This window comes from Bacillus cereus group sp. BfR-BA-01316 (assembly GCF_022664195.1).
Classification (GTDB): domain Bacteria; phylum Bacillota; class Bacilli; order Bacillales; family Bacillaceae_G; genus Bacillus_A.
On the sequence record NZ_JAKUGX010000018.1, the window covers coordinates 1 to 57,671 of the forward strand.

Genomic DNA, 57,671 nt, shown 5'->3' on the forward strand with positions numbered 1-57,671 from the left:
CAGCGTTCATCCTGAGCCAGGATCAAACTCTCCAATAAAGTTAGTTTGTCTAGCATCTAAAAATAAAAATTGACGTTCACGTTGTTTGTTTCGTTCAGTTTTCAAAGAACTTGTCCGCCACTTCAAAAGCGACTTCATTATATTAACATCTTCATTTTTCGATGTCAACTATGTTTTTTAATTTCTTTTTTGTCGTTTTCTGCGTTTCCGCATCAGCGACGTTTATTAATATACCATCATGATTTTTAAATAACAAGTATTTTTTATAAAAAAAATACAAAAAGTTATCTATCCTACTTTCTTCCATAGAAAGAACCATTATCCTTTCTACTGAAAACATCCATTTTGATTGTATACAAGTTACTATACACTACCATCAACCAGGCGGTATTTCACAACAACTCCCTAACCTTTAGTCCTCTCCTTTTTAAATTTTACAATTACCACAGTTCTACTTAAGAAGGACAAATAACCATTTAAATGTAGAGTAACAAAAAACGAGGCCACTATACTAGAGCAAAACTTTAATTAATGATTTTTCTCTCCAATCAGGAATTTTACTTCCACAAATAACGAACTTCCCCTCGAAATATTAACTTAAGATTATTGTTAGAATTTTTTTACATTTAATTAATGAAAGATATCCATTTTCTGTTATATAGTAAGAAAGTGCCCACAAAACTATAAATAAACTACTGGAGGAATTATCTTATGGATAGGTTAACAAAATTTTCATTAAAAAACCGAGCCGCTATTATTATCATGGTTTTTCTCATTTCCATACTCGGCGTTTATTCCGGCTCTAAATTACCTATGGAATTTTTACCAAGCATCGATAACCCAGTGATAACTGTCACGACATTATCACAAGGGCTTGATGCTGAAACGATGACCAAGGACGTAACTGATCCCCTTGAAAAACAATTTCGTAATTTAGAACATATCGATGGCATCACTTCTTCCACACACGAGGGATTATCACGCATCGACATTGCATATACATCCAAGGCAAATATGAAAGACGCGGCACGCGAAGTCGAAAAAGCAATTAATACAATTAAATTACCTAAAGTTGTAACTAAGCCTGTAGTTAGCCAATTAAATACTTCTATGATTCCACTCGCTCAAATTACCATCCAGAAGCAGAACGGATTTTCAAAAGCTGACGAAAAACAAATCGAGAAAGAAATCGTACCACAACTCGAAAGCATTGATGGTGTTGCCAATGTTATGTTTTTCGGAAAATCAACTTCCGAATTATCCATCGTACTTGACCCTAACCAACTAAAAGATAAAAATGTAACATCAGAGCAAGTATTAGCAGTTTTACAAGGAAAAGAAACTTCCACTCCAGCCGGAGCAATTACCGTTAATAAGGAAGAATACAACCTTCGTGTCATCGGAGATATAAAAAATGTAAATGACATTAAAAATATTACCGTTACACCTCAAGTAAAGTTACAAGATGTCGCTCAAATTGAACTAAAACAACATCATGATACCATCTCGCACATAAACGGAGAAGAAGGAACAGGATTAGTCATCATGAAAGAGCCGAGTAAAAACGCGGTTGCAATTGGAAAAGAGCTTGATAAAAAGATTAAAGATATAAGCAAGCAATATAAAGATCAGTTTTCTATTAAACTTCTAGCTTCAACTCATGAGCAAGTTGAAAATGCTGTTACTAGTATGGGAAAAGAAGTAATCCTCGGGGCAATTGCTGCAACTCTCATTATCTTAATCTTTTTACGCAGCTTCCGAACAACACTCATCGCTGTCGTTAGTATTCCATTATCTATTTTATTAACACTATTTTTACTCCATCAATCTAACATCACACTTAACATTCTAACTCTTGGCGGCTTAGCCGTTGCCGTGGGACGCCTCGTCGATGATAGTATCGTTGTAATCGAGAACATTTTCCGTCGTTTACAAAAAGAAACCTTCTCTAAAAATATTATTCTTGAAGCAACCAAAGAGGTCGCAGTCGCAATTACCTCTTCTACTTTAACAACAGTCGCCGTTTTTTTACCTATCGGCCTCGTGTCAGGAGTAATCGGTAAACTAATGTTACCTATGGTATTAGCAGTTGTATATTCTATCCTTTCTTCTTTAGTCGTTGCGTTAACAGTTGTTCCACTTATGGCTTTTTTACTACTCAAAAAAACAAAACGTCGCAATTCACATTCTTCACCGCGATATGTCGCTACATTAAAGTGGGCTCTTTCTCATAAGTTTATCATTCTACTCACTTCTTTTTTATTGTTTGCAGGATCCATTGCAGCCTACATATTACTACCGAAAGCGAACATAAAGTCTGAGGACGATACAATGCTATCCGTTAACATGACATTTCCAACCGATTATGATTCTGAAGCTAAAAAACAAAAAGCCTTTGATTTTGAAAAGAAACTACTCTCTAATTCTGATGTAACAGATGTTATTTTGCGAATGGGATCTAGCGCAGAAGATGCACAATGGGGACAGACAACTAAAAACAATCTTGCAACTATATTTGTAGTCTTTAAAAAGGGATCTGATATCGACCAATATATTAAAGAATTAAAAAAAGAGCATAATGCTTTTGAACCAGCTGAACTTGATTATATAAAAACTAGTTACTCTGACTCTGGAGGCGGAAACAACTTACAATTTAACGTAACTGCTACTAACGAAACAAATTTAAAAAAGGCCGCTAACATCGTCGAAACAAAACTAAAAAGTATGGACGATCTCTCTAAAGTAAAAACAAATATAGAAGACTCTAAAAAAGAATGGCAAATTCATATCGATCAAACAAAAGCGGAACAACTCGGTTTAACACCAGAATTAGCAGCACAACAAGTATCATTCCTTATGAAGAAATCTCCTATTGGGGAAATCTCAATCAATAATGAAAAAACAACTATTATGATAGAACATAAAAAGGCATCCATTAACAAACAAGAAGATATTTTAAATACAAACATACTATCACCTATTAACGGACCAATTCCTTTAAAAGACATTGCAACTATTTCAGAAAAGCGACTTCAAACAGAAATCTTCCATAAAGATGGGAAAGAAACGATACAAATTACTGCAGAAGCTTCAAGTGAAGATTTAAGTAAAGTAAGCGCAGAAGTAAACAAGGCTATAGCCGACTTAGATTTACCTAACGGAGCAAAAGTAAATATCGCAGGTGCTACCGCGTCTATGCAAGAAAACTTCACAGATTTATTCAAAATTATGGGGATTGCAATTGGGATTGTATATTTAATTATGGTTATCACCTTCGGGCAAGCACGTGCTCCTTTCGCAATTTTATTCTCTTTACCTTTAGCTGCTGTCGGTGGTATTTTAGGATTAATCATTTCAAGAACACCTGTTGACGTAAATTCATTAATCGGCGCATTAATGTTAATCGGGATTGTCGTTACAAACGCTATTGTATTAATAGAAAGAGTGCAACAAAATCGGGAAAACGGTATGGAAACAAGAGAAGCCTTACTAGAAGCTGGATCTACTAGATTGCGCCCAATTATTATGACAGCTATAACAACAATCGTCGCTATGCTACCACTCCTATTCGGTCAATCTCAAGCAGGAAGTATGGTATCCAAAAGTCTGGCCGTCGTTGTAATCGGTGGTTTGGCAGTCTCAACGGTTCTTACATTAGTAGTCGTTCCCGTTATGTATGAACTATTAGATAAAATCGGGAGAAAAAGACGCTCCCGCAGAAAAATAAGCACATCTACAGAAACACCTGACATTTAAAAGTAAAAGGCTTTATCTTCACAAATGAAGATAAAGCCTTTTCTCTACCTACTCATATAATCCATCATTTTTTTCGCATATTGTTCTAGAGGTTGAGCAGAGTCTACAATAAGATATTCGTTATTTGAAGGTCTTTTACTACCATCTAACCATTTTTTAAAGACTATTTCCGACTCCACTTCTCCTATTTGACTGCTCATGCGCTTACGTGTTTGCAGCCTATTATTAATCTCTTCCATATCATTAAGGTAACATTCAATATATTTATATGTTACATCATGTTTATTAGACAGTTTGATACCTTTTTCAACCATACCTTCATATAAACACGGACTATCCAATATAACACTATGCCCTTGTTCTAAATAAGAATCAATCAGTGCCCATTCGACATCGTACGATACCCCACCAACAGTCTTTGGTTCAATCCCTTTCATTTCTAATGATTTTAACAATGCTGATTTCAAAACGTCATGATCTACAATTACAGCACCTGTTAACTTCGCTATATACTTAGAAACTGTTGATTTTCCCGATCCAGGAAAACCTGACATTTGCAGAAAAAACAAATTAACCCCGCTCCCTCATTCGCACCTATTCATCTATATAATCAATTACAGATTCTACAATCGTTACGTCCATTCCTTCTATATTAAAATACAAAAAGAACTCCCTACTTAATAAATAGAGAGTTCTCCTTTGCCACTTATGCCGCTTTTACCTTCTTCGTCGTTTTACGACTTTTTTTCGTTCCTGTAAAACGCTTGTGTAATACAGATGCTACGAAACGAGAAATGATATTAAAGAGTAATACCATAATAATTAATACAGCTGCAGATTTCGTTGCAATTAACTTCGCATCTGGGATAATCCCTTCAGAGTTTAATTTCCAAATATGAACAGCTAACGTTTCAGCTGGTCTAAATGGATTTAAAGGATGCGCAGGGCTCGAGAAGTCCGCTGCTGAATTTAAAATAGGTGATGTTAAACCCGCAGTATAAATTAACGCCGCAGCTTCACCGAATATACGGCCTGCCGCTAAAATAATACCTGTAATGATTTGTGGTAACGACGACGGGATAATGATACGGGCAATTGTTTGCCATTTCGTAGCACCTAGTCCAAGACTCGCCTCTTTTACATTATGAGGAACTTCAGAAATCGCATTTTCACAAACACGTGTTAAACCAGGCAAATTCAAAATAGTTAAAGCAAGCGCTCCACCCATTACTGTATATCCCCAGCCTGTCATTGTAACAAATACTAATAAGCCAAATAGTCCAACAACAATAGAAGGTAAAGACGCCATTGTTTCAATACATAAACGAACAAAACTTAAAAAACGACCTTGTTTTGCATACTCCGCTAAATATATTCCAGCACCTAATCCAAGAGGAATAGATATAATAAGCGTTATAACAAGCATGTAGAAAGAATTGAATAACTGTGGACCAATTCCCCCACCAGCTCTTGTATTACTCGGTTCTCCGAATAAGAAACTAGGATCCCAAAATCCCCATCCCTTTTGCAGAATTTCGTACATTAAAAAAGCCAGCAAAGCTACAACTAAAGCTGCAACCGCATAAAAGATACCTGTCCAAACTTTATTTACCGTTCTTGCATTCATTATTATCGCTCACCTCTTTGACCAATCGCTCGAATTACTAAAATAAACAGGAATGAAATAACAAGTAAAATCATTGCTAACGTCCATAACGCATTGTTCCAAGCTGTTCCGTTCAATGTATTCGTCATATCCATTGTCAGAATACCAGTTAACGTTGCTGTTGGACTATATATTCCTTCCGGTAATTTAATCGTGTTCCCGATTACCATTTGAACCGCTAACGCTTCACCAAAAGCACGCGCTAACCCTAAAACTATACCTGTTAAAATCCCTTGTTTTGCAGCAGGAACAATAACTCGGCTAATCGCTTGCCATTTCGTCGATCCTAGACCGTAAGAAGCTTCCAAGTAATCAAACGGAACAGAGCGTATTGCATCAGAGGCAATACTAGCAATAGTAGGTAAAATCATAATACTCAGGACAATAATACCCGCAATTAAACTAAAGCCTACTCCACCGAACGAATCACGTAATAGAGGAACCAAGATCGTAACCCCTAATAATCCGTATACAACTGATGGAATACCGACTAATAATTCTAAAACAGGCTTTAATACTTTATTCCCAAACTTCGGCGAAATTAAATTCATGAATATAGCAAGAGCTATAGCAATTGGTGCACTAATGACAACAGCACCTAACGACACAAGCGTCGAACCAACAATAAAGATTACAGCACCATACGTGCCTTGATCAGCATTTGGATTCCATTTTGTCGAAGTTAACACCTCAGAAAATGAGATACCACTTTGCGTGAAAGATTGAATTCCTTTGCCGCAAATAAACGCAATAATAGCTAATGTAATAAAAACAATAAAAATACCGCAAAACGTAACAAGTGATCTACCTATATATTCACTCTTTACGTAATTAATTTGTTTTTTCCCCTTCATCACAGGACAGACCCCACTTCATAGATTGAAATGAACAGGACTGGCCTTGCAGCCAGCCCCATAAAATTTTATTACTTATTTAATTTAGACATTGGGATGTAACCCATATCTTCTACTTGTTTTTCGAAATCTTTACCTTTTACATAGTCAATGTAAGCTTTTGTCGCTTCTTTTGCCTCACCTTTAGTTACCATGTACTCGTAAGACCAGAATGGATATTTACCAGCTGAGATGTTTTCAACTTTCGGTTCAGCACCATCAATTTTCACAGTTTGCAATGCACCTTTTTTATCGCCAACCATGTAAGACATTGCTAAATAGCTGATTGAACCTGGAGTAGAGTTAATCGCTTGCTCTACTGCACCGTTAGAATCTTGTGTTGTACCAGTTCCATCATTAATTTTAGCTTCTTTCATAACTGTTTTTTCAAATGTAGCACGTGTACCAGATGAAGCTGGACGATTAATTACATTGATTTTTTCATCTTTTCCGCCTAACTCTTTCCAGTTTGTCACTTTTCCAGTGAAGATATCTTGTACTTGTTTTGCTGTTAAGTTATCAACTTTTACATCTTTATTTACGACAAGCGCGAATGCGATACCCGCTACCTTGTTATCTACTAATTCTTTTGCTTTTTCAGCATCTTTTATTTTATCTGAAGCTGGAACATCCGAATTACCAATTTGTACTGCACCAGATGCTACTTGGTTAATCCCAGTTCCACTACCGCCACCTTGAACTTGAATAGAAACTTTTGAATTTTCCTCCATGAATTTCTTTCCAGCTTCCTCCGCAAGAGGTTGAAGAGCTGTAGAGCCAGCCGCTGCAATCGTACCTGATAATTCTTGTTTTGCATCGCTACCTTTAGCAGCTTCCTTATTATCCGTACTTTCTGCTTTTCCACATCCAACTAATGCACCTGCAACAACTAAAGCCGCTAAAGAAAATTTAATACCCTTTTTCATAATCATGTCTTGTACCCCCATTTGGATTATCACTTTTCGAATTCATCTTCTTTCGAACACAAATTCATTGTAGGACAACAATATTATGTGAGTGTTAAGCAATTTTTAAGTTTAAGTAAATGGAGGTAACATCCCATAAAAGCTAGACATTCCAACATTTACAGTTGAAAAGGCCAACAAAACCCACACTAAACACGCAGTATTGTAAATTTAATCTTAACAATGTAAATTCAATGTAAATGTTTTTCTGTATTTTTCCCTTTAGGTTAAAACTACATTTACAATTCCCCTATATTTTTAAGCTTTTACACTCTTACTTTATTTACATTAAGAAGAATTCCAGTAATATTTTTCGGTACAACTAAATAAATTGGAACAATTCTAAAAATATTTGAATATTTTTAAAGTACTAATTGACAGCATCATTAAATGTAGTCTACTATATTAGTATCAAAAAGTTTACCTAAGGAAACTTTTTAAACTAAAACTAAAAATATAGAGATGAGGTAACTTTTATGGTATCGGCTAATACTAAACCCCTTTCCGAATTCAGAACAGGGGAATTTGTACAAATTGAGAAGATACAATTAGAAGGAACTATGAAACGACGTTTATTAGATTTAGGCTTTTTTCCTGGAGCGATAATTAAAGTATTACAACGCAGCCCACTTGGAGACCCAGTCGCTTATCAAGTAAGCAACACAACTATTGCACTGCGTAGTGAAGAAAGCTCCCTTATTTTCGGGGTATTAATAGGAGATGATTTCAGATGAGTAACCATCGCATTGCATTAGCTGGTAACCCGAATACCGGGAAAAGTACATTATTTAATACTTTAACAGGCTTAAAACAACATACTGGAAACTGGACGGGGAAAACTGTTTTAAAAGCTGAAGGGGAATATGAGCATAGCGGAAGTATATATACAATAATAGATTTACCTGGAACTTACTCACTGTATTCAAATTCGGCGGATGAAGAAGTCGCACGAGATTATATTATATTTGAAAAACCAGAAGTAACTGTAGTTGTTATAGACGCAACTGCAATGGAAAGAAATTTAAATTTAGCACTCCAAGTAATGGAAATGACAAACGATGTGGTCATTTGTATTAACTTAATTGATGAAGCGGAGAAAAAAGGAATCATTATTGACGAAAAGAAATTAGCAAAATCACTTGGTGTACCGGTAGTTAAAATTTCAGCCCGAAACCGAGTTGGTATCGGACATTTACTAAGCGTCATTGCTAAAGTAGCAACTAAAAAACTCATTCCAACACCAATTAAAATTACTTATAATGAAAAAATTGAAAATATGATTCAAGAATTAGAACCACAAATTTATAAAGTGTTCGGCAATACGTATCCAGCACGTTGGATTGCGTTACGTATTTTAGATGGAGATAAAAATTCCTTAACTACACTTCAAAAACATCATAACGAACCACTTGTAAGGGAGGTCGTAATAAATGGAATCTCACTCAGCCAGTAAGGATCTTCCGCTGGACTATATTGTTCAACATGCACAAACACTTTCAAAAGAGGACATACGAGATGATATTGTCGGAGATATTTATCGAACCTCCGCAAGTATATGTAAAGAAGCTGTCCAATATACGAATACTGATAAATTATATCGTTCAGAAAGATTAGATAAGATTTTCACTTCTCCTATTTGGGGATTTCCAATTATGCTCGGTATTTTATCTATTATTTTTTATCTTACAATCGCCGGTGCTAACGTGCCATCCGAGATGATTGCTGAATTTTTTGGCTGGGCCGAAGGATATTTAACATCTTGGTTCCAAGCAATGCATGCACCAGAATGGCTACATGGCGTTTTAATACTTGGTTTATTCCGTGGTACCGGAGCTGTTATTAGCGTTATGTTACCACCTATGGCAATCTTCTTCCCTATGTTTGCCCTATTAGAAAACTATGGATATTTACCACGCGTTGCGTTTAACATGGATCGTTTATTTAAACGCTCTGGCGCGCATGGGAAACAATCTTTAACTATGGCAATGGGGTTTGGATGTAACGCTGCCGCTATTATGTCAACACGTATTATCGAATCACCACGTGAGCGTATGCTTGCTATTTTAACAAACAACTTCGTCCCATGTAATGGACGCTGGCCTACATTAATCTTAATGGCTTCATTATTTATGGCTGCTGGATATACAGGCAGCATGCAAACACTTGTTACTGCCGGCGTTGTCGTTGGAATGGTCGTAATTGGCGTTATTGTAACTTTAACTGTTTCTTGGGTTTTATCAAAAACTGCTCTAAAAGGCGTTCCAACTCACTATACGTTAGAGTTACCACCATACCGTAAACCAAAAATTCGGAATACAATTGTGCGTTCAACGCTCGATAAATCAATATATGTTTTAAAACGAGCTGTAATTGTAGCTGCACCTGCCGCTGTATTAACTTGGATACTTGCTAATATTTTTGTCGGTGACACCAGCTTACTTATGCATTTCGTAAACTTCCTAGATCCATTCGCTAAATTACTAGGACTTGATGGTTTTATTCTAGCGGCATTTATCCTTGGGCTACCAGCTAATGAAATTGTTATCCCAATTTTATTAATGTCTTACTTATCAACTGGTGCTTTAACTGAAATAGATGATTTTAATCAAATTAAAAATCTATTCTTAGAACACGGTTGGACTTGGCTAACTGCGTTAAACACAATGTTGTTCTCACTCCTTCATTTCCCATGCGGAACAACACTAGTTAACATATACAAAGAAACAAAAAGTGCAAAATGGACATTCTTATCGTTCGCAATCCCTACTGTTATTGCCGTTGTTGTTACATTCCTCTCTACACAATTGGTACATTGGTTAGGGCTTTTATAAAGTGAAACTTTACTCAGTAGGGTGCTCTATCCCCTACTGAGTATTAGCCTTCACCAATCGGGCTTTTACGGGCAGTTGACTTCCTATCTAACTTCCTTGTTTCCACCGAATTTTTTAGGTGGAAGTCTTACTGCCCGCAAATAGCGGGATAAAACAAAGCTTACATAGAAGGTATCCCCCTTCAACATATGCTTTGTGCACAAAAGAAACCTAAAACTTATTCAGGTTTCTTTTTTTGTGCCTCTTCTTTCCACGGCTGAGCTCCATACGTTGTGATTTTTTTATGAATAAAGTATATGGCCCCTGGAAGAACCGCCATTAATATCGTGCAACTAATTCCTAATCCAGTAAACAAATTTAATCACCCTTATTTCACTCTCTTTGGTAAAGCAGAACCCGAATGTTCAATTGTTGGATGAACATGAACAGTAATTTCAGCGTTACTAAAGTAATTTTCGCCTTGATCCCAATTCTTACTTATCTTTTTCCACTCTTTATAATTATGTCGCTTATATACTTCCCCCAATGCTAATACATCTACCTTATATTTTTTTTGAACAAGCTTAATCGATTTTTGGATGCGCTTCTCCATTCCCTCCGCGATGTTTTTCTTTAATCGATTTTCACTCATAATTTGTTTATGATCACTAAAATGCAACTCAGCTAATGTCCCTTCCAAAGATAAATGAATATCAAACTTCGGTTTTGTAGCATTTTCCGTAGATACTTTAATCTTTCGGTGCATCTTATGAATTTCATATGTAATAAGCTGGTCTTTTTTACGGATAGTAAAAAAACCTCCAATTTTTTTACCTATTATATAATTCATTCCTAATGTTTGTTCTCCACTTAAATTGCCTACACACTTATTATCCTTCCCACGAAACAGCGCTGCCCCATTCATTTGTACCCCTTGTTTTGTTAGTTCGAGAATAGGTAATACGAAACTTTGGTTAGCAATCATTTTTTGCTGTACCTCACCAATTCTTGCAGCCTCAATCATTTGGGCATTTTTCGGAGGATGTTCAGCTAACATATCAATATACTGCGCCGGTAAGTTCTCAGGCTTGGCACTCTGCTTTAAAATAGCTTCTGCATTTTTCTCAGAAACGAACAAACGAATATTTCTTCTCATCTCGTGATCGCGAATATATACATCTAACGTATTTTGTAAAACATATGGATTCGAAAGTAATTCTTTAGAAAAAATTATCACTTGTATATGCGGAAAGAATAATGAACGACTAATTTTTTTAGCGATAATTCGTATTTGCTCAAAGACACTATCTGCTTTCGCACTAACATTAATATAATTTTCACTATCTCCACCGCCTTGGCCACCTTGTTGCGCTAACTTACTGGGAAGTACCATCTGATACGTCCCTTTCATAATTGGATTTGATTTCTTTACCTTCACAATATCGTAAGCTGCACCTACTACAAATCCTCTTTCTTCTATTTCTTCTAGCTCAGAGCACCCACTGATAGATCCAGCTAGAACCATAACCATTATAATTTTAAGAAGGTGTTTCATTTCTACCATTCCTTCTTTTTATTTTATATACAATAAAAACTAACAAAGGCGCTAGCACGACAAACCCCATATCTATCCAAGCTAAATAAGTCCCATAACTTGACAAAGCATTTAAATTACTAGGTATCATATTCAACATAAAAATAAGCGGGGCACTTACAAAAATGAAAATATGTTTCTTCACTTTCGGAAACATAGCGCAAAATAATAAAGATGCGATGTCATAATACATTGCTGTAGTGTTATAAATAGTAATAATCCAAGTAGTAAAAAAAATGGCATCAAATCTTTCTAAAAACCCTCCACCAATTTCAATTTCTTTCCCTAATTCAATTGTTGGATACGTCAATCCACGGGTTGTCATATATGTAAAAACACTAATACAAGTTACATAAATTAAAATGTACGACAGCACATTTACCATTACTGCTTTCGCAACTGCCATTGGTGCTTTTTTTGCTGTGTCATTTAACATCACCGCATAGAACAAAGCTACCTCAAATCCAATAAACGTAAAAACAGAGTTTTTAACTCCTACAGCATATTGACTTACGTTCGTTTGAAAAGCCGGTAGTAAATTGTTTATTTCCATTAAATTCACATTCAATAAAGAAAGCAACACTATTGCAATTAACACGATAGGTAAGAATAGAACACTTAACCTTAATAAAGCTGCTCTCGATCCTGCTATTCCATAAATAACAACTAATAAGAAGAAAAAAGACAGTAGCTGTACTGGTGTATCACTAAATAAATACGTTTGTGAAATAATTGCAATCATTCGCGATTCATATGCTGTCAAAGCAGCAAACGTTAATACTAAAATGCTACTAATTGTGTATGCAACAGGCTTCGTCAAATGCGCACTTGTATATTGAACAAAGTTTTGTTTTGGGAATAAAATAGCTACCCTCGTTACAAACCAACCTAAAACCGCACATATCAATCCACCCAAAAGCAAAATAATCCAACCGTCTGAAAATAAAGTTTGCATAGCAATATCTCGAGGCATAGATAATGCACCTATACCGATAATTGTTGACGATACCGCAAAACCAAGTTCCCGAGATCCAATTTCCTCATCCCCATATTCAAATGGTTTCAATTACTCTCGCTCCTTTGGACGTAATGTAGAGTCTTTCGTTTGTAAATATTCTGGTCTCTCTTCTAACATTGATTTTGGTAGGCGAACCAATTCTTCTTCCCAATCTTTATAAAAAGCAGGAGCAATAGGTGTTGTATACGGAACCCCAACACTCTTTAAATTTGTAATATGAACCGCAAGTGCAATAAGAGCTAAAATGATTCCGTACAACCCAAAAGCAGTTGCAGCTAACACGAAGACGAAAAGTAAAATTCGAAATGTGATCGTAATGCTATATACAGGAAGTGAAAATGTAGCAATTGCGGTAACTGCAATAATAATTACTAAAAACGGATTTACAATCCCCGCATTTACTGCCGCTTCTCCAATTACAAGACCACCTACGATACCAATTGTTTGCCCCATCGGTTTCGGAAGCCTAATTCCAGCTTCTCTTATTAATTCCATCGTTAATGCCATCATTAACGTTTCTATATATGCCGGAAATGGCACCCCTTCTCTCGCTCCCGCAATAGAATAAGCTAGTTTAGATGGGATAAGCCCTTGATGATACGATACAAGCGCTACGTACATGGCAGGTAATAAAACAGCAGCGATACCTGATCCCATACGTAAAATTCTTAATAACGTCCCAATTACCCAACGCTCATAATGATCTTCTACAGATTGAAAAATATCAACAAACACTAGTGGAGCTATAAGAGCAAATGGTGACCCATCTACTAAAATGGCCGCTTTCCCTTTCGCCAATGCAGCCACTATATTATCTGGTCTTTCTGTATTTAAAAACTGCGGAAACGGCGACAAATTATTATCTTGAATTAATTGCTCAATCGTTCCTGTCTCAAAAATGACATCTGTCACTATTGATTGAAGACGCCGATCTAGCTCTTTTACGATGTAAGGGTTAATAATATCTTCTATATATACTAGGGTTACTTCTTTCTGCGATCGCTTCCCCATAATATAAGATTGAAACCGTAACTTCGGATCACGTAAACCACGGCGAATTAACATTTTATTCACATTAATATCTTCATTTAATCCAACTCTCGGTCCACGTATTAAATCTTCTGTCACTGGCGGTTCTAGACTTCTTTTCTCCCAAGCCCTACTGTTAACAACAATAGCCGTTTGAATATTATCAATTAATATGACTGTATCTCCTGCTAAAACCGCATTTATAATATCTGGAAAAGTTGTCTTCATACCGACTTCTGCAATAGAAATAAAACGATCCAATAACGTCTGAACCACAGCTGCTTCATTTGGTATTTCTTCATATTGAAGTGTACGAACTACATATTTATAAACATTATCCTTATCTGTCAATCCACATAAAAAAACAACCGCACAACGTGTAATGCTACCAGCAAGAGCAACTTCTCTAATTGTTAAATCATTAGGTGAACCTAACTCATCTCTAATTTCCTTCATAACTTCAAACAAGTTACCCTTTAGCTCTAACAATTTCCCCACCTAACTTCCTTTTCAACAAGTTTTTAGTTAGATTCCGCTAATAGAAGAAAATATATACAAAAAAAGAGCTATCTCTTTTCGAAGATAGCTCTAACACGCGGGTTACTTTTCTACTATTATATTGTCTGTCTTTATAGATACACTTTTCGTGAATCCACTAACTATAAACATCACAATAATATTAATTAACAATGCGACTATACCTACATTCAAATCTTTTATATATTGCGGGAAACCCGGAAACATTGTAGCTATAGTAGAACCAGATAAGGTGATATATGCAACAACTAACAGCCCAATCCCCATCCCTGCAATCGCTCCTTGCTTCGTAATAATTTGCCGAGGAAACAAACTACATACAAGCGCAGGGAAAAGTTGTGTCACTATACTGTATCCCATTAAAAGAAGTGCCCCCTATTGTTTCTCCTCCTTTAAATGTAAACAATACTGCTACGAGCGTTACTACAGGCACAAATAATTTTGCAGCTTTAGCAACTTGTCTATCTGAAGCAGATGGCACCATTGTTCGATAAATATTTTTTGCCAATAATGTGGAAGCAGCCATAACAAGCATGGAACCTGGAACTAATGCTGTTAAAACTCCAGCACTACCAATAATCCCAATAAACCAAGGGTCAAAAGTTTGTAAAGCAAGACGAAATAATGAAAGATCTACATCCGCTCCCTTTAACCCTGGAATTTGTAATATAGCAGCAAAACCTGCAAAGAACACGAAAAGCAAAACTAAAGAATAAAGAGGCATAATCGCCGCGTTTTTCCTAAATACTTTTTCATTTTTTGCAGAGAAAGCAGAAGCAAATGTATGAGGCCACATATAGAAACCGAGGGCCGTTAATATAATAGTAGAAACAAACCAAGAAATACTCATTCCTTCTTCAGGTAAAGATAAAAACCCTGGTTTCGCAGCTTCTACAGCTTCGAACATCGGCTGAAATCCTCCATAATAATGATACGGTAAATATATACCTAAAAACATAACGATGAATAGTATCATAATATCCTTCAAAGCAGCTGTCCAAGCCGAACCATGTATACCTGAAACCATTACATATATAGTTATAACAATAGCACCAATCCATACCGCAATAACAGGTGTCACTCTTCCATAGGAAGCTTCCGAAACGATAATTCCTAATCCCTTTAACTGTAAAACAAGATACGGGATAATCGAAATAACACCAATAATTGAAACAATTATCCCAAGCGTCTTACTCCTGTATTTCTTCGCAAAGAAATCTGATTGTGAAACGAGGTTATGTTCTTTTGCATACTTCCAAATTGGAGGCAATAAGAAATACGATAAAATATAAGCTAATGCACCATACCCTAAAATATAAAATGTAGGAGCTCCTTTACTATACGCCCAGCCACTTCCTCCTAAAAATGTGAACGTCGTATAAATTTCCCCTGCCATAAGGAGAAAAACGAAAATAGTCCCAAATCCTCTTCCTCCAACTGACCATTGTTCTAAATTCATATCTTTTCCATGTTGTGCCCGAATCCCTAAAAATAGTGCTAGAAATAAAAATAAAATAATGATAAGTAATGCTATCATTTTACATCCCCCTTATTAGCAGGATCGAATACGTACACAAGCCCCATACAAAGAGACGTAATAAACACTGATAATAATACCCAAAATAATAAAAATGGCATCCCCAATACGTAAGGAGTAACTGAATTCGCAAATATTGGTCCAACTACTAAACAAAACACTGGAATAAGTGCTAGCACGTGTATTTTCTTCATCTCATTCTCCTTTACTTATAAAATTCATAATGGATGACACGAAGACTTCCACTCCAATTGGTAATGCATCTTCGTCAATCGTAAAACGAGGATGGTGATGCGGGTATATAATGCCCTTCTCTTTATTTCCTGCTCCGATAAAAAAGAATGTCCCTGGTGCCTTTTGTAAAAATGCTGAAAAATCTTCTCCAGCCATCGTTGGCTGTAAGCGAACAACCCTTTCTCTCCCATAAAGCTGTAATGCCGTGCGTTCAATAAGCTCTGTAGTTTCACAATCGTTCACAACTGGTCGATATCCATATTCATAAGAAAATGTATACTTAGCACCGTAGGATTCTGTAATATGTTTTACAATCCTTTCAAGTTTCTTCTTTGTTTCTTCTCTTAATTCATGCCTTAAACTTCTCACTGTCCCTTCAATCTCCGCTTGTTCCGGGATAACATTATGAGTTGTCCCAGCGTGAAATTGCGTAACAGATACTACGAGAGAATCTAACGGATTCGTGAGGCGAGATACAATTTGCTGGATTTGCGAAACAACTTGTGCACCGATTGCGATACTATCAACTGTTTCGTGCGGGATTCCAGCATGCCCACCTTTTCCCTCTATCTTAATTTTAAAAACGTCCTGTGCGGCCATTGCAGCTCCATAAATCACCCCTACTTTCCCAACCTCTAATGACGCCCAAAGGTGAGCACCAATAATGTAATCCACACCTGCCATCACTCCCGCTGCGACCATTTCCTCTGCACCACCCGGAAAGTTTTCTTCTGCATGTTGAAATAAAAAGCGAATCTCTCCTTTAACTTTCTCTCTTTCCTCTACCAACTTATGTACTACACCAAGCAATATTGCCATGTGACCATCGTGACCACACGCATGCATCACACCTGGATATGTAGAAATAAAATCAAACTTATTTTCTTCATGAATAGGAAGAGCATCCATATCAGCACGAACCGCGATAGTTTTACCAGGCTGCTTACCAATTAACCTTGCCATTACACTATATTTAGTAGGTCGCGAAACTTCTAAATACGGGATTTCCCGAAGTATGTCGAATACAAATTGAGATGTTTTTTCCTCTTGAAAAGATAACTCTGGATACTTATGAAAATGCCTTCTCCACTCAATCAACTGATTCTTTGATAAAACAAGTTCCTTTGCGACATCCATTTCTCTTCTCCCCTTCTTCACCAATTTAAATGTTATTATAGCGTGAACCATTAACTTTTAAAAGAATATTCAGAATTTTCAACAATAAACATTTGAAAATAAAAAGCCATCTCAAGATGACTTTTCATTTTATAAAATAGTAATTGCTTGCTTCCCCATTTGCTCCCATGCCTTTTCAAATTCAGCACGAGGAACAGCTTTTCGTGGATTGTTTGCAAGGGGATCATTTACGTATACAAAGTTTTGATCATATCCAATTACTACAACACTATGCTCATAATATGTAATTTTCACTTCACCTGAACTCGTATTCCATGTTTCAAAACTACTTTCAGCTAATGGTTTAAACGTTGTATTAATAATTACCCATACCGGAGAACCAGAACTAATTACCTTATATAAATCTTGCACGTCTCTGCCCGTTAAATTAATTACTTTTCCAGAAACATATTTTTCTGCTAAATTAAAAATCGGTTGATTATATACACCGTATCCCGGCTCAGCTTTCGTATAAATATTTCCAACGAACCCCTCATAAGGATTTCCATGCAAACCATTTTGTTTAAATGGGACGCGATGAATTTCACTAGCAAGTTGCATCTTATCTACTTGTACACCTTTATGTTGTAGTAGCATAGCTAAACTTGTCACTTCACAACCTCTAGGTAATTCAGGTAACTGTCTAATAAACGGAACCTCTGTAATCATTGCACTTTCTTTCATCTCAGAGAAAAGGTCTAACCGTAATTCTTGTGCCTTTTTCATAATTTTATCTTTCTCGAAAAAAAACACGACAGCAAATATAATACCGAAAATAAAAATATATTTTAACTTTTTCATCATAAACCAAACTCCATTATATCAATTATTTTAAAGGCGCAGCTTCTATCATTGTACCTTTCTTCTTACTAGTTTGCTAGAAAGATTCTGCGAATTATTATTCACAAATACCATTGTGAAATTCTAATTATTTTCAATAAAAAGAAAAAACGATATACTTTTTTAGAATGTTTTACTAAAAACAAAATTATTAACATAGTGAAAGAATCGTATTTCCTTCACTATGTTAATAAACATTATAAGGTATTTAGTCATAGTTAGTTTTTCCTTTACATACTCAGTTCACAACAAAATAAACCGGGTATGTTTTTCACCCCCACTAATGATTAAAAGTCTCGAATGAAATTTAGTTAACACATACAAAAAAATATGGGGGGAGGGGCATATAAATCAACAAGTAGAACAAGCAGATTTAAAATACCGTACACCACTTTACCCAATAGTTCCAATCGTAGCTTTCTTGCGGGATTCCATTTAGGATCATTTGCTACATTTTATACCAAGTTAAACATTCGGAAAGTTGTCACATTTGAACAGAAATGAAATATAACTCAGGTAACAAACTAAATATACTAAAAATTCAGTAATCTTTCTTATAATAAGATAATTTTTTTCTATTTATTGGATATGTTGGTATAACTTTATTTATCTTAAAATTCCCACAATAACGTTTTTATCTGAAAAATAGTTTACAATGTTATCAAGTTACAAATGATATTCACCTTAAAAAGCGTGCATTTGTGTCTATTTTTTAACAATATGACAAAAACTATTGCCAACTATAAATTAATAGGTTTATATTGTTTTATTGGCATAGTTTCAATCCAAGGAGAAAGGAGATTTTCAATCGTGCAACTAAAGAAAGCATTTTGGAAGTTGGCTTCGCTTCTTCCGTTATCATTACTTCTGTTCCTCGGTGGCTGTGATAAGAAACTCGCAGTATTAAATCCGCAAGGACCCGTTGCAAAGGCACAGTATGATTTAATTGTTTGGTCATTCGTGCTTATGTCATTAATTATCGCAATTGTATTCATCTTGTTTACAGTCATCTTGATTCGTTATCGTGAAAAACCAGAGAATATGGACTATGAGCCACCTGATCAACATGGTAACACATTATTAGAAATCATTTGGACGATTATTCCTGTTATTATCGTTATCGCATTATCGATTCCAACAGTTAAAGCAACTTATGCTTCGGAAGAGGTTCCGCAAGAGTCCAAACATATTAAGCCAGTTGAAATTTATGTTACATCTGCAAACTGGAAATGGTTATTTAGTTATCCGGAGGAAAAAATTGAAACCGTTAACTATTTAAACATCCCAGCTGGTGTACCAATTCAATTTAAGCTGACTTCTGTAGGTCCAATGAATGCTTTCTGGGTACCAGAACTTGGTGGTATGAAGTATACAATGGATGGCATGATCATGGACTTATATTTACAAGCTGATAAGCCTGGTTCTTACCTAGGTCGTAGCTCGAACTTCTCTGGTGAAGGATTCACTCACATGGAGTTCGAAGTTGAAGCAAAAACAAAAGAAAAGTATGACAAGTGGGTAAAAGAAGTACAAGAAACTGCTCCTAAACTAACAGAAGATAAGTACAACGATATTGTTAAACCTGGTGTAGTTGGTCGTATGACATTCTCTAGTCACCACTTAAGTTATGTAGATCCAAAGTCACTTGAATATTGTGATTACAACTACTACAAAAACAAAAAATAATAGCTATTATTCCAACAGATTGGAGTGAACACAGTGAAGCTTGATGAATTTTTTGTCACAGGTGACCCGATTATTTACGGAGCTGACGCATCTATCGTTCTTGTGACATTAGCGATTCTTTTCGTACTAACAAAGTACAAAAAATGGAGATGGCTTTGGGATGAATGGTTGACAACTGTTGACCATAAAAAAATAGGGACCATGTATATTATCTCTGCCGTTATAATGTTATTCCGTGGTGGTATGGATGGTTTAATGATTCGTGCCCAGTTAACATTCCCAGATACAACATATTTAAACGCTGAACACTATAATGGAATCTTTACAACACATGGTACAGTTATGATTCTTTTCATGGCAATGCCATTCGTTCTAGGATTAATGAACGTCGTTGTACCATTACAAATTGGTGCTCGTGACGTTGCATATCCGTTCTTAAATGCTTTAAGTTTCTGGTTATTCTTTATTGGAGCAATGTTATTCAACATCGCTTTCGTAATCGGTGGTTCTCCAGATGCTGGGTGGACTTCTTACTTCCCAATGGCGGGTACAGAGTTTACTCCTGGTGTAGGAAATAACTTCTACGCAATCGCCTTACAGATTTCAGGTCTTGGTACGTTAATGACAGGTATTAACTTCCTAGTTACTATTTTAAAAATGCGTACACCTGGCATGAAATTAATGAAAATGCCAATGTTTACATGGTCTATTTTAATTACATGTGTAATCATTATTTTCGCTTTCCCAGTATTAACAGTAGCTCTTGCATTAATGACATTTGACCGTCTATTTGATGCTCACTTCTTTACGATGGCGAGCGGCGGTATGCCAATGCTCTGGGCCAACTTGTTCTGGGTATGGGGACACCCTGAAGTATATATCGTTATTTTACCGGCATTCGGTATTTTCTCTGAAATCATTAGTACATTCTCACGTAAACGTCTATTCGGTTACAGTGCGATGGTATACTCAATGGTTGCAATTTCTTTACTAAGTTTCGTCGTATGGCTTCACCACTTCTTTACAATGGGTGCAGGTCCAGCGGTTAACTCGTTCTTCTCGATTTCGACAATGGCGATTTCGATTCCAACCGGTGTTAAAATATTTAACTGGTTGTTTACGCTGTATAAAGGACGTATTCGTTTTACAGTTCCAATGCTTTGGTCATTGGCATTTATTCCAAACTTCGTAGTCGGTGGAGTTACAGGGGTTATGCTTGGAATGGCAGCAGCTGATTATCAATACCATAACAGCTACTTCCTAGTCGCTCATTTCCACTACGTATTAATCGCAGGTACAGTATTCGCTATGCTTGCTGGATTCACATTCTGGTATCCAAAAATGACAGGTCATATGCTAAATGAACGCCTTGGTAAATGGACATTCTGGATCTTTATGAGCGGATTTAACATCTGTTTCTTCCCAATGTACTTCCTAGGTTTAGATGGTATGACTCGTCGTATGTACACTTACTCTGAAAGCCTTGGATGGGGTTGGTTGAACCAAATCGCATCTGTCGGCGCAGTAATGATGGGTATCGGATTCGTACTTCTTTGTTACAACGTAATTTGGAGTGCACGTCACGGTGAACGTGATACAACTGGAGATCCATGGGATGGCCGTACACTTGAATGGGCAACTCACTCTCCTGTACAACATTACAACTTCGCGAAACTTCCTGAAATTAAAGAAGCTGATGCTTTCTGGTTCATGAAAAAACGCGGAGAAACAATTACACCAACAGCAGATGAATTAAAACCAATTCACATGCCAAGTAATTCTGGTGTGCCTATTATTATGTCTGCATTCTTCGGTCTTGCAGGTTTTGCATTAGTATTTAGCTGGTTCTGGATTGCAGCAATCGGTGGTATTGGTATTTTAGGTTGCTTAATCTATCGTTCATTCGATTATGATGATGGCTACTACGTAAGCGTTGATGAAATTAAAGAAACAGAACATATAGCATGAGAGGTGAAATGACATGGCGGCTTTAGATAAAAGCTTACCTTTGGAATATCAATCCGAGCAAAGCAGATTGAATATCCTAGGATTCTGGATTTTTCTTGGGGCTGAAATTATGCTGTTCGCAACACTTTTCGCCTCTTATCTAGTCCTTGCTGGTCGTACGGCTGATGGCCCAACACCAGCGCAATTGTTTGAAGTTAAAACACTTTTAATTCAAACACTGCTGCTTTTAACAAGTAGTTTTACATGTGGGATCGCAATTCACGAAATGCGTAAACACAACCAAAAAGGAATGTTAGCTTGGTTCATCCTAACTTTACTTTTAGGTGCAGGCTTCCTATTCTTTGAAATTGAAGAATTCATTTTGTACGTTGGTGAAGGCGCAACGATTCAAACAAGTGCATTCTTATCTGGATTCTTCGTTCTTCTTGGAACGCATGGTGCCCACGTAACAGGTGGTATCATTTGGGCAACTTGTGTTATTATCCAAATTTTAAAACGAGGTTTAACACCAGTTACAGCTCGTAAAGTATTTATTATCAGCTTATACTGGCATTTCCTTGATCTTGTTTGGGTCTTTATTTACACACTAGTTTACTTGAACGGGATGGTGGCGTAAATGGGTCAAAATAATAATCAAGCAAACGGGCATGCGCATAGCGGATTCCCATGGTCACACGTTTTCGGATTCATTTTATCGCTTGCACTAACGTTTCTTGCTTTATATGTTGCACTTTACACAGACTTGCCACTTTCAACGATATTAACAACTATTATCATAATGGCAGTTGCGCAAGCGTTGTTACAATTAATTATGTTCATGCACTTAAAAGAAGGAGAAGGAAGCATTCAAATTCTTACAATGATATACAGTTTCTTCGTTGCAGCTGCAACAGTTGGTCTTACTGTATGGATCTTCTTCTCAATGTAATTTGCATGAAAAAGACTGCTGAGATTCCTCAGCAGTCTTTTTTTTATTCTCTCCCCTATTACATCCACATTACGGAATTAACAACAGAATCATGAAAAATATACTTATTATGACAAATGTTAAGAAAACTCTTTCTTTATGAAATCGAATCCATATCCGTTGCTTTTCTACCTATTATATGGCTAAATAGGTACTATATTTATTTGAAGGGAGAGAACGCAATGGAACATCATTCTTCTGTTCTATCACTTATGGTTGTCGTCGCAATCGCGTTTTTCGTTCCCCTTTTGTTACAACGCTTTAAATTAAAAGCACTTCCTGTCGTTGTTGCAGAAATTATCGCAGGAATCTTTGTAGGTAAAAGTGGATTTAACATCATTGAGCCAGATATGTGGCTTCAAGTCTTATCAACACTAGGGTTTATCTTCCTAATGTTTTTAAGTGGTTTAGAAATTGACTTTTCGATCTTTAAGCAAAAAGGGAAAAAGAATACGACAAACGAACCAAACACATTTCAAGCAGCAAGCATTATCTTCTTATTTATTTTCATTTTATCTTATGCCCTATCATTACTATTCGTATGGCTAGGATTCGTAGATAATGCAATGTTCATGACTTTAATTATTTCAACCATTTCTTTAGGTGTTGTCGTACCGACATTAAAAGAAAATAACTTAGGAAAAACCGCAATCGGGCAAATCATTTTATTAGTCGCTGTTATTGCAGACTTAGTTACAATGATTTTACTCGCTGTATTCGTCGGATTAAATTCCGAAAGTGGCCAAAGCATGTGGCTTCTACTTCTTCTATTCGGTGCTGGTATTGTAATTTACTTTGTCGCAAGACGTTTTAAAAATATTCCATACCTAGAAAGCTTAAAAGCCGGTAGTGTACAAATTGATACACGAGCTGTTTTCGCACTCATCTTAATATTAGTTGGATTATCTGAATCTGTTGGGGCAGAAAATATTTTGGGAGCCTTTTTAGCAGGTGTACTCGTATCTTTATTATCACCAAATGAAGATATGGTTGAAAAACTCGATTCCATCGGATATGGTTTCTTCATCCCTATTTTCTTCGTAATGGTTGGTGTAAATCTAGAAGTATGGTCTATTTTTAAAGAGCCTTCTAGTATGCTAATGATCCCAATTTTAATTGTGGGACTCTTTATTTCAAAACTGTTACCATCATTAGTCTTACAAAAATGGTATCCACGCAATATCGTACTCGGAAGTGCTATTTTGTTAACATCAACACTTTCTTTAGTTATTGCGGCTGCACAAATCGGTGAAAAGCTAGGCATCATTAGCCCAAGTTTATCAGCATCTCTTATTTTAAGCGCAGTTATTACTTGTATTTTTGCGCCTATATTATTTAAAAAGATGTTTCCAAAAGTGGAAATACCAAAATCGAAAGTATCTATTATTGGCGCAAGTAGAATTACCCTCCCGTTATCACTTGATTTAAAACGTGAAGAGTATGACGTAACGCTATATATGATACGCCAGAATAAAATAAATGATGAGGAAGCGAAATCTCATGACTTCCCTATTGTAAAATTAGATGAGATTACTATTCAATCTTTAATGGAGCAAAAAGCTTTCGAAGCAGACCGTGTTGTTGTTGCGACAAGTGATGATGAACAAAACTTATTATTAGCAGAACATGCAAAAGAATTAGGTGTTGAACACGTCATCGCAAGTGTAGAAGATCCCCTTCTACAAGAAAAAGCGACTCAAGAACATATCGCTGTATTCTCGACTATTAACTCTACACGTATTTTATTACGTGCACTTATTGATAAACCAAGTCTCGTTCGCTTAATTACAACAGCAAATGAAACAGTACGTGAGGTTGAACTACGAAGTAATAAATATAACGGTTTAGCACTTCGTCGCCTTCCGTTTTTAGGTGATGTACTTGTCATTCAAATTTACCGTGGTAATAAAGCATTAATACCACATGGTGATACGAAGTTACAGCATGGCGATACTTTACTTGTAACGGGTTCAAAAGAACATATTGATACAATGAAAAACATATTAGAATAGAAAATGCCCCTCGCATAAATGAGGGGCATTTTTTCATTTTCATATGGTAAAATGTTACTATCACATATTATGAGGATGAATAACATTATGTCTATTTCAACTTTAGCTCTCTTATTATTAGCAGAAGTACTCGTCGCCATTATTCTCATCGGTATTAGTATTGAAATTTGTAGTTATGGATGGAAAAAATCAAATGGAATTAAATACTTTTGTCTCGTACTTTCACTCCTTCTCGGAACCGCTAGCATACTAGGACTTCTCGTTGCACCCGCATATTTCTTCTTACAACTTATAGAAAGAGGCTTATAAGAAAGGATGATATTATGATTACAGTGAAACATATTGATGCGTCTGAAACATATTTATTTCGTCAAACGATTTTGCGTCCCAATCAACCTTTAGAAGACTGTAAATACCCTTCCGATTACGAAACAGACACCTTCCACTTAGGTGCATTTATAAACGATGAACTTATTAGTATCGCTTCCTTCTCAAAAGAAATATATCCAGACTTCCAAACTGGTATTCATTATCGACTACGAGGAATGGCAACATTACCTAACTTCCGAAATCAGCGTGCTGGAAGCTCCTTAATCCATAAAGCCGAGCAAATCTTGCAAGAGCGTAACGCAAACATTTTATGGTGTAATGGCCGAATTACTGTAACTGACTATTACAAGCGCTTAGGCTTCCATGAACATGGTGAAATCTTTGAAATTGAACCGATTGGCCTTCATAAAGTTCTATATAAAAAAATATAAGAAAATATAAGAAAAGCTTTCCGCAACGTACGGAAAGCTTTTTATATTTCATCTTCACTTTTTATTTTTTTCATATATATGTATATAAACAAACTAGGAACTAAAAAACAAGCAAACATAATAAGTCCTGTTATACTAATTTCCTTCATTGAAATATCCGGTGTTACAATGATACAAATAGCTAAAATACCAATAACAATCCCTACTGGAATGAATAATAATTTCATGAAATAACTACGAGATACTCCCCCTGTATGTTCATACACTTCCACCGAATTTTTTAAGTTTAAATAGTTAATAACTACTATCCCGCCCATAAATACCATTAATAAATCCGAAACACTTTCATATCCTGCCCCTTGCAAAACATAACGGTAAAACACGATACTTAGTATGACAATATTTTGTAAGATGAAAGCTAGTCTAATATGTTTTAACCCCTCAATCATTAAACGTTCATCTTTCACGATTTTCACCCTATCACTCCTTTTCCTCCCAAAACAAATCATTCAATGTTTTATTTACCGCATAACAAATTTTCAAACATAAATCTAAAGACGGATTGTATTTCCCCTTTTCAATTAAACTAATCGTTTGCCTTGTAACGCCTACTTTTTCTGCTAATTGTTGCTGCGTTAAATCTAACTGAACACGTGCGATTTTTATTTTACTTACAGCCATTCATGTTCCTCCTCCACTTATATTGTAACATATATATTGCATTTAGTAATTTATAATTTGCAAAAAGAGTTTAAATTTCAACTTATTATACACAAAAAAGGGACCTCTCATAAGAAGCCCCTTTCCTATCTCTATATTATAAGAATAAATGACATCCAAATAAAATTGTAAATAAGTATAGTAACGGATGTACTTCCATTCCTTTCCTCTTCGCGATTTTTAAGATTGGATACACTAAAAATCCGATTGCAATTCCATTTGCAATACTAGATGTTAATGGAATACCTACGAATATTAAAAATGCTGGTAATGCATCTTCAAATTCATTCCAATTAATATCACGAATGCTTTGTGCCATTAAGCTACCTACTATAATTAACGAAGGAGCTGTAATAGCTGCCACGCTGGATAAGGAAGCGATAACTGGACTGAAAAATGCTGTTACAATTGTTAAACAAACGACTACAATACCTGTTAAACCTGTCTTACCACCTGCTGCAATTCCAGCTGATGATTCGATTGTAGCTGCTGTAGGACTAGTCCCAAAGACAGCTCCTGTTGTTCCACCAATTGCATCTGCAATAAACGCCTTACCAAAGCGCTTTTCAGTGTTATCTGCATTTAAACCTGCTTGTTTAATTAAACCAAGTAAAGCACCTGTTGTATCAAATAAAAGTACAAGTAAGAATGAAAAAATAACTCCGTACAACCCGTATTGAATTACATCTGAAAATGCATTGATAGGGTTTGAAATAATAATTCCTTCTGGTAAATGTGGCATTGCGACAATGTTATTTTCAAACTTTAATTGCCCCGTAAAGAAAGCAATAATTCCTGTCACAATCATACTAATAAACAATGCACCACTAACGCGTAACACCATTAATACCGCCGCTAACACTAAACCAACTAAAGTTAAAATAACAGCCGGTGAATGAAAGTCTCCGATTGTAACTAAGTTAGACGGATGGTCAACGATAATACCCGAAAGTCGCAATCCGATAAAAGCAATAAATAATCCGATTCCACCTGCAATTGCATGTTTTAAACTGTCAGGAATTGCGACAATTAGCTTTTGCCTAAATGAGGTGAAAGATAATAAAAGAAAAATGATACCTGTTACAAATACTGCCGAAAACGCAATGACATATGTAATCCCCTCTGCCTGTTGAACAACAGAATAAGCAAAATATGCATTCATCCCCATAGCTGGAGCAATAACAATTGGATAGTTAGCTAAAAACGCCATACATAGCGTTCCAACAACTGTCGCAATAATAGTTGCCGTAAATGCTTGATCAAATGGTACACCTGCATCAGATAATATTTTCGGATTGATGACAAGAATATACGCAAATGTAAAAAAAGTTGTGATGCCAGCTAAAATTTCTTGCTTCACAGAAGTGTTATACTTTTGTAATTGAAACATACTTATGTACCCTTCCTACACCTGAATTATTATCACACATTCTTTTCTTATTAGTATGTGAGAAAATGTAATACTTAATCTTAACAATCAATAAAAAGAAGAGTCAATATATTCTCTAATAGTGAGAATTTTAAGTTTAAGTCTGACAAGTTATAGATGTAGTACAGTTCATTACAATTATTTTTGTAGCATAACAGATAGAAATGTTTTATAATTTGAAATAGTTAAATATTTAGTAAACGCATTCAAATATCGTTCACTCTACAGGGGGTATTCTTCTTATGCAGCAAACAAACAAATCTGAAACTTTAAACCGTGGTTTAAAAGAACGACATATTACCTTAATGTCTCTCGGTTCAGCTATTGGCGTTGGATTATTTTTAGGATCTGCTTCGGCTATTAAACTAGCTGGTCCTTCCATTTTATTAGGCTATATGATTGCCGGACTCGTTATTTTTTTCATTATGCGCGCACTCGGAGAAATGGCAATTGAACAACCAGTTGCTGGCTCTTTTAGTAAATATGCAAATGATTACATCAGCCCACTAGCTGGGTATATTACAGGCTGGAATTATTGGTTTTTATGGGTTGTTACTTGTATGGCGGAAATTACAGCGGCAGGAATTTACATGCAGTACTGGTTCCCAGATATCCCGCGTTGGATCTGGGCGTTACTAGCTCTTTTATTAATGAGTGCTTTCAACTTCTTATCTGTAAAAGTATTCGGAGAACTTGAGTTTTGGTTTGCTCTTATCAAAATTGTCACAATTATCTGTATGATAATAGTCGGTGCTGGTATTATTTTATTCGGATTTGGAAATGGCGGCGTTGCAACTGGCATTTCAAATCTTTGGGAGCATGGAGGCTGGTTCCCAAATGGATTCTCTGGATTACTACTTTCCTTACAAATGGTATTATTCGCTTATTTAGGAGTCGAACTTATCGGGGTTACAGCTGGTGAAGCTCAAAATCCAAAAAAGACACTTGCAAAAGCAATTGATAACGTATTTTGGAGAATTTTATTATTCTACGTTGGAGCTCTATTCGTTATGATGGCAATTTATCCATGGAACGAATTTGGTGAGAAAGGAAGTCCATTCGTACTAACGTTCCAGCAAATCGGTATTGCAAAGGCAGCGGGTATTATTAACTTTGTTGTTTTAACAGCTGCTCTTTCTTCTTGTAACGGTGGTTTGTTTAGTACAGGCCGTATGTTATTTACATTAGCACAGCAAAAGAAAGCACCGGAAAGATTCGGTCGTTTAAATAAGAATGGTATTCCGAGTCAAGGAATTATAGCAACTGCGATTGTTTTACTCGTTGGCGTTATGTTAAACTATCTCGTTCCTGCAAAAGTATTTACTTGGTTAACTAGTATTTCAACTTTCGGTGCAATTTGGACTTGGGGTATTATATTAATCGCTCAAATTAAATTCCGTAAAGGATTACAAACTAATAAAAAGGATAAGCTAGCATATAAAATGCCTTTACACCCATTAAGTTCATATTTCTCACTCGGCTTCCTTGTACTTGTACTAGGTATAATGGCCTATTCAGAAGATACACGAATCGCATTAATCGTCGGGCCAATTTGGCTTATCGGCTTAGCTATCGTGTATTATATGAAAGGTTTTCATAAGATTGATGAATCATCTAATTCAAAAATTAGTTAAACACGCCATCCCTTCCTTATTGATTGGAAGGGATTTTTTATTGTCTATATAAATATTTCTCAACAAAATTCACGGTATTTTTACAATCTTTTAATATTTTTTATATTTTCCATCTTTATTTTTACAGAAAAATAAATTACATTATTAAAGCACATATATTTATTATTAGGGGGATTCTTCTATGAAGAATAAAAAATGGATTACATTTTCTTTAGCAACAGCAATCACAATTAGTATGGGGAGTTCGTTCATACCGTCTACTTATGCCGAAAGCTCTGTAGACCCTGCTCCTGAAATTGCCGCAAAAGTTGTAAATCAAAACAATGGGAAGAAAGTATTATTCGATAATACTCACGGTCAAACGGCTGGGACAGCTGACTGGGTTATTAACGGCGGATTTTCCGATTTTGGAAACGGCATTGCCCAAAACGGATATCATGTAAAAGAACTTCGTAAATCAACACCTATTACATACGACGATTTAAAAAATCACAATGTGTTTATCGTTCCCGAAGCAAATATTCCTTATAAAAAATCTGAGCAAGATGCAATGTTACAATACGTGAAAAATGGCGGCAGTATTTTCTTCATTGCCGATCATTATAATGCAGATCGTAATAAAAACCGCTGGGACTCCTCAGAAGTGTTCAATGGATATAGACGTGGGGCATGGGATAATCCAGCAAAGGGAATGTCTAATGAAGAAACAACTTCACAAGCTATGCAAGGAGTAGAAAGCTCTGATTGGCTATCCGATAATTTCGGTATTCGCTTCCGCTACAATGCAATCGGTGACGTTTCCGCTAAAAATATTGTCTCACCTGAACAATCATTCGGAATTACAGAAGGCGTTTCATCTGTAGCAATGCATGCTGGTTCTACACTTGCGATTACAAATCCTAAACTAGCAAAAGGTCTTGTTTACCTTCCAGAAAATCCTTCAAAATGGAATAATGCTGTTGATAGCGGCATTTATAACGGTGGTGGCGTTGCAGAGGGTCCTTATGCTGCTATTTCGAAAGTTGGCCTTGGGAAGGCTGCATTTATTGGTGATTCTTCTCCTGTTGAAGATGCTACGCCAAAATATGTTCGTGAAGATTCAGGTCAATCAAAGAAAACTTATGATGGTTATAAAGAAGAAAACGATGCCGTTCTATTAGAAAACATTGTGAATTGGTTAGCGAAGCAAGAAACATTTACAAGCTTAGATCAAGTGAGTGGTTTACAGCTTGATGCACCTACAGCTCTACAAACATTTGAACAACCAAGTTTATCAACAGAACCACAACCAGAACCTTGGAGCGCACCAAGTCAAGGTTACCAGTGGTTCAATACAAATACTTTCAAACCAGGTTCATACGGCTATAACGGTGCAGTAACAACGAGTGATTACGTAATTACGCACCCTAGCATTCTACCAAACAATGAAGTGTTCCAAATGAAGATTCAAGTAAATAACTTATTACCAAATACAACGTACAATAATTATTCTTTAGGTATCTTCGCAACTGGTGGAACACAGGTGGCAAAAGTTCAAAACACAAATGGCACTTGGCCATCTTCTTTCGGATATAGCAGTGCATTCTCTTTCATAACAAATAACCAAGGATCTGCTGAAAAAATTGTGAACGTACAACTTGATCCAAATACGACTGGACAAGCAACACTTCGTCTACGTCAAAACACAACAGCGAAATATAGTGAAACTGTAACGATTAATAAAAAATAATGAAGAAGGCAATCCGCATATGGATTGCCTTCTTTTCACTTCTCTTCTTTTGAGAAAAACATTCTTGAAATAACGATACCTATACTACCAACGATTAAGAATAACACCGCCCTAATCATCATCGACACCTCTGGTAGGTCGAGAAGGAATAACTTCCCTACTGTTACTACTAATACGACTAAGCCAGCATATAATATTTCGTTCATCTGTCTATAACGGCCAAACCAAACTGCAAATAACGCATATACCATCCATAATAACGATACAGATACGCTAATTATACTTCCATCTGTAGAAAGAACTTCACCGATCCTAGTAATTGTAATAAATACAATGATCATTAACGAATAGAGCGCTATGGAATAAACATATTTACCAAAACTCGCTAACACTTCTTTCGCTTGTCTCATGCAATAATAGAACGTTCCTATCAAAATAACATGAGCGACAAAGCCCGCTGAAATGAACTGATCAAACGGGCTAAAAATCGTCTGTATCATTCCAATAGCATAAATCGTTGCACTTACATACAATTTAATATTTTGCTTTACTTTAATAGCAGTAACCATACCGAGGAAACCTTGTAACAATAATACGATTGCTGCATTCACTAAACTGTACTCGTATAAAATCGCTAAACTAAATGACCCCATTGCAAAACCAAATATAAGATTTGTAAATACAGAATGTTTATTCTTCCTATATTCAAGCGCGAACATAACAGCATGCACGAATGCACTTATAACTAATCCCCACGTTGTAAATTCAGGTATGTTTGCAATAGCTAAAATAAAGGAAACTGCATTCGCACTAAATAGCGCCAATCTTGCTTCTTGTATAAAACTTCTCTCCGAAAACATATGCCAAAATAATAGCAAATGAATTACGCCGTATACAACCGTTAACTGTACTTGCAAATTCCCTACTAATATGGACATAACAGCAAAGAAGACAAATAGGACAATGGCCGCAACAACATACGAAATCATATACAAGTACTTATAACGGTTTCTCATTGCATACCACAATAGACTAATTGTTAATATCGTCTCATAACTAAAGAAAATATACGTATTAGGAGTCGTACTATTTAACAAGAAAGGAACAAAAAATGCTCCTACCGCCACGAAAATAGCGAGGTATTCCGATCTATATCTTTTCGCTAAATAAATACCTAAAATAATCCATATAATGTTGCAAATAAACGCAATACTTGCAGGAATAAACTCATATAAATAATGTGCCGCAAACGTCGTTAAAACAATACCCGTAATACTTCCTCCAGCCAATACTAACCCTAACGCCTGCCGCTCTCTTTTAATTTGTATATCTCCTATATAATACAAACCGGCAGATAGTACTATACCAAATACAACCCGTATCGCTGGTGTTAACAACCCAGCATCCACCCCTGCTTTAAATAACCAAATAACGCCAAGTAGCATAATACCGACAAATATGCGTGGTAACCACGTTTGACAAAACTTTATAATATTAAATGGTTCTGGTTTAAATGCAGATATATCTACTTGTTTCACCTCTGGCTCTTGCATGGACTCCCTCTTCTTAACAACATCTTCTTGTAACTTTTCATTACTTACTGCTTCAATATATTCTTTCTTTTCCTTATTAACATTTTGTTGAACTTTATCTACTTCTATTTTTCTTTGTTTCGCTTTCAATTCATAAAGTGTCTCTTGCATCGTTTCAATTGCCGTTTCGAGCGCTTCTATTTTCTTATTTAAATCCTCCTTCATACAATCCCCCCTCATCATCGATTTTTCACTTAACCTATATATTACCAATTACCTTTATCATACTCTTAGTCTATTCATTTTCAATACTATTTTTCCAAAAAAAGAAAGGTGTTTTCCGAAATAGGAAAACACCTCTTACTTATTTATTCTTATTTATAGCAATACTAACAATTACACCGAGGCAGGCACCTACAAATGCCGGAACAATCCAACCTACACCTTCTGAATAAAACGGAAGAATTTTTAGTAGTGGTGTCCATTTATTCATCAGTACACTTTTGTTTAAAACATCAATCGCACTAAATAACGCTACGATTCCAATCGTTACCGAATATACGTATACATACTTTCCAATATACTTATGGAATAACCCTAAAATAATAAGCGTTAGTGCAACTGGATAAATAAATCCAAGAATCGGTACTGATACTTTTAAAATTTGCGTTAATCCTAAATTAGCTAAAACCATACTAACAAAACTTAATATAAATGCCCAAACTTTATAAGATACTTTCGGAAATGCGCTCGCAAAAAATTGACTACAAGACGTAACAAGTCCAATTGAAACACATAAACACGCGATAGTAAAAATAAGACCTAATAAAACGACCCCGCCTTGTCCAAATAATGTCGTCATAACTTGTGCTAACACTTTCGCACCGTTATCAAATGTACCCAATGAACCGCTAATTGAGCCAACATATCCAAGAATGACATATATAATGGATAATAAAAGTCCTGCTCCAATGCCAGCAATACTCATATATTTCGCTAAACCTTTATCATCCTCAATACCTTTTGCACGCAAAGCATTTGCTATAACAATACCAAAGATTAAAGCCGCTAGCGCATCCATCGTTAAATATCCATCTAAAAATCCTTGGAACATCGGGGCTTGTCCATAATTACCAGTGGCTTCTTTCACACTACCGACTGATGTAAACATACTTTTTATAAAAATAAGTGCAATCATACATAATAGTAAAGGCGTTAAAACCTTTCCGAATAAGCCCATTAATTTAGATGGCGATAAACTTAACCAGTAAACAACACTAAAGAAAACAATCGTATAAAATAATAAAACTACGCTACCCGATTCTTGGAATAACTGGCCTGGTCCCATTTCAAATGCTAAACTTCCTGCACGGGGTATACCAAGACCAGGTCCAATAAACAAGTACACAATACACGGAAAAACAATTGCAAATGAAGGATGCACTCTACCCGCTAACGTTTGAAAGCTTCCCGCTTTCGCAATAGCGATAACCCCTAATATAGGAAGACCTGTTGCTGATATAATAAAACCTAACAATGCAATCCATACATGTTCTCCTGCTCCATATCCAAGGAAAGGTGGAAATATAAGATTTCCGGCCCCAAAGAACATAGAGAATAGCATAAGACTAATAAGTAAAATTTCTTTTTTCTGTAACAATTTCATTTCTTTCTCCTTCTTCAATTTCACCTTACATGAAATCAATTCCACACATAAAAAAATGCGGTAATCCGCTTCCTTACAAAGAAAACATAGTCCATAGTCTACCATAAAAGAAACACCCATTCTATAGCTATTTCCCTGTTCCAATTTCTTCTGAAAAATCAACCTTCGTTGACTTATAATAGTTAATAAAGTAAAATATTAAATATACAAAACTATTAACTTTGTTTTTGTTTGTGTCAGGAGGAAAATAACATGGAATCAGCGATACAACTAGAAAGAGAACAACAAAGAAAAAAGAAACATCCTCCAGGTTTATACTTACTCTTCTTTACAGAAATGTGGGAAAGGTTTAGTTACTATGGATTACGAGGATTATTAACATTATATTTAACAACAGCTTTAGTAAGTGGTGGTCTTGGGTTTAGTCCCGCTTGGGCACTCTCTATTTACGGATTTTATACTGGAGCTTGTTATTTCACACCATTGATCGGTGGATACTTAACAGACCGTTTCCTAGGCAGACGAAAAGCCATCACAATTGGTGGTATAACAATGGCAATCGGTAACCTTACACTATTTGCCTTGCAAAACCAGGTCGGCCTATACCTCGGATTAGCGCTTATTATTATCGGTAATGGATTCTTCAAACCAAATATCTCTACACTTGTTGGAGAATTATACGAAGAAAATGATCAAAAACGTGATAGTGCATTTACAATTTTCTATATGGGTATTAACGTCGGTTCATTTTTAGCTCCACTCGTTTGCGGCTTTTTGTCAGAAAATTTATTTAAAACAACAGTAGACGGTGTTGTTCATTACGGATTCCGTTTCGGTTTCTTAGCGGCTTCAATCGGAATGATCATTGGACAAATTTTATTTACAACACTATCTAACCGCTTCCTTGGTGATATCGGTAAAAAACCAACTCGCAATTTACAAACGACAGATGGACAACAAACAGCTGGAAATACACCATTAACAAAAAAAGAAAAACAACATACAGCAGTTATCGTTATTTTAACTTGCTTCGTTGTCTTCTTCTGGGCTGGATTTGAACAAGCTGGTAGTTCATTAACATTATATACAAACAAATTCGTAGACCGTTCTGTGTTCGGATGGGAAATTCCAACATCTTGGTTCCAATCGGTCAACCCGTTATTTATTATTTTACTTGCCCCAGCCATTTCAGCATTATGGGCGAAACTGGCAACTAGAAAAAATGGTGACATGAAAATCCCAACAAAAATGGGACTTGGTATGATCTTACTCGGTATCGGTTATATCGTTCTTGTTATCGCTACGTTAAAAACAGGTAGTGACGAACATAACATTACAGAAAAAGCAAACTTACTATTTATCATCTTTACGTATCTTTTCCATACGTTAGGTGAGCTATTCTTATCACCTGTCGGGCTATCAATGGTTAGTGCTCTTGCTCCAGTAAAACTAGCTTCTTTATTAATGGGAGTATGGCTAGCAAGCTCAGGTATTGCTAATATTTTAGGCGGACAGCTTGCAAGCTTCACAACTTCACTTGGATATGCTGAAGTATTCACAGTTATTGGCGCTGTGGCGATCGTTTTAGGTTGTGTTTTATTATCAATTTCTAAAAAATTAGTGAAATGGATGGATTAAAAAAAGATGAGGAATTTTCCTCATCTTTTTTTACGCTTTCTTTCCTTTTTCTATTGCTTGTTCATACAGGTTTTTGTACTCTTTATATTCACTTGGCACAAAACTCTTATAGAAAAATGAAAGCCAACTATCCCCTTTTTTATAACCTTCTTCTCGAATTTCCGCTGCTTTCTTATTTGATTTAAACCCTTCAGTAAACCATTTCTTTAATGATTCATTCTTTTCATACTTAGCAGGAACTTTCAAATCATAATTTTCAAATGCATATGTATATCCAGCCTTTTCCGCTGCTTTTTTTGCAGACTTATATCCTTTTTCATACGCAGTTTCATATGCTTTCACATATATTTCTTTCTCACTATTTCCTGGTTTCTTTTCAGCTAACTCTTTACCAGCCTTTTCACCTAGTTCCGCCTGCTCTTTTTCAATTTTTTCTGTTCTTTCTTTATTTCCTACTTGAAAACCTTCTACAAAGTTCGCCTTAAACTCTGGAGCGATTTGACTATCATCCATTGTCTCTTGTGCTAATCCTTGCTCTTTTCCTTTTTCAAGATGTTCTTTTTTCTGCTCTTCTAAAGACCAAGCTGCAGTATAAGCAGTTGTAAATGCTTGTTTATATGTATCAGATTTTCCAGTTAAATGCCCTTCCGCATTATTTTTTCCTACTTTAAAATCTGTCTCTCCATTTTTTTGTCCTTCAAGTTGTCCCTTTTCCATATCAGCTTGGCGCTGGGCTTCCTCTTGCTTACGTGCCTCTTCTGCTTTTCTTTGCTCTTCGGCTACACGCTGTCTCTCTTCCTCTACTTTGCGCTGTTCTTCTGCAGCGCGCTGTCTCTCTTCCTCTGCTTTACGCTGTGCTTCTGCAGCACGTTGTTTTTCTGCCTCCGCATTACGCTGCGCTTCTGCTTGTCTTTCAGCTTCTACGGTACCATTATTATTTTGGCTAGGAGCTGGACTCGTTGTACCACTACTAGAAGCTGGTTTATTGTGATAATGATATTCCCCGTACTGCAATCCCCATTTTTCACAATTTGTACGACACGTATGTCCACCATTAGCATCTGTACGTCCTGGATGTGCATAAGCAGAAATTGGCGCTACCAATAACGCTACACTTGTTGTTAAAAGAAGTCTTTTTACTTGCTGTTTCACTTTTGTTCCTCCTAAAATCTAGAATCATTACTTTATTATATAGAAATAGAAAAATATTTAAATACTAACTAAAATATTCTTTTATTTCTCAACATTGGATAAAAAAAGAAGGTTCACTCTTTAAAGAGTGAACCTTCTTTTTTTTATTTGTTCGCCTTTGTTCCTACTAGATCACCCGTAACAACAAAACGTTTCGAGTTATCCGAAACTGATACACATGTAATAAGTGTCAGCTCATCTTTCCCATGATCCTCTACAACTTCCCATTTATCAGGAGTCACTTCAGATACACCGGTAACAGTATACTCATACTCATTTGCATTGTCATACAAATAAATTTTATCGTTCTTCTTTAAAGTTGATACATCACTAAATAAAACACCTTTTTTTGACATATTATGCCCTGCAAGTGCATAATTTCCTTGTCCCATTACTTGATTTTCTTTTACAGTTGCCGCACCTGATAATAAATTCTTTTCAGTCGACGCTTTTAAAACAGGAAGTTCTAATGAGATGCTTGGAATTGAAATACGACCGATTACTTGTTTTTTATCTAACGATGCACTCGCTACTTCTGCCAAGTCTGGTTGATTAATTTTTGAAGCATCTACAAATTCCGTCTCATGCTTTTCATATGCCATCTTTTGAACAGCTTGCACATTTTCTGTCTGTTTCGTTTCTGCCTTATATCCATCATAGAATGGCTTTCCGATTAATACACCACCTACAACAAATAGAAGGATTGCTACTATACTATAAATTCTTTGCTTATTCATATACAATTCCTTTCCGTTACAAAATCTTACTCTATATAAAATGATAAGATAATATTGCTATATGTACAAGTGTAAGCTGAAAAGAAACCTTCTTGCCGGTGCAAGAAGGTTTCTTTTTAAGCTAATTTATTTTTGTATAGGGATATGTGGAAAACTGTCATTTGAATAAAGAAAATAGAAAATATAATATACAGTGGGTACCCGGGAAGATATTCATTAATAATAGGCGAAAAAGTTAAAAATCCGACTGCACAAGGTAACACATACCATAACGAAACAAAAGTTGTTCGACAGGCTTTATCCGTAATCGCTTTTTCACGTTCATCTTCTAGTGGAAATAATAATGGATACATCCAAAAAGATAAATTCTTGTATTTTTTCTTTTGAATTCTATAAAAAATTGTAACTATAATAGCTCCAATAAATAATAAAATGAATGGTACTCCATTAAACCATACTTCAAATGGGAACTTCTCGTTTTTAATTATATCTGCTAACTCTGTTATAACACTATAAAATTCAACAAATGTCCAGCAGGCTAGCGCAGTATAAAGCACGTTTACGATATAAGAAAAACCAATTCTATTCATCCTCTTCCCCCTCCTTATTTAAAACAAACACATCTTCCATCTTTAACTCGAACACATCACAAATTGTCAGTGCTAGTAACAATGATGGAACGTAATCCCCTTTTTCAATTGCAGCGATTGTTTGCCTCGTCACTCCTACCTTTTCTGCTAATACACTTTGCGTAAAATTAAAGCGAGCTCTCAATTCTTTCACTTTATTATGAATGGTCAAATTTACCACCTCTCACTATCATTGTATGATACTCTTAACAAAATGTAAACTCAACTTAACATTATTTTTATAAAAAAATCCAACTTCACGTATTGTAAAGTTGGATTTCGTTTTAGTTTAAAATTGTGACTTTAACACTTCTTCTGCCCCAATTATTAGCTGTAGCTGAATCTGGCATTAATAAATCAATTATATGACCTTTAATCGCACTACCAGTATCTCCAGCAATTGCCGTCCCATAATTTTCCACATACACAGTAGAACCTAATGGAATCACAGCTGGATCTACAGCAATTAGTTTCATGTTTGGATTTGCAGTCAAATTATGTCCTAACTTAGATTTTACAATTTCACCCGGTTTATAGCCATTTTCAGATGGATCAGCTGTATAAGCAGTTGCTGTTACATAAAATTCTTTTCCACCTTGAGCTGGTTTTGGATCCGGCTTAGCTGGTGTTGTATCTTTAGCTGCAGGCTCTGCCGGCTTAGCTGCCTGTTCTTCTTTTTGCTTAGCTGCTGCTGCCTTCGCTTTTGCTAACTCTTCTTGCTCAGCCTTTGCTGCTGCTTCAGCTTTTGCGCGCTCTTCTGCTGCAATTCTTGCTGCTTCTTGTTCACGAGCAATTGTTTCTTGTACTGCTTTCATATTTGCTTCAACTTTTGCTTTTTCTTCTGCTGCTAAATTAATTTGGTTTGCAATCGCATTATATTTAGCTTGAACCGTTTGTAAGTTATCTTGACGTTTTTTCAAGTTATCTTGCAAATCAGCTTGTGCTTTTGCTAATTTTTGCTTATCTACTACTAAAGATGCTTCTTTTTCGTCAATCGCTTTTTTATCTTCTTCAATTTGACGAAGATCTTGTTCTTGTAGACGTAAAATTTCTTTATCTGCTTCTAGAATAGTAGTAACTGCGTTCATACGTTGTATGAAATCTGCAAAGTTTTTTGATTCTACAACAACTTCTACTACTAAACTCGTATTTGAGCTATTTTGAACAGAAACCATACGTTTTTTCATAATATCCTTACGAGCTAGGACTTTATCTTCTAAAACGATAATATCTGCTTTTTTTTGTTCAATCTGCTTATGTGTTTCATCGATTTTACGTTGAATAGCAGCTTGATCCTCTTTATTTTTTGCAATTGTATTATTTAAATTATGTAGTTCATTTTCGATACCTTGAATTTCTTTAGTAACAGCTTGCTTCTCTTGCTCTTTCTTCTGCATATCTGCATCGTTTTGCTGCAATTGCTGTTGCATGTTGTTAAGTTTCTCGTCGTTTGACTCTGCTTTTACAGCGACTGTACTAGAAAGAACAATAATTCCTGCTAATACTAGACTACTGATTCGCTTAAAATAGTTCATAATCCGACTCCCTTCTTATACAGTTATACATGATTTATTTTACAGTTTGTTTACAAAACCATTAAATACAGTTTATTTTTCATGACAAAAAAAAGAGAATTGTGAATAAAATGTAATAGATTCTTAAATATTTAACAATTACTATATTTAAAAATTATAAAAGATGCTAAAATCCAAATATAGAGAAATTAAAAATCCTAAAGGCGGTTGAATTAAATAAAATGTTTACTCAAAAGAAATCACTCCAACATAAAATTGATCAACTAGAAACTCATATACATGAACTAGAAACAGAATTAAAACAAAAAGATGTGGAAAAACAAGAAATTATATCTTCTATCCATAATCGTGTAAAAAGCGTTATGCAAGAGCACGAACTTGTAAATAACCAACATCATACACTCCAAAACTTAATTCAACAATTGAACGCATGCTTTGAAAATGTTTCTATGCGTACTACACATTCCAACGAATTAAATAACGAAATGCTACAAAAAGAGCAAAACTTAATTCAATCTATTGAAGAAATTATCGATTGCTCTAATGAAGGAAAAGAATCCGTTCATCGCTTACTCATTGTAATTAATAGATTAGGTGAACAATCTCAACGTACTTCTAATAGTATGAATCATTTAAGCGAACGCTCTAAAGAAATTGAACAAATTGTAGAAGTGATTCAAAACATTGCAGCACAAACAAATTTACTAGCGTTGAATGCAAGTATTGAAGCTGCACGTGCTGGAGAACACGGTAAAGGATTCGCTGTTGTTGCTAATGAAGTAAGAAAACTAGCTGAAAGTACAAAAAATATCGGTAACTTAACGAAAAAAATTCAAGAAGAAATTGAAAAAGCATATGAAAATACAAAAGATAATTTACATTTAGTTGATGAAGGTGTAGAAATGAGCGCTGATACTAACGCTAGAATTGAAAATATTTTAATGATGATTCAAACATTACAAAGTGGTGCTACAAATGTTATTAAAGCTATCGAAAACCAAAAATCTTGTAATGATGATATATTAAGAGAATTTGCAAACACACAACAAATGTTCCAAAAGTTAAATACTACTATTATGAATCATATTAATGATGCTGAAAAAGTCGATGTCCAATTATCAAAAAGTATTCAAGAAATAATAGTTTCTCAGTAATGTGAAAAATCCCCTATGACGTAATAAGGGAGTTTTATTATATTTCGAATATTATTTTCTTCTCAATATTCACTCTCTCTTTTGTTATAATAGAAAAGTTATTTCTTTCGACTAATACACAAGGAGGATGTTATGGAACAATTTTATTACATTTTGAAATATTTAATTCTTGGTCTATTCCAAGGACTAACAGAACCAATTCCGATTTCTTCAAGCGGTCACCTCGTTTTAGCACAGCATTTGCTAGGATTAAAGATAGAAGGGTTTAGCTTTGAGCTACTTGTTAATTCAGCTTCATTATTAGCTGTATTACTTATTTATAGAAATGACTTAATTCGTCTAACAAAGAATGGTCTATCTTATATATTCACAAGAGCAGAAGATGCAAAATCAGATTTTTTCTTTATTATTTACCTTGTTATCGCAACCATTCCAGCAGGTGTAATTGGAGTTTTATTTAAAGATTATATCGACCACTATTTAAAAGGTGTTAAAATGGTTGGGATTTCCCTTCTTATTACTGCTATCGGCCTTTGGATTATTCGAAACTTGCGTGGACGAAAAAATGATGGCGACCTTTCTATGAAAGATGCAATCATTATTGGTCTAGCACAAGCTTGCGCACTAATTCCTGGTATAAGCAGATCAGGTGCTACAATCGTAGCAGCAATGTTACTTGGTATGAAGCAAGAAACAGCTCTTCGCTTCTCATTCTTACTATACATTCCTGTTAGCTTAGGTGGTTTATTGTTAAGTATTACAGACATTGCAAACGATCCAAATTTAGATACATTATTTGTACCTTATATTGTTGCTTTCATCGCAACATTTGTCATGACATATATTTCATTAAAATGGTTTATGAACATTATGGCAAAAGGAAATTTAAAATATTTCTCTTTCTACTGTATTATCGTAGGTGTGCTAACTATCATTTTCTTATAAAGTGAAACTTTAATCAGTGGGGGTTTTGTTCATCCCCCACTGATTATTAGCCTTCACCAATCGGGCGTTTACGGGCAGCCCGCAAATAGCGGGATAAAGTGAAACTTACACTCTTTAAAGCAAGTCATTCTATTAAAATATGAAATAAAAAACCTCTTACTGCCCCCATACAGTAAGAGGTTTCTCCTTATGCATAAACTTTCTTTTCCTGACAATACAGGCGAATAACATGTTTATTATTTTGAAATACATCATGTGTTAAGCGAATAATAATAAAGTTTCGTTTTGTGTTATCATCATGGACAAAAACCTGTTCCCCCTCTTGAAAACGCCATGCGCTTTCAAAAGTTGTAGTATGACCCCCACTTACAGAAAAAAGCTCATATTGCATATCATGTACCCTCTCTCAACTTGTATCATTATAATATCCTTATATTAAATTTAGTATAACGTAAATCCTATATAATTTGTAATTTTTTCTATTTCAAACTAATATATCTTTGCTATAAACTCTTTTTAGGGCTATAATACTAGACGTATTTTTATTGAAAGGAGCTTCATTTTGACTGCATATTTATTTCCAGTAAAAACAGCATTTATTTTATTTCCTATTTTAGCAATGTTTCTCTTAATTCCTTTTTTAATATTTAATTATCGAAAATACGGTTATTTAAATAAATGGCGCTCATTTATTTTATACTCATTATTACTTTACTTATTAAATGCCTATTTTCTTGTTATTTTGCCGTTACCACAAACGTACGATACTTGTAGCCTACAACCTGCTAATACACAGCACATGCAACTATCACCATTTTATTTCATACAAGAGATTAGTAATCATACATCGGCAATTTTAACGAAACCAGCTACTTATTTCTACTTATTAAAAGAATCTGCATTTTTACAAGTTGCTTTTAACGTTCTACTAACCGTTCCATTCGGTATTTACTTACGTTATTATTTCCGACGTAGTTTCTTACAGACTATTTGTATTTCTTTTTGTCTTTCACTATTTTTCGAGCTAACACAGGTGACTGGATTATACGGTATATATAATTGTGCCTATCGCTTATTCGATATCGACGATTTGTTTTTAAATACATTAGGAGGAATCATTGGTTTTATTATCGCACCAGTATTTACGTACTTCCTTCCGAAAGCAAGCGAATTAGATAGTCATATTGATTTGGAAACGAAACCAGTCGGATTCGTTCGTCGCCTTATCGCGATGCAAATTGATTGGATTTTCTTATCTATCGTTGTACCGGTCATTAAAAACAAAGGAAATTCTATCTTTATTTCTAGTATTCAATCTTACACAAATGTGTATGAACTCATTTTCATTACGTGTTCGATCTTTATTTATTTTATTATCATTCCATATTTTACGAATGGAAGAACAATTGGAAAAGCATTACTTCGTATTTACGTGAAAGGAAAATCAGAACGTATTACAATGAAGGAATTATTCCTTCGTTACGGTATATTCTATTTTGTTTTAGGTGGAATCAATTATATTCTTTCTAGTAGCTCTATTTTGAATCTTACAGAGCCTTTAGTATTACTGGTTACATTGTTGTTCCAATTCGTAATTAACGGCCTATTCATTATTCATGTTTTATTGCATGTATTTAGCCGTGATAAATTACTATTTTACGAGCATATCAGTCATACAAGAAATGCAATTACACTAAAAAAAGCTGACAAATGATTATTTGTCAGCTTTTTTTCATACTCATGAATAACTTTTCTGCATAAGGATTTAAAAACATTCCTGTTTCATCTAGTGACTTCCTCACCTTTAGAAACGAATGAAATTCTGGGTATATATCTTGTAATTGTTCATACGATAATGTATGCATTTTCCCCCAATGCGGGCGTCCTTCATACTTTCGAAAGATTTGCTCCACCTCACCAAAATAAGCGGCATACTTCATACCTTTATACATATGAACGGCAATATACGCTGAATCTCTTCCGTACGCTGGACTGAGCCATATATCATCACCATGCACATAGCGACATTCGATCGGGAAATGCACTTTATACTTTTTCTTTTCAATAAGATTTGAAATCTCTTCTACAACAATCCTCATATGTTTTGCAGGGATACTATACTCCATTTCATAAAAAAGAACAGTACGAGATGTAGCAAACACTTCATAGCTTGGTCCAATTATTTTTGTATTCGGTACAGCCTTGGCTGATAATTGGCTTACCCCTTTACTAATAGAAGGAAACCACTTACACCCTTTAGATAGTAAAGAAAAGATCCTATTTTCAAGTAATTCGACCTTTAGTTTATGCCACTTCAAATCAGTTCCTTTACTTGTTGTTTCACTTGTAAATTTCACTTGAACTTCATCTGAATAAGGAAAAATGAAAAATTCAAAATGGCGATTCTTCTTATATTCTTCTAATTTATCCATTACAGTAGAAAAAGGCTGTTTTTCACTTTCATAAACAAGTGAATAAGCTGGAATAACTTTCAGTTTGACCTTTACAATGATACCAAGCATTCCAAGTGATAGCTGGAACGCTTTCCAATATTCATAGTTCTCCGTTTCAGAACATACAATACTCTCACCTGTAGACAGAACGGCTGTAATCTCTACTACTTGCGTTGATAAGCTCCCAAATGTAACACCCGTCCCATGAGTCCCTGTACTAATTGCTCCTGCAATAGATTGCGAATCAATATCTCCTAAGTTCTCTTGTGCATACCCTTTCGCCTCAAGTAATTTCCCTAAATCATGTAGTTTTGTTCCCGCCCATACTTCTACTGTCATCTTCTCTGCATCAACATTCGCAATCCCTTTCAATTCATCTAAAGAAACCAAAATTTCTTCTGTTTGAACTAATGGTGTAAAAGAATGTCCTGAACCAACAACCCGAATTTTCTTTCCCTTTTCTCGCGCAATCCCCACCACTTCTACTACATCTTGTATACTTTCTGGATACATCGTATAATGCGGAGTTCCTTCTACATTCCCTGTCCAATTTCTCCATTTTTGTCCCTTCACAGAAAGCATTGACTATCCCCCCGATATGTTGAATACTCTCCAATAATTTCTCCTTGTTTAATACGATACAAAATAGGAAAACGCTCACATAACTCCCCAGCTTTACTATGGCGAAACAATATAGTATCTCCTATATACAATTGTTCCTCGCCGTTATAGTAAACCGGTGTTTGCACTTCACCAGCGCCTTCTAACGCTAATAGCTTTGCGCCATGCGGCTTCCAAACCTCAGGCTCTTTATCTTTACCAACTGCGCCTGAAGCAATATACCCACCACCTAGACAAGTATAAATATGTGGAGCTGGTTTACGTACAATTGGTACAGCAAATCCAACGGCTGGCTGAAATTTCACTTCTTTATAATAATCAAACAGTTTAGGAGAATAAAAGGCGGATCCTACAGTAATCTCCGTAACTGAGTTATCTTGCTCAGTTGTTTTTATACTCCCCGTTCCTCCCCCATTTACAAACCTTAGTTCAATACCAAGGTTTTGTATTTCCTTCACGATACTCCCTCTTCTTTCGCTAATTTCTAGCACCGATTTCTTCTTTAAATACGAAATAAGTTTATTTTGAAGTCTTTGTTTTGGCATATCATCTCCCACTCCAGCAATTTGAGCTTCATAGCCCATTACACCATCCAATATTAAATATGGTGATGCCTTCACCTTTTCTACTATTTTTAAAGCACTCTGGACATCTTTTACTGGAGATCTTCTCACACCAAAATGAAATTGAAAAACACGACTACTCATATCAATATCTAAACAAACGCGAAAACACCCACTAGATTCCACAGCAATTTTTTCTAAATGAACAATATGGTCTTCACAATCCACCATACAAGTTATAATGAGCCCTTGCTTTGTTAGCAAACCAATTTCATATAAAGCTCTTTCATCATAAGCTGGATATCCGAGCAATAAATCATTAAATCCTTGTTCAATTAAAAACAAAGCCTCTCTAGGTGAAAAACACATAATACCTTGAAATCGATCACTTGCAGCTAAAATCCGTTTCATAATTGGAACAGATCGTAACGATTTACTCGCTATACGAATCTTCTTATTTCCACTTAACTCTATAATCGATTGAATATTCCTCTCTAAAGCCACTTCATCTAAAAATGCACACGGTAATGGAAGCTCTTTAAAAACACTTCTATCCAAATCGTTCTCTCCTCTTCTATATATGTCTTATACATATTGGAAAGAAAGATTGATTTTCCTGTTTTCAAATTAAAAAAGTTTCTTCTTCACGAAGAAACTTTTTTGACTACTTCATAGAAATAGTTGCCTCTACTGGATAATGATCTGAGTAATCATTATACGTATATTTTTGCAACCATGATGTAACGGACCATTCTGGAGACTTTGGCTGTAACACTTTATTTTCTACACGTGCGGGATTTGCATGGTCTTTACTAGAAACAATGTAATCTAAATATTCTGCTGGGCTATCTGGGAAATTATACTTTGCAATACTATTTGTTGTTGCATCCCAAGTTGCTGTATGTCCTGCATAAGATGGTACAGACGCATGTAATGTTTTAAACATCGATGCATACTCTGAATTGCTATTATTCTCAGCATTTATTTTATTTACATTCATATCACCACCAATTAACACATACTCGTTATTTGGTATATTTTTATTTTTAATAAACTCTTGAATTTCTTGTAGCTGTTTTGTACGTACAGATGCTGGCGAAGTTTTTCCACACATACTGTCTTCAGCTTGTAAATGCGTTCCAATTACATGCACAAAATTATCATTTTTCTTAACTTTTGTGTATACAAATCCTTTATTTGATAAGTTATCTGGTCCGCATCCTTTTTCAAATACATATTGAATCTTTTCAACGATCGGCCATTTACTTACAATAGCTACGCCACCATCTTCAGGGGTTGAAGATGAATAGTTACCTAACGTTTTATCCCATTCGTTTCCGTTACTACGACCTAATACCGCTGTTTGGTTTGGATATTCTTTCTTTAAATTCCCTAACAAATGATTTGAAGCGTTATTATCAAATACTTCATTTAATATAACAACATCTTGATTTTTCATATAATCCGCTGCCCCAATTAAATCCACACGCTCATTTTGTCCCCAGTTTGGATATAAATTCGTTGATAACATATATACATTATGGGTCATTACTTTTAACGTATCATTTTGATTTGTAGACATTTCTGCTTGAGCGGAAGATCCACTATATAAAGCTCCTAAACCAATACCAAAGCTAAGTACACCTTTTAGCAATTTACCTTTCACGTTTCATACCTCCATGTACTGTGTAGTAATAAAAAGGCCAAATACTCTATTCTGAGATTTGACCTTTTTCAAATACTTAACGATTTCCGTACGTATCAAACCAAAGCTGGATGTATCCAGCAGTAACACGTTGTGCATCCATTAATCGCGTACCTGTCATTGGTGTAACTTCAGCGCGCCATTTATCTGCATATTCTTGTGATACAGCCGCTTTCACAAACCAATCTTTCGTATTATCATTTACAATGCCAGAGTAATCTTGTTTCGCGGCTACTGCCGCTCCATGAATCCAATCTTCTGGATTTGTACCTTTCCAGTTCCAATATCCATTTCCATCCGTTACTTTATAATTATCTTTTATCGTATCTACAAAGTTTTCATATTTAGAATGGAACCCTTGTGGATACGAAAGATTTGTAAAGTTTGCTGCATGCATCGGTTGATTTACATCCCCTAAATAATGAAGAGATAAACCCAAGTAGAAGAATGCTTGTTTCATATCTTTATTTTTGTATGACTCACCTGCTAATTTGAAATATTTAGCTCCAGTTTCCTTTGCCTGCTTTGCAAATGGAATATAAGTTTTTCCATTGTCAGGGTCATAGAAGTGTGAAGCAAATGTGCTATTATCATAATAAGGATTTTCATAGTCAGCAGCATAAATACCGTTCTCTAACTCCGTACGCCATTCATTTAATAGTGCAACTTGATCTTGTTTTACAAGTGTTGTATTACGAGACATAATATCCATTGCACGGTTTACAATCCATAAATGAGAGTTTACGCCTTCTTTATGCTTATCTTCAGCAGACCAGCGCGGAATAATTCCAACTCTCTGTCCTCCATCGTTTTCATGAGCAAGTGCAACGCTTTGTAATGGCGCTACTAACGTAATAGCTGCTGCTAAAGCAAGAACTTTCTTTTTCATCTGAAATCCTCCATTTTATAATTAAATTATTGTTCATATTTTGTTAGGATCCTACGATGTCTTCTGGTTAACCTATGACTAGAATATCCCACCTTTCACAAAATTTCTATCAATAAATTAAAATATACAAATGTTCATATCATTATAACTTTATACATAGTGAATATAATGAATGAATACACTTACATTTTAATAAAGTATTGTTAAGCTACTGCAAATACAGGTCTAAACTATTGTAAAAAAAGAGTAAAGCATTCACATGCTTTACTCTTTTTTTCTGTTCGATAATATACTCGGCAATTGTACATTAACTGCTAATTTATGAATAAATCCAAACACTAATCCAATCCCGATAAATATGTATAAGATCGTAAATACCTTTCCAAAATCAGTTTGCGGACTAAAATTCCCATCACCGACGGTCGTCAACGTGACCACACTAAAATATAAAGCGTCAAGAGGACGTAATCCTTCAACTGTACTATAAAAAATCGTCCCCGATGTTAATGTCAAAATTGTTAATACGAATAACACTTGAAACTCTTTATCTTTCCATACTCGTAAACAGGCTCTTAACATCCGTTTCAATGTCAACATAAATGAAAGCATTGGACTTCCCCTTCCAAACAAAAATACCTTTAGTTAAAGGAAAGTCTATCACCTTTCAGTATAGAAAAAAAGTAGCCCTTTTCTATTTCTAGAAAAGGGCTACTTTCTTCTATAATATATTATTTAGGTGAAACAAGAATTTTCACTTGTGTTTTATCTTTTACAAGTGCTTCAAAGCCTTCTTCAACAACTTGGTCCACTGTAATTTTTTTCGTAATTAATTTCTCCGCTTGAATTTGGCCAGAGCTAATTAATTTAATAACAGCTGGGAATATATGACGATATCCAAGAATACCGATAACTTCTTTTTCTTTTAATACAAGGTTGTTCGGAGTAATTGTCGCATCTTTTTCCCACACACTAACAATTACAGTTTGGCCTTCAAAACTTGTACTTTCAATTGCTTGACGTAGTACAACCTCAACACCTGTTACTTCAAAGCTAACATTTACACCTAAACCATTTGTTAAGTTGCGAATTTCTGCTAGTACATCTTGAGTTGCTGGATTTAATACGTAATCAGCACCTGCTAATTTAGCTAGCTCTTGACGTTCTTTAGAAAGTTCCACTGCGATAACAGGAGTTGCTCCTGCTGCTTTTGCTGCTTGGATTACAAGAAGCCCAATCGGACCACAACCAAATACCGCTACAGCTTCACCCTCTTTTAATTTACTTTGACGTACTGCATGAACTGCTACTGCTGCTGGTTCTACAAGTGCACCTTGTTCATACGTCATTTCATCTGGAATATGATGAACCATATCTTCTGGTACTACTGTATATTCAGAGAAACCACCGCCGTCTCCACCAAGACCATGGAAAACAAGTTGTTCACAAACATTGTAATGTCCATGTTTACAAGCTTCACATTTACCACAAGAATAAATTGGTTCTACAACAACGCGGTCTCCCACTTTATGAGATGTAACACCTTCACCAATTTCTACTACCTCACCGCTAAACTCATGACCTAAAATAACCGGTGCTTTCACATGTGTTAATGGATGTTCTTCTGTTGGAATAAAAATAGGTCCTGCTAAATATTCATGCAAGTCTGTCCCACAAATACCACACCATTTAACTTTAATTTTCACTGCTCCTGGTCTTACAGTTGGTTCTGGTACTTCTTCTACTCGTACATCACGTTGATTATGCCAAAGTAATGCTTTCATTTTAAACATCCCTCTCTATGTATATACTTAACCTGGTGAAGTTTACAATTCTATTATAATACTTCCATCCATATATTTCAAAAAAACAATCTCATTCCCACTAATTTTTAACAAATAACGTTCACCATTTTGTCACTTTGTACTTTTTTCTACATCTGTTAATTCAATTTCATTGCAGTTGAAATTAGCATTATGCCATAATAGCATAGGAGAGGTGAATATCGCTTGAAATATTTTATTTACTTTATTGTTATCGTAGCGTTTTTAGATACATTTTCACAATTACCTATTATGAGTACTTTCGCTCAAAGCCTTGGAGGAACCCCTCTTGTTATCGGGCTAGTTGTCGGTATGTACTCATTCGCTAATATGATCGGTAATATTATTGCTGGAGCCGCTGTCGATAAATTTGGTGCAAAAAAAATCCTTTATATAAGCATGGGAATTACGAGTTTCATAGTCTTGTTATACACCGTTGTTCAAAGTGGTGAACAACTATTAGTTGTGCGCTTTATGCACGGTTTTAGTGACGGATTTTTAATTCCTGCTGCCTTTACGTTTTTATCAAAACAAACAAATTCAGCAAGGCAAGGTAAGGCAATGGCTCTATCTGGTGCTGCTGTTGGAATAGCGGCAATCGTAGGACCTGCTTTCAGTGGTATTATGAAAGCAACAGCTGGTATAGAGTGGGTATTCATTACCATTTCTATTTTAATGGCCCTTGGTACAATCGTATCTCTATTCTTCTTACCAAATAACGTATCAAGGAAAGATACATCAAGAACACAAATGATGAACAAAGAAGATATGATTGAACTATTGAAATCAGAACCGTTATTACAGGCATATATTGGTGCTTTCACTCTAATGTTTTCACAAGGAATTGTCACATATATGTTACCAGTAAAAGTTGAGGCGTTGGCACTTAAAGCATCTACAACAGGTATGATGTTAAGTGTATTCGGAATTACCGCTATCCTCTTCTTCTTACTTCCAACAAATCGTATTTACGATCGATTTAATCGTTCAAAACTAATGCTGATTGGGATTACAGTAATGGCATTAGCATTATCTTTACTCGGATTATTTACAACAAAAGGTATGCTCTTCATCGTAATGATGATTTATGGAATTGGATTCGCTATCCTCTTCCCATCTATTAATGCCTTACTTGTTGAAAATACAACAGACGATAAGCGTGGGAAAGCATTTGGATTATTTTATGCCTTCTTCTCATTAGGAGTTGTTGCTGGCTCCTTTACAGTCGGAGCAATCGGGGCATCACCTAGCGCTAGCTTTGTTATCGGAACTGCATTCTTATTAACATTTTCTGGAATGATTTATGTAAGAAGCAAAGTAAAAAAGACAATGATGGGTTAATTCCATCATTGTCTTTTTTTCGCCTAATATATATTATTTTTGCATATAACCAAGTAACACTGTAAATAAACTTATGTATAAAAGCAATAATACTTTCTTCCTAAAAAAAGAAACTGAATGAATACTGACGATACTTCGACAATTTCCTCGGAAATATTTCTTTTCCCCACATAATTTGATACACTATACATGAACCAACAGTTGTATTACATGAACTAAAATAATAACTTACTTTACAAATAAAAAAGCACACTCTTCTTATGAAGAATGTGCTTTTATTTTATTAACGTCTAATCCAAACAGCACCTGCAGACTTATCATCTGCTTGTCCAACAACTTGGAATTTAAGTCCAAGGTTTGGAACTTTTCGTCCCGCATCAGCAATTTGTTTATTACTGTATACTTTTGAATCATCAAACGTTGTAACACCTTGTAATCCAGTATAATTAAACTGTCCTCGTGTAAATGAATTCACACTCCATGAAGGTGTTTGATCAAACGAAAATGCAGCATCTGCAATTTGCATTCCAGTATTACCGTACGCTGGTTTCCCGTTTAGATTGCCAACTAACGCTTCTGGATGAGAGTCAACAACACCAAGGAATCCTTCACCTGGATGCACCCCAACCCAGTTATCTTTGAAGCTATCATCTGCATACCAAACGACAAGACCTGTATTATACACCGGACCTCTTCCCGCTTTTAATCCATTATCTGACCCAGCATAGTTTCTCCACTCTAGATAATAATAATGAGGTTTCTTTTCTGTCCCATCAGAAACAACGAATCCATTTAACTTCATTTTAGATTGTCCTTCTGCATCATCTGAAAATACTACTTGTCCATCAACTGTTACATTGACATTATCCATTGCGAAACCTTTATATGTTAAAGCTGGATCTGTAATATAGTCGAATTGTAGTTTAACTTTCTTCCCTTTGAACTGACTTAAATCGTATGATTTATCAATCCATTTCCCATCTGTTGTATCTTTATCATCTTGTACTATCTTTTCTCCTAATCTATCAATCAATGTTTTCGTTCCATCTTCAGTTACAGCATGTACTTCGATGAAATCACACTCAGCTTCTAATTCATAATTCGCTTTATAATCGAACTTTGCATTTGTTCCCTTCGTTAAATCAAAGAACGGTGTTTCTAATTTCGTATGAATATCATCGCCTCTTGTACTATAGTATGCACGCTTTCCAAATCCAGGCTTAATTGTTTCAATACTCTTATCTGGTAAATTGACACGTACGACACCTGGACGATTTGATTTTGTAACACTCTGATCAATATATGTAGGAACTCCTACACCATGCTTAATTTTATCGTAATCTACTTCTAAAATCTTCGCCCAGTTGCCGCCCATATTCTTTTGTAAGAAGTCTTTATTTTGTGGTGAAAAACTAGTTGGCTCTGTTCCTGCGATTTTTCCTGTCCAACTACCTCCACTCATTAATGACCAAGCTTCGACTGGTGATCCAGTTCCAGTATACTTCGTGTCATATTCATCCGGTAAACCAAGGTCATGTCCAAATTCATGTGCAAACACACCTACTGCGCCGTCTTCTGGTTCAATTGTGTAATCATGCGCTGCTACTTTTCCACCAAAGTAATCTACCTTTGATTTTGTACCTTCAATCGCTACTGGATCTCTTGCTAATTTTGAACGATGTGACCAAATCGCATCATCACCTAATTTACCGCCACCAGCTTCTTGACCAACACCAGCATGGATTACCATTAAATGATCAATTACACCGTCAGATTCATTTTGATTACCGTCACCATTTGTATCATATCTATCGAATTGATCAAATTGAGATAAATCTAATCCCTTTTCAGCTGCCGCACCTAAAGCTTCCTTCACTAAATCACGTGCGCCTTTTGGACCTTTATTATCATGACCACTGCTACCATCAGCTCCGTAATCAGCAGCTTTTCCTGGCACAGTTAGCCACTCCGTTACATATCCGTCTGTCGTATAACTACCACCAGACTGCTCTTCATAATATTGTTTAAATGTTTTTACTTTCGAACCATCAAATAATGTGTAAGGTTCATTACCAAATAGCATTTTTTGATAATGTTCTCTACTAAAATCTTTCGAATACATATAACCTGGTGTTTGCTCAATATTATTATGTTTATAATCACTAAATTCAACGAGTAACACTAACACTTTATCATTGCGGACAGGTCCACTATATGGAGCTTGTTTCGCCTTAGAAGTTGGAACTTTCCCATCTAATTGCTTTTTATTTGGCTCTGGCTTTTGCTCAGGGCTAACATTTTTTTCAGCTTTCTTTACTTTTTCCTTTTCTTCCATCTTCTTCTCTTTTACCTTTTTTACGAAATCAGACGCTTCTTGAGCAGCATCATCTGGAAGAATTTCTTTATTTACCTGATCCCCTTGTTTCTTTTCAATATATTGCTCTACAGCCTTTTTTGTCTCTTCTTTAGACGATGCTGGATTAATTGTTCCTCTTTCTTTCAACGCTTCCGCTAAACGATCTTCTTGAATTAAATTATGATCAATTGGCGTTGTAGACATACTTTCTTTTGCTTTCGCTGGCGTTTCTGCGTATGCTAACGGAGCACTCATTACAGCTGTGCATCCGATGATTGTCGCAATTGCTAATGACGACAACACTTTAAATGGCGCTTTTCTTCTCATTATATTTCTCTCCTTTTATAAATCTTAAAATTCAGATAAAGATATACAAAGTAACCACAATCTTCTTGCTCTATCCTCCCTTGTATATAAAAAGACATAATTCTATAAACAATAAACCTTCTGTTATAGAATCATGCCCTCCAGTTTTCTGGTCAGACCCTTTATTCTTTTATGTCGAAATATGAAAAATAAAGAGTGATTTGTTATATATTAAATAGCTTATATTAAAAATTTAAAAGACAATATGCAAAATTGCATGAAAATTCTTTCAAACAAAAAAGAACCCAAGTTAATTAAACTTGGGTTCTCCATTTCGTATTATTTCTCTTGTGTTTTTTCCCAATCAGCTAAGAATTTCTCAATTCCTTGATCTGTTAATGGGTGCTTCACTAATGAAGCGATTACGTTTGCCGGGATTGTTGCAATATGTGCACCGTTTAATGCTGCTTCTGTTACGTGAACACTGTGACGTACAGATGCTGCAATGATTTCTGTTTCAATGCCGTGAATTGCAAAGATTTCTGCGATTTGGCGGATTAAGTCCATACCGTTATGACCGATATCATCTAGGCGACCTAAGAACGGTGAAACGTATGTCGCACCAGCGCGAGCTGCAAGTAATGCTTGCACTGCTGAGAATACTAATGTAACGTTTGTACGAATTCCTAAATCAGAGAATGCTTTTACTGCTTTTAAGCCTTCTGTTGTCATTGGAACTTTTACAACAACGTTTGGAGCGATTTTTGCTAACTCTTTTCCTTCTTCAATCATTTTATCAGCTTCTAAGCTAATTACTTCTGCACTTACAGGTCCTTCAATAAAGCTACAAATTTCACGAATACGCTCATGGAAATCTACGCCTTCTTTTGCTACAAGTGATGGATTTGTCGTTACTCCAGCTACTACACCTAATGCATTTGCCTCTTTAATTTCGTTAACGTTTGCTGTATCAATAAAAAATTTCATTTGTTATTCTTCCTTCCTAATTTTCATTTTATATTTATTTTTTCTTAATAAGCTCTAATTCAATCGGAATAAATTTGTCCACTTTTTTACCTTGTGTTATCTCTTTTGCTGTTTCCATCGCCTTCTCTCCAATTAATTCCGGTTTTTGAGCGACTGTTGCTGCCATGCGTCCATCTTTAACCGCTTTTACAGCATCGTCCGTTGCATCAAATCCAACAACGACTACATCCGTTTTACCAGCAGATTTCAATGCCTCAATTGCGCCTAATGCCATTTCATCGTTATGAGCGAACACTGCTTTTATATCGCTATTCGCTTGCAAAATATTTTCCATAACGGATAATCCTTTTGCACGATCGAAATCAGCTGCTTGTTTTGCTACTACTTTTAAAGACTTATCAGCTACGTTATGGAATCCTTTCCCACGCTCACGAGCAGCAGACGATCCAGGGATTCCTTCTAACTCAGCGACATTTGTTCCTTCACCAACTACTTCCCGAATGTAATCACTAGCCATTTGACCACCTTCTACATTGTTGGAAGCTATGTGAGAAACAACTTTACCTGAATTTGCAACTCTGTCTACTGTAATAACAGGAACATTGGCTGCATTGGCTGCACTTACCGCTGAAGCAACAGCATCTGAGTCGGTTGGATTAATAACAACTACATCGACACCTTTTTGAATTAAATCTTCAACATCGTTTGTTTGCTTCGCTGCATCATTTTGTGCATCAACAGCAATTAATTCAATGCCGCTATCTTTTGCTTTCTTTTCTGCACCTTTTTTCAACGTGACGAAAAATGGATTATTTAAAGTTGAAACAGAAAATCCAACTTTAATAGTTTTATTTCGACCTTTATCGCTAGAATCCTTTGCCCAATCTGGTGGTTCCATTGAACAACCAGCAGTAACTACCATGATGCATGCAACGAGTATCAGTAACCATTTTTTCATGAATTGCCCCTCCATTACGCTTCTTTTCGACGATCAATTAGTACAGCTAGTAAGATTACAAGTCCTTTTACAACTTGTTGGAAGAAAGAAGATACACCTAATAAATTTAAACCGTTATTTAGCACACCAATGATAAGTACACCGATGAGTGTACCAACAATCCATCCTCTTCCACCTGAAAGACTCGTTCCTCCTAACACAACTGCAGCAATTGCATCTAATTCATAAGAAGTACCAGCAGTCGGCTGTGCAGAATCTAATCGTGATGTTAATACAATACCTGCAAGCGCTGCCAAAATTCCGGAAAGACCGTAAATCATTACTTTAATTCTCGTAACATTAATACCTGATAAAGCTGCCGCTTCTTCATTTCCACCAATCGCAAACGTACGGCGACCAAACGTTGTTTTCTTTAAAATAAAGTACAGTACTGCAAAAGCGATCATCATTGTAACGGCTGGCACAGGAATGCCAAGGAAATAACCACGGCCAAACATTTGGAACATTAAATGATCACCAAGACCAGTGATCGGACGTCCGTCCATATAAACAAGCGTCAACCCGCGAAAAATAGTCATCGTTGCTAAAGTCGCAATAAACGGAGCCACTTTTCCCTTCGTAATAATGATACCGTTTACAATCCCCATTACAAGACCTGCTAATAATCCAACTGCCATCGCAAGGAACGGATCCATGCCACTTGCCATCATTCCGGCAACAAGTGCACTTGATAATGCTAAAATAGAACCTACCGATAAGTCAATACCCCCTGTTAAAATAACGAAGGTCATTCCAAATGCAATGAGTGCATTAATCGATACTTGGCGCAGTATATTAAATAAATTTGGAATTTCAATAAATGCTGGATTTAAAGCTGTAATCACTACGATAATTAACACTAAACCGATTAAAGAACCGAGTTGTTGTAATACATTCCCCTTCTTAGCCATATCTTACTCTCCCCCTGTAGCTAGTGCCATAATAGACTCTTGCGATGCCTGATCTTTCTCTAAAATACCACCGATTTTCCCTTCATGAATGACGAGAACACGATCACTCATTCCTAAAACTTCTGGAAGCTCCGACGATACCATAATAACGGCATCTCCTTGCTCGGTAAGCTTATTCATAATAGAGTAAATTTCTTTTTTAGCCCCAACATCTACACCTCTTGTTGGCTCATCTAAAATGAGTAACTGCGGATGAATACCTAACCATTTTGCAATTACAATCTTTTGCTGATTTCCACCAGAAAGAGATTTTACAACTTGCTCTCCGTTTGCTGCTTTCACATTAAGAAGCTTCATCATATCCTCTGTAAATTGCTGTTCTAAACCTTTATTAACAACGCTTCCCTTTGAAAGACTTTCTAAATTTGGTAAAGCTAAATTTTCACGAATCGAAAAATCTAACACAAGCCCTTCAGATTTTCTATCCTCTGTAATAAAGGCAATTCGTTGTCTAATCGCATCAATTGGACTATCAATTTTTACTTCTTGTCCATTCATAAAAATTTGTCCTGAATCAAGCGGTTCATATCCAAATATCGCTTTCATAATATCCGTGCGACCAGCTCCCATCAAGCCCGCAACACCAAGGATCTCACCTTTTCTAACTTGAAACGAAACATTTTCAAATTTTCCTTTTTTCGTTCCGTTACGCATTTCAAAAATCACTTCGCCAA

The 57,671-nt window shown here is 35.6% G+C and carries 50 protein-coding genes and 2 pseudogenes (1 of these 52 running past the window's edge); 18 read left to right on the forward strand and 34 right to left on the reverse strand.

Annotation, left to right across the window (positions count from 1 at the left end; translation table 11 throughout):
- The first annotated feature begins 711 nt into the window (after positions 1–711).
- Positions 712–3,756, forward strand: coding sequence for an efflux RND transporter permease subunit (locus MR071_RS14780; RefSeq protein ID WP_242236579.1), 3,045 nt, complete (start codon positions 712–714; stop codon positions 3,754–3,756).
- A gap of 44 nt (positions 3,757–3,800) precedes the next feature.
- On the opposite strand, the gene MR071_RS14785 is transcribed toward MR071_RS14780, so the two are convergent.
- From MR071_RS14785 to MR071_RS14800, 4 genes are all read right to left on the reverse strand, one after another.
- The gene (locus MR071_RS14785) at positions 3,801–4,325 is read right to left on the reverse strand and encodes a P-loop nucleotide/nucleoside kinase family protein (RefSeq protein WP_242236581.1); all 525 of its coding nucleotides are present in this window, start codon (positions 4,323–4,325) and stop codon (positions 3,801–3,803) included.
- A 137-nt stretch (positions 4,326–4,462) separates the two neighbouring features.
- The gene (pstA, locus tag MR071_RS14790; protein WP_242236584.1) at positions 4,463–5,383 is read right to left on the reverse strand and encodes a phosphate ABC transporter permease PstA; all 921 of its coding nucleotides are present in this window, start codon (positions 5,381–5,383) and stop codon (positions 4,463–4,465) included.
- 2 nt (positions 5,384–5,385) lie between these two features.
- Positions 5,386–6,276, reverse strand: a complete 891-nt coding sequence (pstC, locus tag MR071_RS14795; RefSeq protein WP_002090872.1) for a phosphate ABC transporter permease subunit PstC — start codon at positions 6,274–6,276, stop codon at positions 5,386–5,388.
- Between the two features lie 71 nt (positions 6,277–6,347).
- A complete protein-coding gene (locus tag MR071_RS14800; RefSeq protein WP_193647468.1) occupies positions 6,348–7,247 on the reverse strand; it encodes a phosphate ABC transporter substrate-binding protein PstS family protein in 900 nt (299 codons plus the stop codon).
- A 509-nt stretch (positions 7,248–7,756) separates the two neighbouring features.
- Between MR071_RS14800 and MR071_RS14805 the strand changes: the two genes are divergently transcribed.
- The 3 genes from MR071_RS14805 to MR071_RS14815 are packed head-to-tail and all read left to right on the forward strand — an operon-like array spanning position 7,757 to position 10,111.
- Positions 7,757–8,014 (forward strand): FeoA family protein, encoded by a 258-nt coding sequence (locus tag MR071_RS14805; protein ID WP_105587743.1) that lies wholly within the window; start codon positions 7,757–7,759, stop codon positions 8,012–8,014.
- Positions 8,011–8,733 (forward strand): FeoB small GTPase domain-containing protein, encoded by a 723-nt coding sequence (locus MR071_RS14810; protein WP_242236588.1) that lies wholly within the window; start codon positions 8,011–8,013, stop codon positions 8,731–8,733. The genes MR071_RS14805 and MR071_RS14810 overlap by 4 nt, the downstream gene beginning before the upstream one ends.
- Positions 8,711–10,111: a nucleoside recognition domain-containing protein gene (locus MR071_RS14815; protein WP_242236591.1), complete on the forward strand. Its 1,401-nt coding sequence runs from the start codon at positions 8,711–8,713 to the stop codon at positions 10,109–10,111. Before MR071_RS14810 ends, MR071_RS14815 begins: the two co-directional genes overlap by 23 nt.
- Before the next feature lie 217 nt (positions 10,112–10,328).
- Here MR071_RS14815 and MR071_RS14820 read toward each other — a convergent pair whose 3' ends face one another.
- The 8 genes and pseudogenes from MR071_RS14820 to MR071_RS14855 form a co-directional block, all read right to left on the reverse strand.
- Positions 10,329–10,466: a hypothetical protein gene (locus MR071_RS14820; RefSeq protein WP_105587737.1), complete on the reverse strand. Its 138-nt coding sequence runs from the start codon at positions 10,464–10,466 to the stop codon at positions 10,329–10,331.
- A gap of 12 nt (positions 10,467–10,478) precedes the next feature.
- On the reverse strand, positions 10,479–11,645 hold the full coding sequence (locus MR071_RS14825; protein WP_142395937.1) for a Ger(x)C family spore germination protein: 1,167 nt from the start codon (positions 11,643–11,645) through the stop codon (positions 10,479–10,481).
- Complete coding sequence (gene gerLB / locus MR071_RS14830) at positions 11,629–12,750, reverse strand: spore germination protein GerLB (RefSeq protein WP_105587735.1); 1,122 nt, start codon at positions 12,748–12,750, stop codon at positions 11,629–11,631. The genes MR071_RS14825 and gerLB overlap by 17 nt, the downstream gene beginning before the upstream one ends.
- The gene (gerLA, locus tag MR071_RS14835; RefSeq protein ID WP_105587734.1) at positions 12,751–14,229 is read right to left on the reverse strand and encodes a spore germination protein GerLA; all 1,479 of its coding nucleotides are present in this window, start codon (positions 14,227–14,229) and stop codon (positions 12,751–12,753) included.
- Positions 14,230–14,331: 102 nt separating this feature from the next.
- Positions 14,332–15,805, reverse strand: a pseudogene (locus MR071_RS14840) (sodium:solute symporter family protein).
- Complete coding sequence (locus MR071_RS14845) at positions 15,802–15,999, reverse strand: DUF3311 domain-containing protein (RefSeq protein WP_105587732.1); 198 nt, start codon at positions 15,997–15,999, stop codon at positions 15,802–15,804. Before MR071_RS14845 ends, MR071_RS14840 begins: the two are co-directional and overlap by 4 nt.
- A gap of 1 nt (position 16,000) precedes the next feature.
- Positions 16,001–17,176, reverse strand: coding sequence for an amidohydrolase (locus MR071_RS14850; RefSeq protein WP_242236593.1), 1,176 nt, complete (start codon positions 17,174–17,176; stop codon positions 16,001–16,003).
- Positions 17,177–17,305: 129 nt separating this feature from the next.
- On the reverse strand, positions 17,306–18,016 hold the full coding sequence (locus MR071_RS14855) for a C39 family peptidase (protein ID WP_242236681.1): 711 nt from the start codon (positions 18,014–18,016) through the stop codon (positions 17,306–17,308).
- Positions 18,017–18,865: 849 nt separating this feature from the next.
- Here MR071_RS14855 and MR071_RS14860 point away from each other — a divergent pair.
- The 7 genes from MR071_RS14860 (at position 18,866) to MR071_RS14890 (ending at position 25,449) form a co-directional block, all read left to right on the forward strand.
- Positions 18,866–19,741: a cytochrome aa3 quinol oxidase subunit II gene (locus tag MR071_RS14860; RefSeq protein ID WP_105587730.1), complete on the forward strand. Its 876-nt coding sequence runs from the start codon at positions 18,866–18,868 to the stop codon at positions 19,739–19,741.
- A gap of 33 nt (positions 19,742–19,774) precedes the next feature.
- Positions 19,775–21,709, forward strand: a complete 1,935-nt coding sequence (gene qoxB / locus MR071_RS14865; protein ID WP_002204397.1) for a cytochrome aa3 quinol oxidase subunit I — start codon at positions 19,775–19,777, stop codon at positions 21,707–21,709.
- A 13-nt stretch (positions 21,710–21,722) separates the two neighbouring features.
- Positions 21,723–22,325, forward strand: a complete 603-nt coding sequence (qoxC, locus tag MR071_RS14870; protein WP_105587728.1) for a cytochrome aa3 quinol oxidase subunit III — start codon at positions 21,723–21,725, stop codon at positions 22,323–22,325.
- Positions 22,326–22,637 (forward strand): cytochrome aa3 quinol oxidase subunit IV, encoded by a 312-nt coding sequence (qoxD, locus tag MR071_RS14875; protein ID WP_070140909.1) that lies wholly within the window; start codon positions 22,326–22,328, stop codon positions 22,635–22,637.
- A gap of 221 nt (positions 22,638–22,858) precedes the next feature.
- Positions 22,859–24,688: a monovalent cation:proton antiporter family protein gene (locus tag MR071_RS14880; RefSeq protein WP_105587726.1), complete on the forward strand. Its 1,830-nt coding sequence runs from the start codon at positions 22,859–22,861 to the stop codon at positions 24,686–24,688.
- 18 nt (positions 24,689–24,706) lie between these two features.
- Positions 24,707–24,997 carry a DUF4022 family protein gene (locus MR071_RS14885; RefSeq protein ID WP_142395936.1) on the forward strand — a complete coding sequence of 97 codons (291 nt, stop codon included), beginning with the start codon at positions 24,707–24,709 and terminating at the stop codon, positions 24,995–24,997.
- 14 nt (positions 24,998–25,011) lie between these two features.
- Positions 25,012–25,449, forward strand: a complete 438-nt coding sequence (locus MR071_RS14890) for a GNAT family N-acetyltransferase (protein WP_242236595.1) — start codon at positions 25,012–25,014, stop codon at positions 25,447–25,449.
- Between the two features lie 41 nt (positions 25,450–25,490).
- Here MR071_RS14890 and MR071_RS14895 read toward each other — a convergent pair whose 3' ends face one another.
- From MR071_RS14895 to MR071_RS14905, 3 genes are all read right to left on the reverse strand, one after another.
- Complete coding sequence (locus MR071_RS14895; RefSeq protein WP_242236597.1) at positions 25,491–25,925, reverse strand: hypothetical protein; 435 nt, start codon at positions 25,923–25,925, stop codon at positions 25,491–25,493.
- A gap of 4 nt (positions 25,926–25,929) precedes the next feature.
- Positions 25,930–26,130, reverse strand: a complete 201-nt coding sequence (locus MR071_RS14900; RefSeq protein WP_105587722.1) for a helix-turn-helix transcriptional regulator — start codon at positions 26,128–26,130, stop codon at positions 25,930–25,932.
- Positions 26,131–26,266: 136 nt separating this feature from the next.
- Entirely contained in the window at positions 26,267–27,559 is a 1,293-nt protein-coding gene (locus tag MR071_RS14905; protein WP_105587720.1) for an NCS2 family permease, read from the reverse strand.
- Positions 27,560–27,840: 281 nt separating this feature from the next.
- On the opposite strand from MR071_RS14905, the gene MR071_RS14910 reads away from it, so the two are divergent.
- On the forward strand, positions 27,841–29,232 hold the full coding sequence (locus tag MR071_RS14910; protein ID WP_242236599.1) for an amino acid permease: 1,392 nt from the start codon (positions 27,841–27,843) through the stop codon (positions 29,230–29,232).
- Between the two features lie 181 nt (positions 29,233–29,413).
- Entirely contained in the window at positions 29,414–30,961 is a 1,548-nt protein-coding gene (locus MR071_RS14915; protein WP_242236601.1) for a DNA-binding protein, read from the forward strand.
- Positions 30,962–30,996: 35 nt separating this feature from the next.
- On the opposite strand, the gene MR071_RS14920 is transcribed toward MR071_RS14915, so the two are convergent.
- Both MR071_RS14920 and brnQ1 read right to left on the reverse strand, forming a co-directional pair.
- Entirely contained in the window at positions 30,997–32,718 is a 1,722-nt protein-coding gene (locus MR071_RS14920) for a DUF2339 domain-containing protein (protein WP_105587716.1), read from the reverse strand.
- Positions 32,719–32,857: 139 nt separating this feature from the next.
- Complete coding sequence (brnQ1, locus tag MR071_RS14925) at positions 32,858–34,159, reverse strand: branched-chain amino acid transport system II carrier protein BrnQ1 (RefSeq protein WP_472926932.1); 1,302 nt, start codon at positions 34,157–34,159, stop codon at positions 32,858–32,860.
- A 252-nt stretch (positions 34,160–34,411) separates the two neighbouring features.
- Between brnQ1 and MR071_RS14930 the strand changes: the two genes are divergently transcribed.
- Positions 34,412–35,797, forward strand: coding sequence for a peptide MFS transporter (locus MR071_RS14930; RefSeq protein WP_242236606.1), 1,386 nt, complete (start codon positions 34,412–34,414; stop codon positions 35,795–35,797).
- Positions 35,798–35,827: 30 nt separating this feature from the next.
- Here the strand turns inward: MR071_RS14930 and MR071_RS14935 are convergent, their stop codons facing one another.
- The 5 genes from MR071_RS14935 to MR071_RS14955 all read right to left on the reverse strand — a co-directional run bounded on the left by MR071_RS14935 (position 35,828) and on the right by MR071_RS14955 (position 39,889).
- Positions 35,828–36,949 (reverse strand): YHYH domain-containing protein, encoded by a 1,122-nt coding sequence (locus MR071_RS14935; RefSeq protein WP_105587711.1) that lies wholly within the window; start codon positions 36,947–36,949, stop codon positions 35,828–35,830.
- A 143-nt stretch (positions 36,950–37,092) separates the two neighbouring features.
- A complete protein-coding gene (locus MR071_RS14940) occupies positions 37,093–37,725 on the reverse strand; it encodes a class A sortase (protein ID WP_105587709.1) in 633 nt (210 codons plus the stop codon).
- Between the two features lie 116 nt (positions 37,726–37,841).
- Positions 37,842–38,315, reverse strand: coding sequence for a DUF2178 domain-containing protein (locus MR071_RS14945; protein WP_105587708.1), 474 nt, complete (start codon positions 38,313–38,315; stop codon positions 37,842–37,844).
- Positions 38,308–38,535 (reverse strand): helix-turn-helix transcriptional regulator, encoded by a 228-nt coding sequence (locus tag MR071_RS14950; protein ID WP_105587707.1) that lies wholly within the window; start codon positions 38,533–38,535, stop codon positions 38,308–38,310. Before MR071_RS14950 ends, MR071_RS14945 begins: the two co-directional genes overlap by 8 nt.
- Positions 38,536–38,638: 103 nt before the next feature.
- A complete protein-coding gene (locus MR071_RS14955) occupies positions 38,639–39,889 on the reverse strand; it encodes a 3D domain-containing protein (RefSeq protein WP_242236608.1) in 1,251 nt (416 codons plus the stop codon).
- A 662-nt stretch (positions 39,890–40,551) separates the two neighbouring features.
- Between MR071_RS14955 and MR071_RS25800 the strand changes: the two are divergent.
- Both MR071_RS25800 and MR071_RS14965 read left to right on the forward strand, forming a co-directional pair.
- Positions 40,552–41,043 (forward strand): annotated as a pseudogene (locus tag MR071_RS25800) (methyl-accepting chemotaxis protein); the annotation flags it as partial.
- Between the two features lie 132 nt (positions 41,044–41,175).
- Positions 41,176–41,988 (forward strand): undecaprenyl-diphosphate phosphatase, encoded by an 813-nt coding sequence (locus MR071_RS14965; RefSeq protein WP_002010553.1) that lies wholly within the window; start codon positions 41,176–41,178, stop codon positions 41,986–41,988.
- Positions 41,989–42,175: 187 nt separating this feature from the next.
- On the opposite strand, the gene MR071_RS14970 is transcribed toward MR071_RS14965, so the two are convergent.
- Positions 42,176–42,379, reverse strand: coding sequence for a hypothetical protein (locus tag MR071_RS14970; RefSeq protein ID WP_242236612.1), 204 nt, complete (start codon positions 42,377–42,379; stop codon positions 42,176–42,178).
- Positions 42,380–42,550: 171 nt separating this feature from the next.
- Here MR071_RS14970 and MR071_RS14975 point away from each other — a divergent pair, with 171 nt between their 5' ends.
- Positions 42,551–43,702 carry a VanZ family protein gene (locus tag MR071_RS14975; RefSeq protein WP_242236614.1) on the forward strand — a complete coding sequence of 384 codons (1,152 nt, stop codon included), beginning with the start codon at positions 42,551–42,553 and terminating at the stop codon, positions 43,700–43,702.
- A gap of 7 nt (positions 43,703–43,709) precedes the next feature.
- Here the strand turns inward: MR071_RS14975 and MR071_RS14980 are convergent, their stop codons facing one another.
- The 6 genes from MR071_RS14980 to bdhA form a co-directional block, all read right to left on the reverse strand.
- Positions 43,710–45,023 (reverse strand): D-arabinono-1,4-lactone oxidase, encoded by a 1,314-nt coding sequence (locus MR071_RS14980; protein WP_242236615.1) that lies wholly within the window; start codon positions 45,021–45,023, stop codon positions 43,710–43,712.
- Positions 45,011–46,183, reverse strand: a complete 1,173-nt coding sequence (locus tag MR071_RS14985) for an amino acid deaminase/aldolase (protein WP_242236618.1) — start codon at positions 46,181–46,183, stop codon at positions 45,011–45,013. Before MR071_RS14985 ends, MR071_RS14980 begins: the two co-directional genes overlap by 13 nt.
- A 106-nt stretch (positions 46,184–46,289) precedes the next feature.
- Complete coding sequence (gene sph / locus MR071_RS14990; protein WP_242236620.1) at positions 46,290–47,291, reverse strand: sphingomyelin phosphodiesterase; 1,002 nt, start codon at positions 47,289–47,291, stop codon at positions 46,290–46,292.
- A 76-nt stretch (positions 47,292–47,367) separates the two neighbouring features.
- The gene (gene cerA, locus MR071_RS14995) at positions 47,368–48,219 is read right to left on the reverse strand and encodes a phospholipase CerA (protein WP_242236622.1); all 852 of its coding nucleotides are present in this window, start codon (positions 48,217–48,219) and stop codon (positions 47,368–47,370) included.
- Between the two features lie 264 nt (positions 48,220–48,483).
- On the reverse strand, positions 48,484–48,828 hold the full coding sequence (locus MR071_RS15000; RefSeq protein ID WP_242236624.1) for a potassium channel family protein: 345 nt from the start codon (positions 48,826–48,828) through the stop codon (positions 48,484–48,486).
- 119 nt (positions 48,829–48,947) lie between these two features.
- On the reverse strand, positions 48,948–50,000 hold the full coding sequence (bdhA, locus tag MR071_RS15005) for a (R,R)-butanediol dehydrogenase (RefSeq protein ID WP_000645832.1): 1,053 nt from the start codon (positions 49,998–50,000) through the stop codon (positions 48,948–48,950).
- A gap of 225 nt (positions 50,001–50,225) precedes the next feature.
- Between bdhA and MR071_RS15010 the strand changes: the two genes are divergently transcribed.
- The gene (locus MR071_RS15010) at positions 50,226–51,380 is read left to right on the forward strand and encodes an MFS transporter (RefSeq protein WP_242236627.1); all 1,155 of its coding nucleotides are present in this window, start codon (positions 50,226–50,228) and stop codon (positions 51,378–51,380) included.
- Positions 51,381–51,663: 283 nt separating this feature from the next.
- Here the strand turns inward: MR071_RS15010 and inhA2 are convergent, their stop codons facing one another.
- From inhA2 to rbsA, 5 genes are all read right to left on the reverse strand, one after another.
- The gene (inhA2, locus tag MR071_RS15015) at positions 51,664–54,063 is read right to left on the reverse strand and encodes a M6 family metalloprotease immune inhibitor InhA2 (RefSeq protein WP_242236628.1); all 2,400 of its coding nucleotides are present in this window, start codon (positions 54,061–54,063) and stop codon (positions 51,664–51,666) included.
- A 318-nt stretch (positions 54,064–54,381) separates the two neighbouring features.
- Entirely contained in the window at positions 54,382–55,029 is a 648-nt protein-coding gene (fsa, locus tag MR071_RS15020) for a fructose-6-phosphate aldolase (RefSeq protein ID WP_105586095.1), read from the reverse strand.
- A 34-nt stretch (positions 55,030–55,063) separates the two neighbouring features.
- The gene (gene rbsB, locus MR071_RS15025; RefSeq protein ID WP_105586096.1) at positions 55,064–55,987 is read right to left on the reverse strand and encodes a ribose ABC transporter substrate-binding protein RbsB; all 924 of its coding nucleotides are present in this window, start codon (positions 55,985–55,987) and stop codon (positions 55,064–55,066) included.
- A gap of 14 nt (positions 55,988–56,001) precedes the next feature.
- Positions 56,002–56,937 (reverse strand): ABC transporter permease subunit, encoded by a 936-nt coding sequence (locus MR071_RS15030; RefSeq protein WP_105586097.1) that lies wholly within the window; start codon positions 56,935–56,937, stop codon positions 56,002–56,004.
- Between the two features lie 3 nt (positions 56,938–56,940).
- Positions 56,941–57,671 carry the 3' portion of a ribose ABC transporter ATP-binding protein RbsA gene (gene rbsA / locus MR071_RS15035; protein WP_242236630.1) on the reverse strand. It continues 754 nt past the right edge of the window, so only the last 731 of its 1,485 coding nucleotides appear in the window; its start codon lies beyond the right edge, outside the window — the gene reads right to left on this strand; its stop codon occupies positions 56,941–56,943.

Coding starts and splice junctions, on each gene's coding strand:
- MR071_RS14780 (WP_242236579.1), top strand. CDS start 712: ATGGATAGGTTAACAAAATTTTCATTAAAAAACCGAGCCGCTATTATT.
- pstA (WP_242236584.1), bottom strand. CDS start 5,383: ATGAATGCAAGAACGGTAAATAAAGTTTGGACAGGTATCTTTTATGCG.
- pstC (WP_002090872.1), bottom strand. CDS start 6,276: ATGAAGGGGAAAAAACAAATTAATTACGTAAAGAGTGAATATATAGGT.
- MR071_RS14800 (WP_193647468.1), bottom strand. CDS start 7,247: ATGATTATGAAAAAGGGTATTAAATTTTCTTTAGCGGCTTTAGTTGTT.
- MR071_RS14805 (WP_105587743.1), top strand. CDS start 7,757: ATGGTATCGGCTAATACTAAACCCCTTTCCGAATTCAGAACAGGGGAA.
- MR071_RS14810 (WP_242236588.1), top strand. CDS start 8,011: ATGAGTAACCATCGCATTGCATTAGCTGGTAACCCGAATACCGGGAAA.
- MR071_RS14815 (WP_242236591.1), top strand. CDS start 8,711: ATGGAATCTCACTCAGCCAGTAAGGATCTTCCGCTGGACTATATTGTT.
- MR071_RS14825 (WP_142395937.1), bottom strand. CDS start 11,645: ATGAAACACCTTCTTAAAATTATAATGGTTATGGTTCTAGCTGGATCT.
- MR071_RS14845 (WP_105587732.1), bottom strand. CDS start 15,999: ATGAAGAAAATACACGTGCTAGCACTTATTCCAGTGTTTTGTTTAGTA.
- MR071_RS14850 (WP_242236593.1), bottom strand. CDS start 17,176: ATGGATGTCGCAAAGGAACTTGTTTTATCAAAGAATCAGTTGATTGAG.
- MR071_RS14855 (WP_242236681.1), bottom strand. CDS start 18,016: ATGAAAAAGTTAAAATATATTTTTATTTTCGGTATTATATTTGCTGTC.
- qoxC (WP_105587728.1), top strand. CDS start 21,723: ATGGCGGCTTTAGATAAAAGCTTACCTTTGGAATATCAATCCGAGCAA.
- qoxD (WP_070140909.1), top strand. CDS start 22,326: ATGGGTCAAAATAATAATCAAGCAAACGGGCATGCGCATAGCGGATTC.
- MR071_RS14880 (WP_105587726.1), top strand. CDS start 22,859: ATGGAACATCATTCTTCTGTTCTATCACTTATGGTTGTCGTCGCAATC.
- MR071_RS14885 (WP_142395936.1), top strand. CDS start 24,707: ATGAGGGGCATTTTTTCATTTTCATATGGTAAAATGTTACTATCACAT.
- MR071_RS14890 (WP_242236595.1), top strand. CDS start 25,012: ATGATTACAGTGAAACATATTGATGCGTCTGAAACATATTTATTTCGT.
- MR071_RS14900 (WP_105587722.1), bottom strand. CDS start 26,130: ATGGCTGTAAGTAAAATAAAAATCGCACGTGTTCAGTTAGATTTAACG.
- MR071_RS14905 (WP_105587720.1), bottom strand. CDS start 27,559: ATGTTTCAATTACAAAAGTATAACACTTCTGTGAAGCAAGAAATTTTA.
- MR071_RS14910 (WP_242236599.1), top strand. CDS start 27,841: ATGCAGCAAACAAACAAATCTGAAACTTTAAACCGTGGTTTAAAAGAA.
- MR071_RS14915 (WP_242236601.1), top strand. CDS start 29,414: ATGAAGAATAAAAAATGGATTACATTTTCTTTAGCAACAGCAATCACA.
- MR071_RS14920 (WP_105587716.1), bottom strand. CDS start 32,718: ATGAAGGAGGATTTAAATAAGAAAATAGAAGCGCTCGAAACGGCAATT.
- brnQ1 (WP_472926932.1), bottom strand. CDS start 34,159: ATGAAATTGTTACAGAAAAAAGAAATTTTACTTATTAGTCTTATGCTA.
- MR071_RS14930 (WP_242236606.1), top strand. CDS start 34,412: ATGGAATCAGCGATACAACTAGAAAGAGAACAACAAAGAAAAAAGAAA.
- MR071_RS14940 (WP_105587709.1), bottom strand. CDS start 37,725: ATGAATAAGCAAAGAATTTATAGTATAGTAGCAATCCTTCTATTTGTT.
- MR071_RS14945 (WP_105587708.1), bottom strand. CDS start 38,315: ATGAATAGAATTGGTTTTTCTTATATCGTAAACGTGCTTTATACTGCG.
- MR071_RS14955 (WP_242236608.1), bottom strand. CDS start 39,889: ATGAACTATTTTAAGCGAATCAGTAGTCTAGTATTAGCAGGAATTATT.
- MR071_RS14965 (WP_002010553.1), top strand. CDS start 41,176: ATGGAACAATTTTATTACATTTTGAAATATTTAATTCTTGGTCTATTC.
- MR071_RS14970 (WP_242236612.1), bottom strand. CDS start 42,379: ATGCAATATGAGCTTTTTTCTGTAAGTGGGGGTCATACTACAACTTTT.
- MR071_RS14980 (WP_242236615.1), bottom strand. CDS start 45,023: ATGCTTTCTGTGAAGGGACAAAAATGGAGAAATTGGACAGGGAATGTA.
- cerA (WP_242236622.1), bottom strand. CDS start 48,219: ATGAAAAAGAAAGTTCTTGCTTTAGCAGCAGCTATTACGTTAGTAGCG.
- MR071_RS15000 (WP_242236624.1), bottom strand. CDS start 48,828: ATGCTTTCATTTATGTTGACATTGAAACGGATGTTAAGAGCCTGTTTA.
- bdhA (WP_000645832.1), bottom strand. CDS start 50,000: ATGAAAGCATTACTTTGGCATAATCAACGTGATGTACGAGTAGAAGAA.
- inhA2 (WP_242236628.1), bottom strand. CDS start 54,063: ATGAGAAGAAAAGCGCCATTTAAAGTGTTGTCGTCATTAGCAATTGCG.
- fsa (WP_105586095.1), bottom strand. CDS start 55,029: ATGAAATTTTTTATTGATACAGCAAACGTTAACGAAATTAAAGAGGCA.
- rbsB (WP_105586096.1), bottom strand. CDS start 55,987: ATGAAAAAATGGTTACTGATACTCGTTGCATGCATCATGGTAGTTACT.
- MR071_RS15030 (WP_105586097.1), bottom strand. CDS start 56,937: ATGGCTAAGAAGGGGAATGTATTACAACAACTCGGTTCTTTAATCGGT.